The organism is Streptomyces sp. NPDC057271 (assembly GCF_042668715.1).
In the GTDB taxonomy this organism is placed as follows: domain Bacteria; phylum Actinomycetota; class Actinomycetes; order Streptomycetales; family Streptomycetaceae; genus Streptomyces.
Window position 1 is genome coordinate 1 of sequence record NZ_JBHUYJ010000028.1, and the last position, 46,542, is coordinate 46,542.

At 72.4% G+C, this 46,542-nt stretch carries 30 protein-coding genes; 10 read left to right on the plus strand and 20 right to left on the minus strand.

Features of this window, described 5'->3' with window-relative positions:
- Positions 1-422 precede the first annotated feature (422 nt).
- The 6 genes from ACFUJR_RS15750 (at position 423) to ACFUJR_RS15775 (ending at position 6,172) form a co-directional block, all read left to right on the plus strand.
- Positions 423-1,106 carry a phosphoadenylyl-sulfate reductase gene (locus tag ACFUJR_RS15750; RefSeq protein WP_383179449.1) on the plus strand — a complete coding sequence of 228 codons (684 nt, stop codon included), beginning with the start codon at positions 423-425 and terminating at the stop codon, positions 1,104-1,106.
- Entirely contained in the window at positions 1,103-2,014 is a 912-nt protein-coding gene (gene cysD, locus ACFUJR_RS15755; RefSeq protein ID WP_383179453.1) for a sulfate adenylyltransferase subunit CysD, read from the plus strand. The genes ACFUJR_RS15750 and cysD overlap by 4 nt, the downstream gene beginning before the upstream one ends.
- Positions 2,014-3,336, plus strand: coding sequence for a sulfate adenylyltransferase subunit 1 (locus ACFUJR_RS15760; protein WP_383179456.1), 1,323 nt, complete (start codon positions 2,014-2,016; stop codon positions 3,334-3,336). The genes cysD and ACFUJR_RS15760 overlap by 1 nt, the downstream gene beginning before the upstream one ends.
- Positions 3,333-4,424, plus strand: a complete 1,092-nt coding sequence (locus ACFUJR_RS15765; RefSeq protein ID WP_383450442.1) for an ABC transporter substrate-binding protein — start codon at positions 3,333-3,335, stop codon at positions 4,422-4,424. The genes ACFUJR_RS15760 and ACFUJR_RS15765 overlap by 4 nt, the downstream gene beginning before the upstream one ends.
- A gap of 70 nt (positions 4,425-4,494) precedes the next feature.
- Positions 4,495-5,292, plus strand: a complete 798-nt coding sequence (locus ACFUJR_RS15770; RefSeq protein ID WP_383179462.1) for an ABC transporter ATP-binding protein — start codon at positions 4,495-4,497, stop codon at positions 5,290-5,292.
- Positions 5,279-6,172: an ABC transporter permease gene (locus tag ACFUJR_RS15775; RefSeq protein WP_383179465.1), complete on the plus strand. Its 894-nt coding sequence runs from the start codon at positions 5,279-5,281 to the stop codon at positions 6,170-6,172. The genes ACFUJR_RS15770 and ACFUJR_RS15775 overlap by 14 nt, the downstream gene beginning before the upstream one ends.
- A 422-nt stretch (positions 6,173-6,594) precedes the next feature.
- On the opposite strand, the gene ACFUJR_RS15780 is transcribed toward ACFUJR_RS15775, so the two are convergent.
- From ACFUJR_RS15780 to ACFUJR_RS15810, 7 genes are all read right to left on the minus strand, one after another.
- Positions 6,595-8,247 carry a nitrite/sulfite reductase gene (locus tag ACFUJR_RS15780; RefSeq protein WP_383179468.1) on the minus strand — a complete coding sequence of 551 codons (1,653 nt, stop codon included), beginning with the start codon at positions 8,245-8,247 and terminating at the stop codon, positions 6,595-6,597.
- Complete coding sequence (locus ACFUJR_RS15785; RefSeq protein WP_383450444.1) at positions 8,231-9,565, minus strand: hypothetical protein; 1,335 nt, start codon at positions 9,563-9,565, stop codon at positions 8,231-8,233. Before ACFUJR_RS15785 ends, ACFUJR_RS15780 begins: the two co-directional genes overlap by 17 nt.
- A complete protein-coding gene (locus ACFUJR_RS15790) occupies positions 9,562-11,307 on the minus strand; it encodes a hypothetical protein (protein ID WP_383179610.1) in 1,746 nt (581 codons plus the stop codon). Before ACFUJR_RS15790 ends, ACFUJR_RS15785 begins: the two co-directional genes overlap by 4 nt.
- Before the next feature lie 150 nt (positions 11,308-11,457).
- Positions 11,458-12,129 carry a response regulator gene (locus tag ACFUJR_RS15795; RefSeq protein ID WP_383179607.1) on the minus strand — a complete coding sequence of 224 codons (672 nt, stop codon included), beginning with the start codon at positions 12,127-12,129 and terminating at the stop codon, positions 11,458-11,460.
- Positions 12,130-12,182: 53 nt separating this feature from the next.
- A complete protein-coding gene (locus tag ACFUJR_RS15800) occupies positions 12,183-13,466 on the minus strand; it encodes a sensor histidine kinase (RefSeq protein WP_383179603.1) in 1,284 nt (427 codons plus the stop codon).
- 101 nt (positions 13,467-13,567) lie between these two features.
- Positions 13,568-15,055 (minus strand): MFS transporter, encoded by a 1,488-nt coding sequence (locus ACFUJR_RS15805; RefSeq protein ID WP_383179600.1) that lies wholly within the window; start codon positions 15,053-15,055, stop codon positions 13,568-13,570.
- Between the two features lie 206 nt (positions 15,056-15,261).
- On the minus strand, positions 15,262-15,690 hold the full coding sequence (locus tag ACFUJR_RS15810; protein WP_383179597.1) for a DUF3291 domain-containing protein: 429 nt from the start codon (positions 15,688-15,690) through the stop codon (positions 15,262-15,264).
- Positions 15,691-15,772: 82 nt separating this feature from the next.
- Between ACFUJR_RS15810 and ACFUJR_RS15815 the strand changes: the two genes are divergently transcribed.
- Complete coding sequence (locus ACFUJR_RS15815) at positions 15,773-16,525, plus strand: MerR family transcriptional regulator (RefSeq protein WP_383179594.1); 753 nt, start codon at positions 15,773-15,775, stop codon at positions 16,523-16,525.
- A 12-nt stretch (positions 16,526-16,537) separates the two neighbouring features.
- Here ACFUJR_RS15815 and ACFUJR_RS15820 read toward each other — a convergent pair whose 3' ends face one another.
- The 11 genes from ACFUJR_RS15820 to ACFUJR_RS15870 all read right to left on the minus strand — a co-directional run bounded on the left by ACFUJR_RS15820 (position 16,538) and on the right by ACFUJR_RS15870 (position 41,763).
- Complete coding sequence (locus ACFUJR_RS15820; protein ID WP_383179591.1) at positions 16,538-17,839, minus strand: NAD(P)/FAD-dependent oxidoreductase; 1,302 nt, start codon at positions 17,837-17,839, stop codon at positions 16,538-16,540.
- A 69-nt stretch (positions 17,840-17,908) separates the two neighbouring features.
- Positions 17,909-18,718 (minus strand): 4'-phosphopantetheinyl transferase family protein, encoded by an 810-nt coding sequence (locus ACFUJR_RS15825; RefSeq protein WP_383450447.1) that lies wholly within the window; start codon positions 18,716-18,718, stop codon positions 17,909-17,911.
- Complete coding sequence (locus ACFUJR_RS15830; RefSeq protein ID WP_383173012.1) at positions 18,715-20,541, minus strand: acyl-CoA dehydrogenase family protein; 1,827 nt, start codon at positions 20,539-20,541, stop codon at positions 18,715-18,717. The genes ACFUJR_RS15825 and ACFUJR_RS15830 overlap by 4 nt, the downstream gene beginning before the upstream one ends.
- Positions 20,541-22,280 (minus strand): acyl-CoA dehydrogenase family protein, encoded by a 1,740-nt coding sequence (locus ACFUJR_RS15835; RefSeq protein WP_383173010.1) that lies wholly within the window; start codon positions 22,278-22,280, stop codon positions 20,541-20,543. The genes ACFUJR_RS15830 and ACFUJR_RS15835 overlap by 1 nt, the downstream gene beginning before the upstream one ends.
- A complete protein-coding gene (locus ACFUJR_RS15840; RefSeq protein ID WP_383173008.1) occupies positions 22,277-23,899 on the minus strand; it encodes a PfaD family polyunsaturated fatty acid/polyketide biosynthesis protein in 1,623 nt (540 codons plus the stop codon). Before ACFUJR_RS15840 ends, ACFUJR_RS15835 begins: the two co-directional genes overlap by 4 nt.
- Positions 23,900-23,924: 25 nt before the next feature.
- Positions 23,925-31,337, minus strand: a complete 7,413-nt coding sequence (locus ACFUJR_RS15845) for a beta-ketoacyl synthase N-terminal-like domain-containing protein (protein ID WP_383450450.1) — start codon at positions 31,335-31,337, stop codon at positions 23,925-23,927.
- Positions 31,338-31,427: 90 nt separating this feature from the next.
- Entirely contained in the window at positions 31,428-37,772 is a 6,345-nt protein-coding gene (locus ACFUJR_RS15850; protein ID WP_383450453.1) for an SDR family NAD(P)-dependent oxidoreductase, read from the minus strand.
- Positions 37,769-38,752 carry a thioesterase gene (locus ACFUJR_RS15855; RefSeq protein WP_383173000.1) on the minus strand — a complete coding sequence of 328 codons (984 nt, stop codon included), beginning with the start codon at positions 38,750-38,752 and terminating at the stop codon, positions 37,769-37,771. The genes ACFUJR_RS15850 and ACFUJR_RS15855 overlap by 4 nt, the downstream gene beginning before the upstream one ends.
- The gene (locus ACFUJR_RS15860; protein ID WP_383172998.1) at positions 38,736-39,002 is read right to left on the minus strand and encodes an acyl carrier protein; all 267 of its coding nucleotides are present in this window, start codon (positions 39,000-39,002) and stop codon (positions 38,736-38,738) included. The genes ACFUJR_RS15855 and ACFUJR_RS15860 overlap by 17 nt, the downstream gene beginning before the upstream one ends.
- A gap of 795 nt (positions 39,003-39,797) precedes the next feature.
- Positions 39,798-40,580 carry a sirohydrochlorin chelatase gene (locus ACFUJR_RS15865; RefSeq protein ID WP_383172996.1) on the minus strand — a complete coding sequence of 261 codons (783 nt, stop codon included), beginning with the start codon at positions 40,578-40,580 and terminating at the stop codon, positions 39,798-39,800.
- Positions 40,581-40,941: 361 nt separating this feature from the next.
- Positions 40,942-41,763: a BTAD domain-containing putative transcriptional regulator gene (locus tag ACFUJR_RS15870; protein WP_383450456.1), complete on the minus strand. Its 822-nt coding sequence runs from the start codon at positions 41,761-41,763 to the stop codon at positions 40,942-40,944.
- Between the two features lie 218 nt (positions 41,764-41,981).
- On the opposite strand from ACFUJR_RS15870, the gene ACFUJR_RS15875 reads away from it, so the two are divergent.
- A complete protein-coding gene (locus tag ACFUJR_RS15875; RefSeq protein WP_383172992.1) occupies positions 41,982-42,770 on the plus strand; it encodes a BTAD domain-containing putative transcriptional regulator in 789 nt (262 codons plus the stop codon).
- Between the two features lie 252 nt (positions 42,771-43,022).
- On the opposite strand, the gene ACFUJR_RS15880 is transcribed toward ACFUJR_RS15875, so the two are convergent.
- A complete protein-coding gene (locus tag ACFUJR_RS15880) occupies positions 43,023-43,358 on the minus strand; it encodes a DUF302 domain-containing protein (protein WP_383172990.1) in 336 nt (111 codons plus the stop codon).
- 86 nt (positions 43,359-43,444) lie between these two features.
- Here ACFUJR_RS15880 and ACFUJR_RS15885 point away from each other — a divergent pair, with 86 nt between their 5' ends.
- Positions 43,445-44,803 (plus strand): rhodanese-like domain-containing protein, encoded by a 1,359-nt coding sequence (locus tag ACFUJR_RS15885; protein WP_383172988.1) that lies wholly within the window; start codon positions 43,445-43,447, stop codon positions 44,801-44,803.
- A 67-nt stretch (positions 44,804-44,870) separates the two neighbouring features.
- Positions 44,871-45,236: a rhodanese-like domain-containing protein gene (locus tag ACFUJR_RS15890; protein WP_383172986.1), complete on the plus strand. Its 366-nt coding sequence runs from the start codon at positions 44,871-44,873 to the stop codon at positions 45,234-45,236.
- Between the two features lie 77 nt (positions 45,237-45,313).
- On the opposite strand, the gene ACFUJR_RS15895 is transcribed toward ACFUJR_RS15890, so the two are convergent.
- Positions 45,314-46,542, minus strand: a 1,229-nt coding sequence (locus ACFUJR_RS15895) for an MFS transporter (protein ID WP_383450459.1), incomplete at its 5' end; no start/stop codon positions are given.

Sequence of the window (46,542 nt, forward strand, 5' to 3'; positions counted from 1 at the left end):
AACGACGCCGTCTCCGACGTGAACCGGTCACCCGTGAGCTGCATACCGTCACCGGAATCACCCGCGAACCGGATGATCACCCGATCGAGCCGGCGGACCTCTTTCCCCAGCTCCTCCCAGCGCGTGCGCGTGCTCGTCCCTGTCTCGGACTTCATCTCCGCACCCTCAATCCCATGCCCTCGTCGGCGCCTTGTGCGGCCGATCGTGACAGGTGCCGCTTACCGTGCGCTGACGGGCTCCTGAGCGTCGCCCCGTACCACCTGACCGACCCACCCGTACCGCTCCCGGGTCAGCGCCTCGTCAGCGTCGTGTACGGCGGCCCCGTTAGCCTGCGCCTGCCGTTCGGCAATCAGGTGGGTGCAACGCGCTCTTTCCCTGTCATTTCTCGGCGCTCACGCGAAGAGACATCGAGAGGACTTCGGATGAACGAAATCAGAGAACTCGCCACCCGGGCCGGGCGGGAGCTGGAAGAGGCCCCGGCACTGGACATCCTGCGCTGGGCCGCCGACACCTTCGGTTCCAGCATGTGCGTCACCTCCTCGATGGAGGACGCCGTCGTGGCCCACCTCGCCGCGCGCGTACTGCCCGGAGTGGACGTCGTGTTCCTCGACACCGGCTACCACTTCCCCGAGACCATCGGGACGCGGGACGCCCTGGAGGCGGTCGGCGACGTCAGGATGATCACCCTGCTCCCCCGCCAGACGGTGGCCGAGCAGGACGCGGAGTACGGTCCCGAACTGCACCGCCGGGACCCCGACCTGTGCTGCAGTCTGCGCAAGACCCGGCCGCTCGAGGAGGGGCTCGCCCCGTACCGCGCCTGGGTCACGGGGCTTCGCCGGTTCGACTCGCCGGAGCGCGCCACGACGCCGGTCGTCGGCTGGGACGAGGCGCGCGGGAAGGTGAAGATCTCCCCGATCGCACGGTGGTCGCGCGAGGACGTGGACACGTACATCGCCGAGCACGGGGTGCTGGTCAACCCGTTGCTCTCGGACGGCTACGGCTCAGTGGGCTGCGCCCCCTGCACCCGGCGCCTGCTCCCGGGCGAAGACGCCCGGGCGGGCCGGTGGGCGGGGAGCGCCAAGACGGAATGCGGGATCCACACATGACGACCGAGACAGACATACCTCTGCGGCATCTGGAGGCGCTCGAATCCGAGGCGGTGCACATCTTCCGCGAGGTGGCGGGCGAGTTCGAGCGCCCCGTCATCCTCTTCTCGGGCGGCAAGGACTCCATCGTCATGCTCCATCTGGCGCTGAAGGCCTTCGCCCCCGCTTCGGTGCCGTTCTCGCTCCTCCACGTCGACACCGGGCACAACTTCCCCGAGGTGCTCGACTACCGCGACCGCACCGTCGCCCGGCACGGACTGCGGCTGCACGTGGCGTCCGTACAGGAACTCATCGACAGCGGGGAACTGCGCGAGCGGCCTGACGGCACGCGCAACCCCCTGCAGACCGTGCCGCTCGTCGAGGCCATCCGAACACACCGCTTCGACGCGGTGTTCGGCGGCGGACGGCGGGACGAGGAGAAGGCCCGCGCCAAGGAGCGGGTGTTCAGTCTGCGCGACGAGTTCGGCGGCTGGGACCCTCGCCGACAGCGTCCCGAGCTGTGGCAGCTGTACAACGGCCGGCACGCCGCCGGCGAGCACGTGCGGGTCTTCCCGCTCTCCAACTGGACCGAGCTGGACGTGTGGCAGTACATCGCCCGCCACGACATCGAGGTCCCGTCGATCTACTACGCGCACCGGCGCGAGGTCTTCCTGCGGGACAACATGTGGCTGACCCCGGGCGACTGGGGCGGCCCGAAGGACGGCGAGCCCCTGGAGGTCCGCACGGTGCGCTACCGCACCGTCGGCGACATGTCCTGCACCGGCGCCGTCGACTCGTCCGCCGCCGACCCCGAGGCCGTCATCGAGGAGATCGCCGCCTCCCGGCTCACGGAGCGGGGCGCCACCCGGGCCGACGACCGTATGTCGGAGGCCGCCATGGAAGACCGCAAGCGCGAGGGATACTTCTGATGCCGATCATGCCGACGAGCCCCAGCGGAACCGAGCACCACTCCAGCCTGCTGCGCTTCGCCACGGCCGGCTCCGTCGACGACGGCAAGTCCACGCTGGTCGGCAGGATGCTCCACGACTCGAAGTCGCTGCTCGCCGACCAGCTGGAGGCCGTGGAGCGGGCGTCGCTGGCCCGGGGCCAGGAGACGCCTGACCTGGCGCTGCTCACGGACGGCCTGCGGGCCGAACGCGAGCAGGGCATCACCATCGACGTGGCCTACCGCTACTTCACGACGGGGAACCGCAGCTTCATCCTGGCCGACACCCCGGGACACGTGCAGTACACCCGGAACATGGTCACCGGGGCCTCCACCGCCGAGCTGGTCATCATCCTGGTGGACGCGCGGCAGGGGGTCGTGGAGCAGACCCGCCGGCACGCGGCGGTGGCCGCGCTGCTGCGGGTGCCGCACGTGGTCCTGGCCGTGAACAAGATGGACCTGGTCGGCCACGCCGAGACCGTGTTCGCGGGCATCGCGGACGACTTCATCGCGTACGCGAGGGGGCTCGGCGTCCCCGAGGTGACCGCGATCCCGGTGTCGGCCCTCAACGGCGACAACGTGGTCGGTCCGTCGGCGAGCATGGACTGGTACGGCGGGCCGACGGTCCTGGAGCACCTGGAGACCGTCCAGGTGAGTTCGGAGCCCGTCGGGGCGCCCGCCCGTCTGCCCGTGCAGTACGTCATCCGTCCGCAGACGGCCGAGGACCCCGACTACCGGGGCTACGCGGGCATGATCTCGTCCGGATCGCTGCACGTCGGCCAGGAGGTCACGACGCTGCCCTCCGGCCGTACGTCGGTGATCAGCGCCATCGACCTGCTGGGGCAGCCGGTGCGGACGGCCCGTGCGCCGCAGTCCGTGACCGTGCTGCTCGCGGACGACGTCGACATGTCGCGCGGGGACCTCCTGGTCCCCTCCGACCAGGCACCCACGCCCTCGCAGGACATCGAGGCCACGGTCTGCCACCTCGCCGACCGGCCGCTCGTCCCGGGCCAGCGGGTGCTGCTCAAGCACACCACGCGCACCGTGCAGGCGGTCGTGAAGGAACTCGTCAGCCGGGTGACGCTCGATCCGCTGTCCCAGCACGGCTCCCCCGAGCGGCTGACGGCCAACGACATCGGCCGCGTCCGGATCCGTACGGCCGCTCCGCTCGCCCTCGACCCGTACGCGGTCTCCCGCCGCACCGGATCGTTTCTGCTGATCGATCCGGCCGACGGGACCACGCTGACGGCGGGCATGGCGGGCGACTCGTTCGTGACCGGGGCCCCGTGGGAGACCGGCGCATGAGGCAGCTCCGCCGGCTCGGCGCCGTCCTCGCGGGGCTCGCGCTCTGCGCCACGCTCAGCGCGTGCGGCTACGGTTCGCAGCGCGTCGGCACCACCGGGAGGGTGGTGCCGACGGGCGCCCCGCTCTCCGCCTCGGAGGTGCGGGTCGGCTACTTCCCCAACCTCACGCACGCCACCGCTCTGGTCGGCGTGCGTGAGGGCATGATCCAGAAGGAACTCGGCGGTACGAAGCTGTCGACGGCGACGTTCAACGCCGGGCCCACCGTCATCGAGGCGCTCAACGCCGATTCGGTCGACCTCGCGTGGGTCGGCCCTTCACCTGCGGTCAACGGCTACACCAAGCTCGGCGGCAAGGGCCTGCGCATCGTCGCGGGGGCCGCGTCCGGCGGCGTGAAGCTGGTCGTCGACCCGAAGAGGATCCGTACGCCGGCCGATGTCAGGGGCAAGCGGATCGCGAGCCCCCAGCTCGGCAACACCCAGGACGTGGCCCTGCTGCACTGGATCGCCGAGCAGGGCTGGAAGGTGGACCCGCTGTCGGGGCGCGGCGACGTGTCCGTCGTCCGTACCGACACCAGGATGACGCCCAACGCCTACAAGTCCGGTTCCATCGACGGGGCGTGGGTGCCCGAGCCGACCGCCTCGCTGCTGGTCGCCCAGGGAGCGCGGGTCCTCGTCGAGGAGGCGGACCTCTGGCCCGACCGGCGGTTCGTGACCACCCATCTCATCGTGTCGCAGCGCTTCCTCGACCGGCACCCCGACGTCGTCGAGGCGGTCGTCGAGGGAGCCGCGGCCGCCAACGCGTGGATCGCGGCGGAGCCCGAGCAGGCCAGACGGTCCGTCAACGAGGCACTGCGCGAACTGACGGGGAAGCCGCTGCCCGCCGAGATCATCGAGTCGGCCTGGCCCTCCCTCACGTTCACCGACGACCCGCTGGCCGCCACGCTCGACGCCCAGGCCGCCCGCGCCACCGCGGCGGGCCTCCTCGACCGCCCCGTGCTGCGCGGCATCTACGACCTCGGCCCCCTGAACCGGGTACGCGAGGCCGCGGGCCGGCCCCCGGTCGACGACGCCGGGCTCGGCACGCCATGAGGGACGACGTCATGTCTGCCGTCCGCCCGTCCTGCACTGCACCCAGGAGTTGACTCGAGTGCATCCGACAATGACCACGGAACAGGTCGCCGATCCCGGTGCGGCCTCCCTCGCGCCCCGCGTGCCCGCCGTGCGCGTGGCGGGGGTCCACAAGACGTTCCGCCGTGCCGAGGGCGTGCAGACGGTGCTGCAGGACATCAACATCGACGTCCAGCCCGGCGAGTTCGTCTGCCTGCTCGGCTCCTCCGGGTGCGGCAAGTCCACCCTGCTCAATGCGATCGCGGGCCTCGACCAGCCGTCCTCGGGCGTGATCGAGGTGCCCTCCGGCCGGCCCGCCCTGATGTTCCAGGAGCACGCGCTCTTCCCCTGGCTGACGGCCGGCAGGAACATCGAACTGGTCCTCCGGCTGCGGGGGGTCCCCAAGGCCGAACGCCGGACCCGCGCCGAGGAACTCCTCAGCCTGGTGAGGCTCCAGGACGCGTACGCCAAGCGGCCCCACGAGCTGTCCGGCGGCATGCGGCAGCGTGTCGCGCTGGCCCGCGCCCTGGCGCAGGACTCCCAGGTGCTGCTGATGGACGAGCCGTTCGCCGCGCTCGACGCCATCACCCGCGACGTCCTGCACGAGGAGCTGACCCGGATCTGGGAGAGCACCGGGGTCTCCGTCGTCTTCGTCACCCACAACGTGCGCGAGGCGGTCCGGCTCGCCCAGCGCATCCTGCTCATGTCCTGCCGGCCCGGCCGGGTCGCCCACGAGTGGAAGATCGACCTGCCGCAGCCGCGCCGCCCCGAAGACCCGGACGTGGCCACGCTGTCCGTGGAGATCACCGACCAGCTGCGCGAGGAGATCCGGCGCCATGCCCGAGACTGAGGCCCGCGCGGCGGAGGCCGGAGGACGCGACGACACCGATCTCGTCCGGCTGGAGGCGGGCCTGGACTCCCTGGAGACCAAGCCCGAACGCCGCGACTCCGTCGGAAGGATCCTGAGACGGACGGTGGCGCCGCCGCTGCTCGGCATCGTCCTCGTCCTGACGGTCTGGCAGACGCTGCACCTCAGCGATCTGGTGTCCGAGGACCGCCTGCCGAGTCCCGCGGCGATCTGGGAGAGCCTGCGTACGCTCTGGCTGCGCGGCACGCTGTTCGACATCATCTGGACCAGCCTGGAGCGCGGCCTCCTCGGCTTCCTGGCCTCCGTGGCCATCGGTACGCCGCTGGGCCTGCTCGTCGCCCGGGTGGCGCTGGTCCGGGCGGCCGTCCGGCCCGTGCTGTCCGGACTGCAGTCGCTGCCGTCGGTGGCCTGGGTACCCGCGGCCGTCATCTGGTTCGGCCTCACCGACGGCGCCATGTACACGGTCATCCTGCTCGGCGCGGTCCCCTCGATCGCCATCGGTCTGGTCTCCGGCATCGACCAGGTGCCCCCGCTGTACCTCCGTGCCGGACGCGTCATCGGCGCGACCGGGCTGAAGGGCGCCCGCCACATCCTGCTGCCGGCGTCCCTGCCGGGCTACACGGCGGGGCTCAAGCAGGGCTGGGCCTTCTCCTGGCGCTCCCTCATGGCGACCGAACTCATCGCGTCCTCCCCGGAGCTGGGCATCGGCCTCGGCCGCTACCTGGAGAACTCCCGCGAGAACATCGACATGCCGGGCGTCTTCCTCGGCATCCTGCTCATCCTGGCGGTCGGCGTGCTGATCGACCTCCTGGTCTTCAGTCCCCTGGAGCGCCGCGTGCTCCGCAACCGCGGCCTGGCCTGACGGGCCGGGCCGCCCTTGAGCCCGGAGGCGGGCTCGGTGCCTCATACACGGCGCGGGAGCCGCGGTGCACCGGATGCACCGTGCGGCCCGCGTCCGCCTCCGGCCCACCTGTGTGGGGACGCCGAAGACCCCCGTGCCCCTTCGTGAGGAGGGAGCACGGGGGTCTTCGGCGTACCGCGTCCGGGAGCCCGGCCACCACCGGCCGGGCCCACACGCCGACGCCGCTGTCACGGGCACGCCGGCACGTTCACGGGATGAGTCCTCCGTTCACCGCGCGGAGGATGAGCGGCTGGTGCCACTCGTCGCCGGCCGGGCTCGGCGGGGCCGGCGTGGTGTCGTCCAGGGCGGGCAGGGGCGACAAAGGTGCCCGCGGTCCACCTCGGCGGTGGGACGCGGGCACCTCGGGGGAAGCAGCGAGTGTGTCAGTCCTGGCCCGTGTGGGTGCGGACCGCCCATTGGGCGAAGGTCTCCGACTCGTCCGTACGGCCTTCCTGGTAGCCGCGGGCGAGGTTCTCGACGAAGTCGGGCAGGTCCGTCGCGGCCACCTTCAGGCCCCGGGGCTTGTGGCCGAGAGCCGCCTCGTCGTTCTTGGCGAGGGAGAGACCGCCGCCCAGGTGGACCTGGAAGCCCTCGACCTGGTTGCCGTCGGCGCCGACGACGATCTGGCCCTTGAGGCCGATGTCGGCGACCTGGGTGCGGGCGCAGGCGTTGGGGCAGCCGTTGATGTTGACGGTGATGTCCGTGTCCTGGCCCGCGAGCCGCCGTTCGAGTTCGGCGACGAGCTCGGCGGCGCGGTCCTTCGTCTCGACGATGGCGAGCTTGCAGTACTCCAGGCCGGTGCAGGCCATCGTGGAGCGGCGCCAGCGCGAGGGGTTGACGATCAGGTCGATCGCCTCCAGGTCGCGGACGAGCGGCTCGGGGTCCACCACGTCCAGGACGAGCAGCTTCTGATAGGGCGTCAGACGGATCCGGCCGGAGCCGTGGGCCTCGACGATGTCGGCGAGCCGGGCGAGCTTGGTGCCCGAGACACGTCCGACGACGGGCGCCGCACCGACGTAGTACCGCCCGTCCCGCTGCTCGTGGACGCCGACGTGGTCGACCGGAGCCGTCGGAAGGACCGGCTCGGGGCCGTCGACGAGCGGCCGGCCGAGGTACTCGGTCTCCAGGACCTCGCGGAACCTCTCCACGCCCCAGTCGGCGATGAGGTACTTCAGCCGGGCCCGGTTGCGCAGCCGGCGGTAGCCGTAGTCGCGGAAGAGTCCGGCGACGGCCGCCCAGACCTCGGGCACCTCCGCCAGCGGCACCCACGCACCGGGGCGTTCGGCGAGCCGGGGGGACGTGGAGAGTCCGCCGCCCACCCAGAGGTCGAATCCCGGACCGTGCACGGGATGCTCCACCCCGAGGAAGGCGATGTCGTGGATCTGGAACGGCACGTCCGGCAGCCAGCTGACCGCGGACTTGAACTTGCGGGGCAGGTTGGACAGCGAGGGGTCCCCGACGTGCCGGTCGACGATCTCGCGGATGGCCGACGTGGCGTCCAGGACCTCGTCGGGGCTGATCCCGGCGACGGGGCTCCCGAGCACGACACGGGGGCAGTCGCCGCAGGCCTCGGTCGTGGACAGCCCCACGGCCTCCAGGCGGCGCCAGATCTCGGGGACGTCCTCGATCCGGATCCAGTGGAACTGGATGTTCTGGCGGTCGGTGATGTCGGCGGTGTCCCGCGCGAACTCGGTGGAGAGCGCGGCGATCTCCCGCAGTTGGGCCACGGACAGTTCCCCGCCGTCGACCCGTACCCGCAGCATGAAGTGCTCGTCCTCGAGCTCCTCCGGTGCCAGGGTCGCGGTGCGCCCGCCGTCGATGCCGGGGCGGCGCTGGGTGTAGAGGCCCCACCAGCGGAGCCGGCCGCGCAGGTCCTCGGAGGGGATGGAGGCGAAGCCCTCGCGCGCGTAGATCTGCTCGACGCGCTCGCGCACCAGCAGCGGATCCTCGACCGCCTTGAAGCGCTCGTTGTCGTTCAGCGGTTCCCGCGAACCGAGCGCCCACTGGCCCTCGTCGCGTTTACGCTCCCGGGTCATCGTTGGTCCTCTCCTTCAGGGGGCCACTGATCGGCGAGATCATTCCCGAGGGCAGCCAGTCCGCCGTCTCGTCACCGCCGTGGTGGTGCCCGACGCTCTGGCCGCTGCCGTCCGCGGAGACCATGCCTCCGGGTACGTACGCGACGGAGACCGCGAAGAGCCGTGGTGCCGGTTCGGGCTTCTCGTCCCGTACGCGCTGCCAGGCCTCGTAGCCGCCGCCCGTCGGGTACGCGCCGGGCATCCGGGCCGTGAGGGCCTTGACGTACTCCATGGCCTCGGCCCGCCGGGGTGTGTACCGCAGCGGGATCAACTGGCCCGCGCCGGGTGTGATGACGGACCGGGCGAGCAGCCAGGGGGCGAGGTAGACGCCCTGGGCGAGGGTCCGGCCGCTCTCGACGGCGAGGGTCGCGTCCGTCGCGCCGGGCCAGCCGGTGGTGACGATCAGGGGCTGGGTGGTGCGGCCGGGCGCGGTGACGTCGATGCCCTCGCGTGCGGCGGCCGCGCGGACCGTGGCTGCCGCGGCCCGGCCGCGTTCCGAGTCGTCGGAGACGAGGCCGACGGAACGGGTGCCGCGGCCGGCGAGGAAGTGGACGGTGGCGCGCAGCGCGGTGGCGTCCCGTTCGGCGAGCCGGTCGGAGGGGCAGGCGGTGAGCGGGGCGCTGTCGCCTGCGACGAGGGCGCCGAGGGCGGCCTCCGCGCACTCCGCTCCGTCGGCGGAGGCGAGGGCGGCGAGCGGAGCCTGGGCCGCGGTGCCGGTGTCGACGGGAAGCTCGCCGGCGGCGCCGCCCGCGGAGATCCGCAGGGTGCTGCGGCCCTCGGGGAGGTCCACCGGTATCCAGGACTGGGCGCTGCCCGGCCGCCGTTCGCCCGGCCGCAGGGTGGCGGCGGTGGTGCCGGCCTGTGCGTTCTCGGCTCCGACGGCGACCAGGTTGGGACCGGGCCGTCCGGGCACGACGAGGACGCCGACCTTCTTGCCTCCCAGGGCGAGGGTCCGCAGGACGGGAGTGCCGGGCGGGGTCTGCTCCTGCGCGGCGAGGGTGTCCTGGGCGGCGAGTGTTCCCCGGTCCCCGTCCCCCGACCCGAGCGCGGCGACGGCCACGAGACCGAGCGCCATGGCGAAGACGGTGAACGAGACGCCGAGGTATCTGCGGGGCAGCAGGTTCCGCCGCGCCATGACCAGCACCACGACGATGCCGATGACGGACGCGACGGCGATCGGCACCAGGGTCTCCCCCGGCGCCGCCCCGTCCAGCGCGGCCAGGTGACCGCGGCCCGGGGGAAGGGCCGCGGTCACCTGGGTACCGATGGATCCGGTCACTTCAGGACGCTGTCACTGACGGTGAACAGAATGCCGTGCGGGCGGGCGGGACCGGTCTCGCCGTGCGGCCAGGAGGTCCGGTCGAAGTCGACACAGGGCTTACCGCTCCGCTCGTCGCGGAACGACCTGTCCTGCTTCAGCTTGCCCTTGCGGTCGAGGTCGTACATGCAGACCTCGTGGTTGCCGCCGCCGCTGAAGGAGCCGGCGATGAAGTAGTTCGAGGTGGCGAGACGGCGGATGTGCTTGGTCTCACGGAACTTGCCGCCGTACGTCTGCTCGAAGTTGTCCATCGCGCCCCAGTGCGGGCCGCCGTCCGTGGTGTCGCGGATGGGCATGGCGGAGGTGACGGCCGGGCAGTCCTTCTCCAGGCCGCCCCGGTAGACCTCCTTCAGCCGGTCGATGTTGCACTTGGGGTTGTCACCCGCGGCCAGCAGCTTCCGGATGTCGAGGACGTAGAGCATGCCGGTGGTCCTGTCGAGCGGCTTGCCGTACGCGGTCGACTGACCCATCACCGTGTGGAACAGGTAGCGGTCGTCGGGGCTGACCATCAGCCAGCTTCCCGCGTCGCCACCACCCGTGACGTCCTTCGGCGCGCCCGCGGCGCGGTACGCCGTGGTGTCGTCGAAGACCTCGCGCCACTTCGGGTTGGGCACGGTCACGTCGGGGGCGTAGAAGATCGCGCCACCGAGCATGGAGGAGGCGAACGCTCCCTTGTGCTTCTTCTTGTGGGGGAGCGCGGGCTCCATGACGACCCGCGACTCGTGCCACATCTCGGACTTCTCCAGGCCGGCGCGCGGACCGTCGGGCATCTTGCTGACGGAGAGCAGCTTCGGGTTCTGGCGGTCCTTGATGTCCCAGACGCGTACCGTCTGGCGCGCGAGGCTGGCCTGGTCCGGCAGCTTCGGGCTCAGGAAGTGGCGGGCCTCGACGAAGTCGCTCGCCACCATGATGTTCTTCTCTTCGTTGACCATGATCCCGTGCGGGTTGGCACAGGTGGCCTTCTTGAGCGCGGGCACGTTGCCGCACTGCTTCGGGTCCTCGCCCTCGGCCAGCGCGGCCGGGATCTCGGCGAGGGTCTTGCCGTTCTTGTCCATCCGCACGATCTGACCGGGCGAGCCGGCCGCGCCGTTGCCCTCGCGGACCTCGCCGTTGGTGTACGTGCAGGGGCCGGGGACGTCCGGTCCGCCGAGGTAGCTGGCGTACGCGGTGCCGTCACGGAGCACCTGGAAGGCGTCGGGAGCGGTGCCGCACGGCGTGTCGACGGTCGAGTTGACACCGGCCAGCTCCAGTGCGGGCAGCTTGCTCGTGTCGAAGACGAAGACCGTGTCCTGGAGCAGCGCGCCGGCGAAGAGCCGGTCGCCCTTGTGCCACACGTACTGCATGTGGTGGGCCTCGTTGCCGAGACCGGGGCCGATGGTGACGGTGTTGACCACTTCGCCGTACGTCGGCGAGTTGCGGGTCGCGTCGACCACCGCGAGGAAGTCCGGCTTGGCGGGGTCGGCGGAGCCCGCCCAGGTCAGGAGCCATTCCCGGCCGCGGCCCTGGGCTGCGGGCAGCATGTGGTTGGTGGCCGTGTAGGTCACACCGTCGGTGGCGGTGAACTTCGAGGTCACCCGCTCGGGCTCGGGGGACGCGGCGGCGCCTCCCGAGGTCGTCAGCAGGGCGGCGACCACGCCGACCGCGGTGAGGCACGCGGCCAGGCGGGGTGTTCCGCCCGGCCGTCGGAGACTGATGCGTCGCACGTCGCGAACGCTCCTCTCACGGAGCTGTCTGTTGGGTCCAACTGAGCGCCGGTACCTTCGCAGAACTCGCTGACGTGCCACTGACGCCCCGGTCGCGCGCGCCTTCCGGCCGTTTCTCCGGTGTGGCGGGTGCTCTCGGGGCGTCCGTTTTCAGCTGTTGAGGAGCCACCCGGCGTCTCGGGCGATCCGCACGGCGTCGGTGCGGTTACGCGCGTCCAGCTTGGCGACAACGGCCGTGAGGTAGTTGCGAACGGTGCCGGGCGACAGGTGGAGGAGCTCGGCGATCTCGGCCGATTCCGCACCGGCGGCGACCAGCCGGAGCACATCGGCCTCGCGGGCCGTCAGGGGGCTCGGTTCGCCCTCCCAGGCGGCGAGGGCCAGCTCCGGGGTGATCACCCGTTCGCCGGCCATGACCCGCCTGACGGCGTGGACGAGCTGCTCGGCAGGTGCGTTCTTGACCATGTATCCGTCCACACGGATGTCCTGCGCGCGGCGTACGACGTTCGGCGCGTCGAGCACCGTGAGGACGAGGATCCGGCATCCGGAGAGCTGCTCGCGCAGCCGCTCCGCTCCGGTGAGCCCGTCGAGGCCGGGCATGTTGACGTCCAGGATCGCGATGTCGGGCCTTGTCTTCTCGGCGACGGCGAGGAGGTCCACCCCGTTGCCGACCTCCCCGACGACCTGAACGTCGTCCTCCAGTTCGAGGAGCGAGGCCAAGGCCTCTCTCACCATCTGTACGTCCTCTGCCAAGAGCACACGTATCACGCACACACCCCCGCGATGTCCCCGACCCGGCCATACCAGGGGGCGAGTTTCGCACATTCGTGTGCGTCATGGCGTTAACTACGCGGGTCGGTGATGTGGGCCCCGAAGGTTCACTTTCCGGCGGCGGCGGGAACCGCGATGCGTGCGGCCCAACGGCGGATGTCGGAACCCCGGATGGCAGGGGCGTGAACGACCGGCGTGCCGTCGTCGGAGCCGTGCGGGGCGGCGACCGCCCGGGCCGGGATCTCCGCCACCACCCGGAAGACACCGCCGGGCCGGATCTCGGTGTGGAAGGAGCCGCCGAGTGCGCTCACCCGCTGGCCGAGGTTGCCGAGCCCGGCGCCGCCGTTGCCCGGCGCGGTGCCGCAGAGCCGGGAGGCGGATGCGGCGGCCCCGTCGTTGGAGACCTCCAGACGTACGCCCTTGAGCCCGCGCGTCAGCGCGATGGTGCAGTGCGACGCCTTGCTGTGCCGCAGCACGTTGGTGACGGATTCGCGCAGGACGGCCGCGAGGGCGAGGGAGACGTCCTCCCCCTCGGGCAGCGCGTCGATGCGGAGGGTGACCCCGATGTTCATGGCGCGCAGCAGTGAGGCGGCCGTCGGCACCTCGGCGGCGAGGGACACACCCTGGTATCCGCGTACCGCCATCCGGAACTCGGCCATGGCCTGCCGGGAGGTGCGTACCAGCTCCTCGGCCTCGGTGGCCGCCCGTTCCGGGGAGACCTTGAAGCTCCGGTTCACCAGCTCGGCGCGCATGGCGACGGCCGAGAAGGTGTGCCCGAGGAGGTCGTGCAGGTCACGTGCGAGGCGGTTCTGCTCGCTCTCGGCGACGGCCTTGGCGATGCTGTTGCGGGAGCAGCGGGTGCGGTGGATGAGGAGGACGGCCTGGGTGAGGGTGTAGGACATGAGGCCGACGACGACGATCGCACCGGCCATGAGCAGCAGGTGCGGCAACGCCTGGGACAGCGATTCCGCATCCCTGGTGCAGAGCATCGACACCAGGGCGATGACGAGGCAGAAGAGCGGCCACGCGTAACGGGCGCGCAGGATGAGCGGGAGCGAGCCCGAGAGCGAGCCGGCCAGGATGCCGCAGGCCTCGTGGAAGAGTTCGGTGGCCAGCAGCACGACGGCGAGCTGGGCGACGAGGGCGAGAAGCGCCCCGCGGGACGGGCCGAAGCCGGGCTCGACGGGCCGCGCGGCGATGACACAGGCCTGGAGGGCCAGTTGCGCGACGACGAGGAGGAGGACCACGCCCGAGTGACCTAACCCGGCCCGCCCTCCGACGGCGCTGTAGACGATCACTTCGAGGGTGATGAAGCTCGCCCCCAGCAGTGCCATGACCTGGATGAAGCCGTGCTGTGCGGCTCTGTCGCGGTGTTCCGCCCACATTCCCATCACAGGTCCTCTTTCCTCTGCCTCATCGACACGGTCCACAGATCCCGCAGGGGGATTTCAGCACCGAACCGCCGTTCCCTGTGGGAACGGCGGCTGAAATCTCAGGGAGTTACCGAGGTGCGCTCTCGTTCGGCGACGGGGTCGTCCTCCTCACCGGAGGACGAGGCGGCGTGCCGTGGAATGGCGAGGGCGCAGAGCGCTCCCAGCAGGACGACGGCGACGCCGATCCAGATCGCGGGGCGCATGCCTTCGACGAAGTCCTCGGCGGTGCGGTCGCTTCCGTAGTGGACGAAGACACTGCTGAGGATGGCGGTGCCGAGGGCGCCGCCGATCTCGCGGACGGTGTTGTTGGCACCGGAGGCCTTGCCTCGGTTCTGCGGTCCGACCGAGGCCAGCACCACCGCGGCGGTCGGCGCGAAGACGAGGCCCATACCGAAACCGGCGACGATCATGGCGCCCACCATGCGGGAGTACGGGGTGTCCGAGGTGGCCACCAGGTCGATCCAGGCGAGGCCGATGCCCTGCAGGAGCAGGCCCGCCGCCATCAGACGGCCGCCGCCGAGACGGTCGGTCAGCGCACCGGCCACCGGCGCCACGAACATCGGCATCAGGGTCCAGGCCAGGGTGAGCAGACCGGCTTCCAGAGGGGTCCGGACCGGCGCCATCTGGAAGAACTGGGCCAGCAGGAAGATTGATCCGAAAACGCCGAAGTACATGCTGGCGGAGACCAGGTTGGAGAAGACGAAGGCCCGCTTGCGGTAGAAGGACAGCGGCAGCAGGGGCTGCCGTGCGCGTCGCTCCCAGAGGACGAAGAGGACCAGCAGGACGGCGCCGGCCGCGAAGGCCGCGATGATGACGGCCGAACTCCAGCCCTCCGACTCGCCGTTGACGATCGCCCAGACGACGGAGACGAGTCCGGCCGTGACGAGGAGCATGCCGGGCAGGTCGAGCCGGGACGCGGGCACGGAACTCTCGCCGAGGACGACGAAGACCAGCGGAATGGCGACGAGACAGACCGGGACGTTGATCCAGAAGATCCACTGCCAGTCGAGACCGTCCACGACCGCGCCGCCGACGACCGGGCCGAGGGCCACGGCCATGCCGCTGACGGCCGACCACAGACCGAGGGCGAGGTTCCGCTTCCGGTCGGGCACCTCCTCCGCCAGGAGCGTGAGGGAGAGCGGCATGACGGCCGCGGCACCGAGCCCCTGGAGCGCGCGCGCCAGGATGAGCTGGTCACTGGTGTCGGCGAGGCCGCAGGCGATGGACGAGAGCGTGAAGACGGCGATGCCGAGGACGAAGATCCGGCGCCGGCCGAACCGGTCCCCCAGGGCCGCGCCGGTCAGCAGCAGACAGGCGAAGCTGAGCACGTACGCGTTGACGAACCACTGCAGGTCCGTGGTGGAGGCCTGAAGGTCCACGGCCATGGAGCGCAGGGCCGTGGAGACGACCAGGTTGTCCAGCGCCACCATGAACATGGGCAGGCTGCACGCGAGGATCGTCACCCAGAGGGGGAAACGGCCCTGCCGTGAGTCGGGGGCGAGACGCGGGGCCGTCCCGCCCCCCTCGCCGCTTCTGATTGTGCTCATGACAATTGCCTCCATCCGGCGGACGCCGGGATCGAACACACAGGGGGTCGAACAAGAGAACGAGCGAAGAGTGGGGCGCGCTCCGCCGGGAGCGCCGACGGGGGACGAACAGCGTCCCGGCGGAGCGCGGCTCGGGGGTGGGGGGAGGAGGGCCGGGGGCTCCGGGGGTGGTGAGCCCCCGGCCGGACAAGGGGGTGACCGGGCCGTCAGGCCCGGTGGTCACCGCCGCCGCGGGCGGCGTCCTGGCGCGCCTTCTCGGCCAGGCGGCGCTTGGCGTCGTCCCAGTCGATCGGCAGCGTCGCGGTGTCCGCCTCCCAGAAGATGAAGGTCGACGACTTCATCTTCGGCGCCATGGCGCGCATCGCCGCACCGTGCGGGTCCGACTTCGCGTAGGCGTACAGGGCGTCGCGGTCCTCCCAGGCGGACAGCGTCCAGAACGTCCGCTTGAGGGGCTGCGCGATCAGCGAGGCACCGTACGCCCCGCGAGCGGTCTTCACCTGGCTCCAGGAGCTCAGTGATTTGAGGAGGAACGTCGGGACATCGGCCAGGGTCTTCACTTCGAAGCGGGAAGCCATGACGTACGTGTTCGTGCGGGGCGGAGCAGGGTTCGGGGTGATCCAGCCGAGAGTCGGCATGACGGCGCCCACCTTCCTGAAGAGGCCAACGACTACAATAATAGACAGTAGCGCCATCCGTTATCCAGTGAGTGGGAGCAAGATGAAGATTTCGGAACTCAGCCGCCGCAGCGGGGTCTCCATCCCCGCGATCAAGTACTACCTGCGCGACGGACTGCTTCCCCCCGGGCGCGCTACTGCGGCCAATCAGGCGTCCTACGGCGAGGACCACCTCCACCGGCTCCGGCTGATCCGCGTCCTGATCGGGGTGAGAAAGCTGCCGGTCAACTCGGTGCGCGAGATCCTGGGCGCCATCACGGAGGAGGGCGATCTGCACCAGATCTTCGGCATCGTGACGGAGGCACGCCCGGCCGCCCTGAAGAAGAAGCAGGAGCAGGAGGCCGAGGCGGCGGAGCGGGAGACCGAGGGCGTCATGGACGCGCGCAGACTCGTCTCCGAGATGGGGTGGGACGTCGCGAACCACACGGCCGCGATCCACACGCTCGGCGACGTACTGGACGCCCTGAGCGGCCTCGGCTCCGACATCGACTGGGAGACCCTGCTGCCGTACGCCGAACTGGCCGACCGGACTTCCCAGTTGGACATCAAACAGATGCACGGCACGTCCGGTCTGCTGGAGCAGGCCGAGCGTGCCGTGCTGGTGTCGGTCCTCCTGGAACCGGCGCTCCTCGCGCTCCGCCGGCTTGCCCAGGAGGACAAGTCCGCCCACGTGTTCAGCGCACGGCCGGAGGAGGACGAGGAGGCGCCGGAGGGACAGAAGGCACGGGGCACGCGAGGCGGCAGGCCGCGGAGCGCCCCGAAGGGAAAGCCGAAGGGCCAGCCGGCGGGCGACTGACCCGACGGGCCGTCAGGACAGCTCGTCCAGGATCCTGGCCGCCGCCTCCGCCCCGGCCGAGAAGGCCGCCTCGTGCGAGCCGATCAGGTCGGGGCCCAGTTCCTTGGAGTGGAAGTAGGACCCGCACAGCTTCACCCGGGTGCCCTCGTTCGCCGCGTGGATGACGGACTGCCGCTCGCGCAGCGCCACGTCGATCACCGGGTGGGTGTAGTCGAACGAGGCGATGACGAGGTCCTCGGCCGGCGGGCGCGGCGGGTCGAGGGTGACGAAGTAGTCCTGGCTCGCGGTGAAGTCCTGCAGCCGGTTGAGGTAGTACGTGACGAAGCAGCGGGTCTCCCCGTCGACCGTCTTCTTGCCGTAGTTCCAGGCCCCCCAGCGCTCGTGGTCGCCGGGCATCAGCGAGGCGTCCCGGTGCAGCACCACGCGTGAGGAGCTGTAGCGCACGCCCTCGACGGCCGCACGCTGCGCGTCGGTCGGGTTCTCCAGGAGCGCGAACGCCTCGTCGGCGTGGGTGGCGAGGACCACGTAGTCGAACGTGGCGGCGCCGTTGGCCGTGGTGACGACGACACCGTCCTCCTCCTGCCGCACCCGGACCGCCGGCTCGGAGACCCGCAGGTCGGGGCCGATCGCGGCCAGGGCCTTGCGGACGTACGAGATGGAACCGCCGCCCACGGTCCGCCAGTCGACCCGGTGGCCACCGAGGCCGCCCTCGTCGTGCCCGACGAAGAAGGCGATGACGGTGGCCGCGGGCATCTCCCAGATCAGCTCGGCCGGGACCGACCAGACCGCGGAACAGAGCATGATCAGGTACGAGTGACGGAACGCGGTGCTGTAGCCGTTGCGGTCCAGGTACTCCCCCAGCGACATGTCGGCGCGGCCCCGCGAGAAGTCCCGGCGGCTCTCCGCGTGGAAGCGCCGCACCTCCCGCCAGACGTCCGGGAACTCCGGGTACGCGGCGGCGTAGCGCGCCTCGATGGCGGCCTCGTCCAGCTCCATCTCCTCGGTGCCGTACTCCAGCCCGCTGTCGAGGTCGAAGAACTCGAAGCCGCCCGGGTGGGGGATGGCCTCCACGCCCAGCTCGCCGAAGAAGGCGCACAGGCGCGGGTAGAAGCGCGGGTTGAAGACGATGAACGCCGTGTCGAGGCCGATGACACGGCCGTCCTCCTCGACCTCCACCGTGTTGGCGTGGCCGCCGGGCCGGGGCTCGCGCTCGAAGACGGTGATCCGGGCGCGGTCGCGCAGTCGGTAGGCGGCGGAGATCCCGGCGGGGCCGGCGCCGATGACGGCGACGCGCGGGGAGTCGTTCTCGGGCATGGTGGGTCCTTCCAGATCACGGTGAGAGCGGGGCAGATGAGGGCGGGACGGAGGAAGACACGCTCGGGGTCAGGGGGAGGCGGGGGCGGCACGGTGGCCGGCCGCGGGCCACGGGCCGGGCGGCACGTCCGGGCGGACGAGGTCGCCGGGTTCGACGAGGTCGTGGCGGCGCAGCCGGCCCGCTCCCCCGTCGTCGACCGCCACGGCGAGCAGGTGGCCGGAGCCGTGGCCGGTCAGGTCGAGCCGCCAGCGGCGGCACGTCTCGGGGCGGCGGCCGTCGGCGACGGTCACCTCGGTCGAGCCGGCGCGCCGGGTGAACCGCAGCTCCCCCAGGCCCTGCACGAGGCCGATGCCGAGCCCCTTGAGGTAGGCCTCGCTGAGGACCCACATCTCCTGCAGGGCCGCGGCCGGGTCCGGAGCCTCCGCGAGGGCGGCCCGCTGTGCCTCGTCGAACTGGGTGGTGAGCAGCCGGACCGTCTCGTCGTCGAACGGGACCCGTTCCACGTCCACGCCGGACGCGTACCCCTCGGTGACGACGCAGGCGATCAGGCCGTCGGTGTGGGACACGTTGAAGCGCAGGCCGTGCCGGCCGGGGGCGAGCTCCGGGCGCCCGTGGACGCCCTCGGTGAAGCGCCAGGTCCCCGGCGGCAGTCCGGTACGGGCGCTGAGCGCGAGCCGGCAGAGCAGCCGGCCGCCGAGGAAGCGGCGGCGCGCCCCGGGCGAGCGCTGCCGCGCGTGGCGGGCGCGCTCGTCCGGGGTCAGGGCCGCCGTCTCGCCGCCCGCGCGCTCCGCCAGCTCGGGCACGAGCCGCTCGGAGAGCGTCCACAGGTCCGTCACGGGCCCGTCCTCGCGGACGGGCCCGTGCGGGCCTTGGTTCACGCGGGGCTCCCCTCCGGGGCCGCGCCTTCCGTGGACTCCGCGTGCGGCGCCTGCTCCGCCGCTCCGGCCAGGGTGATCGGCCAGTACGACAGAAGTCGGTGCTCGGCGTGCAGCCGGCTGAGGACGGCGAGGACCTCGTCGGCGACGGACGGGTCACGGTAGGGCTCGAACGGGTGGAACTGCTTGCGCAGCCGCTCGAGTTGGAGGAGGAGCACCGCGGCGCTCGGCAGGGGTTCGACCATGCACGCCTGCGAGTGCACGTACGTGAGCACGGAGGCGCTCGCCGCGTGCACGACGCAGTACTCCTTGGCCAGCTCGAAGAGTTCGGCCGACTGCGCGTAGCCGCGGCCCAGCTCCTGCCGCAGCGCGGCGGCGCGCTCCTCCAGCGGGCCGAGCCTGCCGAGGAGTTCACCGGCGATGTCGGCGGCGAGCAGCAGCCGGTCCTTGTCCTTGTCGGCGGCCTCGTCCGCGAGGGCGCGCAGCCGCTCCAGGCCGTCGGCCGCCGCCAGGATCGCGTCGTCGCGGCCCCGGCTGGACAGCTCCTGCTCCCACGGCCGGTAGGGCCCGAGCTCGGCGTCCATGTCGAAGAGCACGGCGGCCCGTTCGACGGCCTCCGCCCGCTCCTCCGGGGTGGCGGTGCGGGCCTTCTTCAGGAGCGAGTCCAACTCGTGGCCGATGTTGCGCAGGTTCACGACGGTGTTCCCGTCGGCCATGTTGGTGACGAGGATGTCGCGGAGCATCTTCTGGTGCATGCCGTAGCGCGGATCGGTGCGGAGGAACACCCGGGCGCCGAGCACCACGTTGAGCCGGGAGAGGGCCCCCTCGAGGAGGGTGGGCACCAGGTACTTGGCCGCGGAGGACCAGACGCTGACCTGGTTCGGGGAGGCCTGGACGCTGCGGACGGCGCCCAGGCACATGGCGTCGGCCGCCATGAGGTCGGCGAAGGACTCCGCCAGCTGGGTGCCGGTGTACGGGACCTCCACGATCGGGCGGTCGAAGAGCACCCGTCCCTGGGCGAACTCCAGGGCCGTGCGCAGCGAGGTGTCCACGGCGGACAGGGCGAGGCTGAGGATGACGAGACGGGCGGTCTGGCTGGTCTTGAGCGCGATCTCCAGCCCCTGGCCCTCGGCGCCGATGAGAAGGTCGTCGGGGACGAAGACGCCGTCGAAGCGCAGGCCGCTGAGGTCCAGGGGGCGGACGCCGTGGAGCTTCAGCAGCGGGGTCTCGCGGACGGTCTCGGGCTCGGCGGTCCACTTGTCGACGACGAGGATGGAGAAGTCACCCGGGCCCCGGCGGGGGCCGGTGCGGGCGAAGACGACCATCCGGTCCGCGAAAGTGGCGTTGCCGATGGGCCACTTCTCGCCGGTGAGCCGATAGCCGCCGGGCACCTTCTCGGCGACGACCTCGTTGCCGAGGAGGTCGCTTCCGTGGGCGGCCTCGGAGAGCCCCCAGGCGAGCGAGACACCCTTGTGGATGTCCTCGATCTGGCGGCGCTTCTGCTCGTCCGTGCCGCCGATCCACACCGGCGCGAAGGCCGCCTGGGAGAGCCCGGCGGCGATGGCCGTCGCGCCGTCGCGGCGGGCGATGAGCCGCATCAGGACGAACCCGGTCTCGGGGCTGCCCGCCTTGCCGCCCTGCTCGGCCGGCAGGCCGTAGTCGAGAAATCCCCAGCGGCGCAGCATGCCGATCAAGGCGTACGGGAAGGCGTCGCGCTCGTCGTGGTCGAGCACGGTCGCGAAGGACATCCGGCTCGCGGGGTCGTGCGGGTCGCCCAGATAGGTGTCGAGCCGCTCGGCGAGTTCGATCAACTCGGCCTGGGACATCAGTTGTCCTCCATCGGTGTCGGGTGTGCGGTGGTGCGGGCGAGTCGGACGGGCAGGGCGGTCAGCATCCGGTTCCCCTCCCACAACGCCTCGACGGCGTCCAGGGCGGGGTACAGGCCCTCGGCATGACGCAGGACACCCGCGCCGTCTGCCTGGGCGAGCAGATGGACGAGCGCCGCGCCGAGCCAGCCGGTGGAGCCCGGCGAGGTCCCGTAGAGCGAGAGGTGCCGGTTGTCACGCCACAGGTGGAGGCAGGCCGCCGCGCCGTGCAGCCAGGCGTGGCGCTCGGCGAGGTCCACCAGGGCGTTCGGATCGGCGCCGCGCCCGCGGGCCGCCGCGGCCAGGGCGGGCAGCCCTTCCACGGCCTCGGCGAGCCGGGCGACGCAGGTGCTGGTGAACGGGTCGGCCGCCGCCTCGGGGGTGATGGTGAACTCCCTTACCGACGCAGGAAGTTCGGCGAGGACCGGGTCGGCTCCGCGGACGACGAGGTCGAGTCCGGTCGGGTCGTACGGCGGGGGCTCCTCGTCCAGCCGGAAGGCGCCGTCGAGGAGTCCGGCCGGGGCGGTGCGTGTTCCGTCGAGCAGACCGGGCAACTGCCCGGCGTACGAACGGAGGTTGGCCATCGGGCCCGAGTCGATGACGCGGATCACGGCGCTGTCCCGCTGGAGCTTCTGGAACAGGCCGGCCCCGGGCGGACCCTCACGCAGGACGGAGCGGGTGGCGAGGAGCCGGGCGCAGCGGCGCAGCAGGGCGTCGGCGGTCTCGGCCACCACGTGCTTGGCGGCGAGCGCCCACACGCTGAACGCGCCGGGGACGGCGTGCACACCCCGGGCGGCGGCCAGGGCCGTCGCGTCGGCGGCGATCAGCGCGGCTGAGGTGGCCGCGAGTTCCCTGCGGGCGTACGGGGTCCGCAGGACCGGGGTGCCGGCGACCCGGTGCCCGGCGGCGAAGTCGAACGTGAGGCGCACCGCGGTGTCCACGCAGCCGAGGCTGCCCGCCATGCTCATGACCCGGACCGCCTGCTGGGCGCGGACGGCCATCTCCAGGCCCTCGCCGACCCGGCCGACCCGGGCGCTCTCCGGTACGGGGAGGCCGGTGAAGCGGAGCCGGGCGGTGTCGATGCCGCGCATGCCGTTGGTCCGGGCGGCCGGGAGCCGCTCAAGGCCGGCGCCCTCGCCGCCCCGCTCCGGGTCCAGGTCCAGGAGGTACGCGGTGAAGGCGCCCGGCCCCCGCTCGCCGGTGCGGGCGACCACGTAGACGGCGTCGCAGCCGAGGCCGTTGCCGACCATCCACTTCTCGCCGTGCAGGGTCCCGTCCGGCGCGAGGCGGACCTCGTTGGCGAGGATGTCGCTGCCGTGCTCGGCCTCGGTGAGCGCGAAGGCCACCGTTCCGCCGCTGGTCAGGATCTCCGCCGCCCGGCTCCGCTGCTCCTCGTCGCCGTGGAGCTGGAGGCAGGTGGCGGCGATGATGCCGAACATCGTGCCCGGCATGATGTTCACATCGCGGCGGGCCGCGGCCCGCACCAGGGTGAGGCTCCGGTCGAAGGAGCGGAACTCGCCGCCCCACGCCTCGGGCAGGTAGTTCAGGTGGAAGCCGGCCGAGACCAGCTTGCGGCAGAGGTCGTCGGGGGCGGCGTCCTCCTCGTCCCTGGCCACGGCCGCGGCGAACCCGTACGGGTTCTCGGGGTCCGTGGGATCGCCGAGGAGTTCCTCGACCGCCTCGGGTGTCAGGCCGCTCATGAGGCCACCCCCGTCAGGCCCACCGTGTCCAGCGGTACGGGCACGTACTCGGCGGTGGACGGCAGGGTCAGCCCCGCCGCCCTCAGTTGGGCGGTCCGCGTGTGGTACGCGGCGCCGCGCATGAGGTGATGGGCCACGTCGGCGACCGTCCTGTTCCCTGGAGTGTTCAGATAACTGCCGGCCACCCAGGAGTTGAAGCTGCCCATCGCGGGGCCGCACCAGATCTGGAAGTCGGCGCTGCGTTCGGTCTGGCCCGAGACGGCCCAGCGCGAGGACATGCCGAGATACCACCGGAAGACCAGGGCCATCCGGCGCCTGGGGTTGTCGGCGGCCCGGCTCAGCTGGTCGGGGTCGCGGCGGCTGAAGTACTCGACGCACTCCTGCCAGACGTCCTCCAGCGGGCGCTGGAAGGTCTGCGTCTCCAGACGGCGGCGCTCCACCTCCGGCAGCGCCTCGATGCCGTCGTACGTCTGGTAGAGCCGGTACAGCTGCCCGGCGCGCATCGGGAACATAGAGCCCCGGCGCAGCACCTGGAGCTCCACGCCCATCTCGAACATGTCGGCGGCCGGGGCCATGACGCAGTCGGCGATGTCGGCCTGGGCGAGGACCTCGCGGGCAGCCTTGGACGTTCCGGACTCCACGCACGACTGGTTGACGGAGCCCGTGACGACATAGGCGGCGCCCATGGCGAAGGCTCCGGCGACGGCCACCGGGGTGCCGAGCCCGCCGGCGGCGCCGACCCTGATGGGCCGGGCGTAGCGGTACTCCCGCTGGATGGTGTCGCGGATGCGCAGGATGACGGGGAGGAGGGCCGGGAGCGGCCGACGGTCCGTGTGGCCGCCGGAGTCGGCTTCCGCCGTGATGTCGTCGGCGAGCGGCACGAGATGGGCGAGGCGGGCCTGCTCGGCGGTGATGAGGCCGTCGGCGAGGAGGCTCTCCACGAGGGCGGCAGGAGCCGGGCGCATGAAACGCTCGGCGGTCTCGCCCCGGGAGATCTTGGCGATGATCCGGTTCTCCGCCACCACCCGTCCCGACGCGTCGGTCCGCAGTCCGGCCAGCCGGTAGCGGACCAGGTGCGGGGTCAGGTCCATGTAGGCGGACGCCTCCACGCAGCGCACCCCGTGGTCCAGGAAGAGCTGGACGGCGTCGCGCTCCAGGCGCTGCTCGCTCGGGCTGTGGATCAGGTTCACGGCGTACGGCAGGCCGGGGATCTCCTCGCGGAACCGGGACAGCGCCTTCGCGATGGCGTCGGGCAGCAGGCCCGCTGCCCCGAAGGAGGCGAGGAAGCCCTGCCGGGCCAGCGCGACGACCAGTTCGACGGAGGCGATGCCGCCGGCCATCGCCCCGGCCATGTAGGCGTGTCGCACCCCGTGCGCGGCGCGGAACTCCGCCGAGCCGAGTCGCTGCGGCGACAGGGCGGGGACGGCGGCCAGCACGGCGGGGCCGTCACCGCCGGCGACCGCGGTCCCCCCGGCGACGGCGCCGATGCCCTGCGGTCCCGACACGACGTAGCAGGGCTGCTCCAGTTGGCTGAGCGCCTGGTGGATGCCCGCGGGATCGGGACTCGGGTACCCCTCCCCGTACCAGCGAAGGGTGTGTTGTGCGGTACTCGTGGACAATTCGGCTCCTCGGCTGTCCATGCGGTCAGTCCGTTTCCGGACGGACTTCGATAGCCACGTCGGTGAGTTCGTAGATGCGCAGGCGCGTCTTCCAGAGATCGGCGTCGGCGATCACGAGAAGCCGGCCGGCCTCCCTGCGCACCTCCTTGATGTGCACGTCGAAGAACAGCTCGTCGTCCTCGCGCAGGATCTGGCCGCGGTACTTCCACGCCATCTCGACACCGGTCGCCATGGCGAAGCGGGGCCTGGTCATGCCGTCGGTGAGGTTCCGTTCCTGCACGAAGAGGCGCATCGCCTGGAGGACGGCCTCGACACCGAGCGAGCCCGGCATCACGGGGTCGCGGTGGAAGTGCCGGTCGAAGTACCACTCGTCGGGACGGATGCTCCGGTGGCCGTGGAGGTAGCCGGCACCGTGACGGCCGCCGTCCTCGACGAGGTCGACGCGGTCCACGAGGTGGAAGCGGCCGGCGGGCAGGCGCAGTGCGCCGCCCGTCGGGTCGGTGAACGCGGGTGCGTCGTCGGGCAGTTCGATCCTGCGCACCCGCTCGGCCGCGGGCTGTTCGGTCGCGATCCAGGGCTCTCGGTACGTGCCGCTGTCGAGGCCCACCTGGTTGGCGAGGGCCGCGTCGCTGAAGTAGCCGAAGAGCGACTCGCCGGTGTAGAAGACCTCTCCGTCCGCGCTCAGTTCGTAGCTGAAGTTCTGCAGCACGGCCCCGGAGACGACGCTGGTGCTCAGCAGCCTGGAGTGGTGGCGGACCGTCTTGCCGCGCAGGTCGATGTCGCGGACGAGGGTGGCCCGGCCGTCGAGGTTCCGGATGCGGTACTGCTCCTCGGGCCGGGTGAGGGTCGCGCCCAGGTAGTAGCCGAGGAAGATCGCGGCCTGGAGGGAGGACTCCATGTAGACGCAGTTCGGCATGTACGGCGAGGAGTTCTCCCGGTAGTACCAGGCGTCGTCCGGGGAGTCGTACTCCGTGACCATCTCGGAGCCGGGGCTCAGGTCGCCGCGGGTGCCGGTCAGGGACATGACCCGGTCGACGAACTGGAAGTCCCCGTTCGGGATGTACGGGGCGCGGCTCTCGCGGTAGATCTCGAACTCGGGGCCCATCGCCATGTCGAGGAGGCCCTGGGCGGCGTGCGCCAGGTGCAGTTCGTTGATCATGGCCGGTTCGCCGGAGCGGTTGCGGCGGCCGAGGAAGGCCGGCACGCCACCGGTCTCGGGGCGGTAGGGGGTGCCCGGCTTCTCCACGATCTGCAGACCGAGGTTCTCCATCCGGACGACCGGCTTGTCGCCCAGGTACACCAGGACGTCGGCCACCACGGTGGGCCGGGGCAGCAGGGTCAGCTCGGTGATCTCCAGCTCGTAGCGGATCTCGCGGTCGCGCGGGGTGACCTGGCCGCGCACCTTGACGTCGATCTGACGGTCGGTGACGGTCTGGAACCGGGCGTCGGGAAGCGTCAGATGCATGCCCTGGTGCAGGAGGTAGACCTGGAGGAGCTGGACGGCGCCCTCCGCGATCAGCGAGCCGGCGAGGACCGGGTCATCCGGGAAGTGGCAGGTGAAGTACCAGGCGTCCGGCTCCAGGTGCTTGACGGCCTCGATCTTCCCGAGTCCGCGCGGGCCGCCGGTGCGGTCGACGGTGACCTCGTCGATCATGCGGAGCATCGAGTCGGGAAGGCGCAGCGCCGGGTTGAGGCCCGGGTCCTGGGCGTGGTCCGGGCCGAAGACGTCCCCGGGTCGGCCCTGGGCGAGGAGCTCCAGGTCGGCCGCGTCGAGCCGGTCCTTGCGGGCGCGGGCGAGCGGCTTGAAGGTGGCCCGGGGCAGCGCGGCACGGCGGGCCCGCTCCGCGTCGGTCATGACGATGCCGAGCGGGGTGTCGAGCTCGGCCTGGCTGAAGAAGCCGGCGCATCCGTCCTTGAGTTCGAGGATCAGCTCGCCGTCGGCGTAACAGAGGTAGCTGAAGAAGAAGACCGTGGTGTCGCCCTGGTGGACGAAGCGGTCGATGGAGATGTCGTAGCGGAGCGTCTGCCCGGTGCGGGGCAGGCCGCCGTGGAAGATCAGCGAGCTGTCGAGCAGCCGGTAGACGCGCTCGCCCTTGTTGCGGAAGTCGATGCCGAGGAAGCTGACGAGCAGCAGGTCGCACTGGCCGGCCTCGACGGTCACCGCCGGCGGCACACCGCCGTCGACGGCGTACCAGGCGTCCTCGGGGACGTCGTACTCGGTCGTGATCCGGGCCGGTTCGAGGACCCCGGGACGCGCGTCGAGCGCGGTGACGCGGGTGACGAAGTGGTACGGCGGGGCGGGCAGTCGCACGCGGGCCCGGAAGGCGTCGATCTCGGCGAACTCCGGGCGGCCGAAGGCCTTCGCCACCGAACCGGTCGCGAACTCCAGCAGGTCCGCCTCGTCGAAGACGACACCGTCGCGGACACGGGACTCGGGAGCCGTGACCGCGGCCGGGGTGTCGGGGGGCGCGGGGGCGACCGGCACCGGGGCGGGCGCGGCCACGTCCACGGGGGCCGGCGGGAGCGGAGCGGGCGTCGTGACGGCGGGCGGGGCGGGGGCCACGGGCGCGGGCGGCGCCGGGAGCGGAGCGGCGGCGGGAGCGGTCGTGTCCAGGAGGGCGGCGGTACGGTCCAGCGTGGCCGCCTGGAGGACCCGGTGGGTCTCCATCACGACGCCGTGCGCGGCGACGATCTCCCGGCGCAGGTCCCGCACCAGGTCGGCGGCGGGCGTACCGGCGGAGGCCGTGGGTACGGGCGCGGGCGCGGCCACCGGAGCGGGGGTCGCGGCCGGGAGGTGCGCGGGGACCTGCGCCGGAGTGTGCGCCGGGACGGCGGGGCTCTCCGGTACCGGGGTCGCGGGAGCGGCGCCCGCCCACGTCACGGCGGCGACCGGGCCGCCGTCGAACGTGATGGCCTCCGGCGACTCCAGCGTGGGGTCGGCGGGCATGGCGGCAGGCAGGGCGGCGGACATGACGGCGGGCACCTCCGGCGGAGCGGGCGGGTCGATGGGAGCGGGGCGGGACCGCACGGCGGAAAGGGTCCTGGCGGCCTCACGGGCGACGCGGTCCGGGATGGGTTCACCGCCGCCGACGCGCACGGCCGGAAGACGGCGGGCGGTGGGCGCGGCCTCGCCGCGTGCGGTGTCCGGTTCCTCGCCCCACAGCACCGTGAGGTCGACCGGCAGACCGTGTCCGACGAGCCGGGCCGCAAGGTGGGCGAGGCTGGTGGCGGGAGTCGCGCCCCGGCGGTCGACGGCGGCGGCCACGTGGGGCGCGTCACCCAGCGTGTCGCGGATCCAGCGGGTGCAGGTGGCGCCCGGTCCCGCCTCGATGAAGTAGCGGTATCCGCGGTCGTACGCGCCCCGCACCAGGCGCGGGAAGTCGATCGTGGAGCGCAGGGTCTGCGCGATGCGCTGCGGGGAGTCGGCGAGCCGCTCGGCGGGCAGCACCTCGTAGTCGTACGCGCTGAGGAGTTCCAGGGCGCCGAAGGAGCCGGTCGGGTAGTCGTTCAACCGGGCCAGACCGTCGAACTCGCTGTCCACGACCGGGCAGTGCATGACCACGTTGGCGGGCGAGCGGGCGGCGGGGCAGCCCAGTTCGCGGATGAGCGCCCGGCACTGCTCCGGGTCTCCCCCGATCACCAGCTCGTTCGGCGTGTTGATGTGCGTGATGTGGACCCGGTCGTAGCGCGTGAGCGCCTCGGTGACCGGCTCGGTGGGCGAGAGCAGCACATGGGTGGACCACACGTCCCCGTCGGGCGTCTCCGGGGGCAGCTTCCACAGCTCGCGGACGGTGCGCCGGGGCCCGCACAGCCGGTCCTGGAAGACCGGGCTGTCGGTGATCAGCGCGTCGGAGCGGCTGCCGGCGTCCCATCCCCCGGTGGCGAAGAGCATGCTCGCCTCGCCGAGGCAGTAGCCGAAGCCTCCGTGCGCGGTGATTCCGAGGATCTCGCGGATCAGCTCGGTGTAGAGGATCGCGAAGCTGGTCCCGGTGGCGAGCATGAACGGGATGTCGTCGGCGAGACGTTCCTCCAGCCGCATCATCGCCCGCCGGTCCGGGGCCTCGACACCGCGCGGGTAGAGCTGGGCCGAGCGCAGCATGCGGGCGGGCTGCGCGGCCTGCAGCTCGTAGCTGTCGAGCAGGCCGGGGAAGGTCCTGAACAGGCCCCTGCCGAGGCCCGGGTAGGTGTTGAACGCCCCGGGGTACACCAGGGCCACCCGCCCCTCGGGCCCGATCGGGCGGGGGGTGAAGAACGATCCCGCGGGGGTGTTCCAGTCCTTTCCGGTCGCGTGCGCCGCGGGCAGGTCCCGTGCCGCGAGCTCCGTCTGACGGATCAGCGCGTCCCGGTCCCGGCCGACGAGGACGACGCGCAGCCGCCTCCCGTCGAGGCCGCGGGCCGCCTCGCGCGCGAGCGCCGACGGATCGGCTCCGTCCGCGAGCAGCGTGCCGTGCCGGCGGACCTCGGCGACCAGGGCGTCGACGGTGTCGGCGACGAGGGGCAGCAGGAGCGGGCCACGGGCCCGCGCCCAGTCGGCCGTGGGCCGGGGCCGGTCGGCGGCCGGCACGGAGGAGAGCACCAGATGGGCGTGCGAGCCGCTCGCGCCGAGCATGCTGACGCTCGCGTGGCGCCGACCGTCCGGGCGCTCCCGGAGCCAGGGGAAGGAGGTCTCCGGCACCTGGAAGGCGGAGGCGGCGAAGGCCTCGGCGAGGTCGTCGGCCGGGCGGCGCCAGCCCCGGGTGCCGGGCAGATAGGCGTGCCGCAGACAGACGACGGCCTTGATCAGGGCGGCGATCCCGGCCGCGCAGCCGGCGTCGCCGATCTGCGCCTTAACGCTGCCGAGGACGGTGGCACCGCCCGCCGGGTACACCTCGGCGAGGGCGGCGATCTCGGTCCGGTCGGCCGACTCCGTACCGCCCGCGTGGGCCTCCAGGTAGTCCACCGCGGAGGCGTCGATCCCGGCGGCGTCGAGCGCCGCCCGCGCGGCCTCGGCGAGGGCGGGGCCCGAGACGGGGGTGAGGGAACCGGCGGCGGCCTCGGCGTAGCGCACGGCCACCGCGTCGATCCGGGCGTGCACCCGGCCGGGTGCCGCGTCGGGGCGGGTGAGGACCAGGGCTCCGGCGCCCTCGCCGGTACGGCGTCCGCGTGCGCCCTCGTTGAAGGTGAGGCCCGGCTCGGTGCCGGGAGCGGGCTGGACGAGCAGGTTCTCCGCGGCGCCCGCCAGGTCGACGCCGCCGATCAGTACGGCTTCCAGGTCGGGGTCGAGCAGCAGCAGCCGGGCCACGTCCAGTGCCTCGGCGGTGCCGGCGCCCTCCGCGGAGAGCGTGAAGGAGGGGCCGGTGAGGTTCCAGCGGGAGGAGATCCGGCCTGCCATCACGTTGCCGATGTAGCTGAGTACCTCGTTGGCCCCGATGGGGTCGACGACGGCGTCCCGGGCGACCTCGTTGAGGGCGGCCCGCTGTTCCTCCGTCAGCTTCACCCCTGCCTTGTCGAGTTCGCCGCGGAGGAAGGTGCCGAGCCCGTACCGGCTCAGCCTGGCGTGCGAGTAGGGCTCGATCTCGGTGACGACGACGACCGCGATGCGGCGGGCCTCGGGGGTGTCGCGGCTGCCGGGGTCGAGCCGGTAGCCGGCGTCGCGCAGCGCCTCGTCGGCGACCTTGGTCATCAGCGCGTGCTGCGGGTTGTAGATACGCAGGTCGGCGGGTGGGACGCGCAGGTCGGCCGGGTCGACCTCGACGCCGTCGACGAAGGCTCCGTGGGGCGGGCCGGTGAGCCCGGCCGCTTCGAGCGTTCCCCCGTCGGTACGGTCCAGGCCACGCCAGCGCCGTTCGGGCAGCGGCCGTAGGTCGTGCCCGCCCTCGTACACGGCCTGTTCGAAGGCGTCCATCGAGTCGAGCGAGCCGAAGTGCGCGCCGAGGCCGATGACATCGAGCGCGGGCAGGCCGGAGGGCTGCTCAGGGGTGTCGGCGCCGGACGCGGTACGGGACGCGGTGTCGGTACCGGTACCGGAAGCCGTGTCGGGCGCGGTGCCGGTACCGGACGCCGTGTCGGGCGCGGTGCCGGTGCCGGGTGACGTCTCCGTCGCGGCCTGGCCCTCCGAGAGCACCACGTGCGCGTTCGTGCCGCCGAAGCCGAAGGCGGAGACGGCGGCGCGGCGGGGCCCGGGGGTGTCCGGCCAGGAGCGGGCGGTGCGGACGAGCGTCGCGTCGCCGACCTTCCCGTCCGGCGAGGAGACCGGCCGGTCCACTCCGATGGTCGGCGGGATCAGGCCGTCCTCCATGGCCAGGACGACCTTGAGGAGGCTGCTCAGCCCCCCGACGGTGAGCAGGTGGCCGATGTTGCCCTTCACCGACCCGAGCAGGGGTACGTCACCGTGGGCGCCGAAGAACTCGGCGACCGACTCCGCCTCCGTGGTGTCCCCGACCGGGGTGCCGGTGGCGTGGCACTCCAGGTAGTCGACGCTCGCGGGGTCCACGCCGGCGTCCGCGTACGCGCGCGCGAGGGCGTCCAGCTGTCCGCTCTTGCGCGGGACCAGCGGGTGACGCCCGGCACCGTCGTTGGAGAGGCCGATGCCGTCGACCACCGCGTACACACGGTCGTTGTCGCGCACGGCGTCCTCGAGCCGCTTGACGGCGACCATGCCCGCGCCCTGTCCGGTGACGATTCCGCCGGAGCGGTCGTCGAAGGGCTGGCTGAACCCGTTCTCCGGGTAGGCGTGCAGATCGGAGAAGGACAGGTGGATCAGGGTCGGGTCGGGCGCGCAGACCGCCCCGGCGAGCACCAGGTCCGCCTGGCCGGAGTCGAGGTGACCGCAGGCGAGACTGAGCGCGTAGAGCGCGGAGGAGCAGGCGGCGTCCAGGCAGTAGCGGGGGCCGCCGAGTCCGAGTGCGCCGGCGGCGACGGCGGCGGGCGAGCCGCTGACCCGGAGGTTCTCGGGCACGATCGCGGCGCGGTCGACGAGCGGGGCCGCCCCGGGCAGGGGGTCGAGTTCGGGTGCGCCGGAGCGGCGCAGTCCGGCGAGGACGGCCTCCTGCGCCAGGGGGACGCTCACCTTCGCCGACGTCGTGGTGGGGAACGAGTAGTTGCCCATGACCAGGCCGGTCCTGGCGAGCAGCTCGGGCCGGTCGTCGGCTCCGCAGTCCCGCAGGGCCTCTCTGGCGGCGTACAGCGACCAGTGGAAGAGCCGGTCGAGACCGGCGAGACGGTCGGGGTCGATCCGGTAACCGGTGGGGTCGAACTCGAAGCCGGTGATGAACCCGCCACGGCGGGACACGATGCCGTGCCGGGGGTCGAGGTCACGCTCGTCCGGTTCGGTCCCGAAGACCTCCACGCCTCCTTCCCGACGGCTGTCCGTGCCACCGCGGAGGTTCTGGCGGAACTCTTCGGGCGTTCGCGCTCCGGGGAACAGGCAGGAGATGCCGACGATCGCGTATCTGCTCATAACTGGGTGAGGTTCCTTCCCAAGCGGGAGATCCTGTGGGGCGGGCGGCGGCAAGCCGCCGCCCGCTCACTGCTTCCGGTGCGGATACCGTCAGCCCGTGAACTTGGCCGCCAACTGCGGGGCCGAGACGACGGAGACGGCCGTGAACCTGGCCCTGACCTGTCCGTCGGAGGTGCAGGCGGTGATGTCCAGCCGGGAGTCGGGGCCGCCCTGGCCCACCGGCTCCACCACGACGAAGAACACCTCACCGGCCGTCAGCGGGCCGTACAGTTCGACCCCGCCCACCGCGAGCGGCAGCCCGGCGGTGCCGCGGAACCGGCGGACCCAGACGAGCGCGGCCTGGAGCAGCAGGTCCGCGGAGCCGGCCGCGAACCAGTCGGACGAGCCGCTGTCGGTGTCCGTCCGTACGGCCTCGCACTCCAGCACCAGACGGGACTCGGTGTCGGCGAGGATCCGGCGCAGACCGCGCAGAGCAGGCCCGTGGAAGAGCGTGCCGTCGGTGTAGAGCCCGGCGGCCTCGGTCCCGGTGCCCGGCGCGGGAAGTCCCGTCACCGGCGCGGCCGGCGGGAGCGCGCCCGCGACGACCGTGGCCGCGTAGTGCGGTCGTACGGCGCCGTCGGCCAGCGACTGGACGGCGACCTTGACGTCGCCGCCGTCGCCGTCGGCCGGCGTCATGACCAGCCGGCATTCGGCGGGCTGGGTCCCGTCGAAGACGATGCCGCGGTGGACGGCGAAGTCGCGCAGCCGCACGGCCCGTCGCCCGTCGGCGTGTTCGACCGCGCCGAGCGCCCATCCCATCGCCACGACGGCGGGGAGGACCGGCGTCGCGTCGATGACGTGGTCGGTGACGAGCGTGGAACCGGCGAGGTCCGAAAGGCCCCGGGTCACCGTGCCGCCCGCGGTCGCGCCGGAGCGGTCCCGGGAGCTGAGCGGGGTGGTCGGGCCGAGCACGGTCACCACGTCACCGGCCCGCTCGGGAGCGAACTGGTCGGCGAACATCCGGGCGCCGTCGGCGACCGGGATCAGGGCGATGCCCCGCTCCTCGAACACCTTCCTGATCTGCGGGGAGACCATCCCGCTGTCCCAGGCGCCCCAGTTGATCGAGGTGACCCGCGTCCGCGGGAACGCGCGCCGGTGGGAGGAGGCCCAGGCGTTGAGCACCTCGTTGGCCATCGCGTAGTCCGACTGCCCCTGGTTGCCGAAGAATCCGGCGACCGAGGAGAAGAGCACCACGTGGCGCAGGTCGGTACCGCCCAGGGCCGCCATGACGGAGCGCAGTCCGGTCAGCTTGGGGGCGAAGACCCGCTCGATCTCGGAGGCCTTCTTCTGCGCGATCATCTGGTCGGCGAGCACGCCGGCGCCGTGCACCACGCCCGTGACCTCGTCCTTGTACGGGGCGAGGGCGGCCGCGGTCGCGGCCTGGTCCGTGATGTCGACGGGCAGGTACTCGGCGCGGCTCCCGGCCGCCCGCAGCGCGTCGAGGGTCGCACGGATCTCCCGGGCGCCGGCGACGGCGGCGGCGAGCTGGCCGACGCGTCGGGGCGTCGGCTTCTCGCCCGCGGCGGTCAGCGACGCGGCGGCCGCCGCCTTGAGGTTCTCCTCCGGCAGGCCCTGCGCCCAGGCGGGTTCGTCGTCGAGCGGGGTCCGGCCGAGGAGCAGGAGACGCGGCTGGTGACGCCGTGCCAGCTCGGCGACGCAGTCCGCCGTGATGCCCCGGGCACCGCCGGTGACGACCAGCAGGTCGTCGGCGGTGAGGGGCGGGGCGTCGGCGTCGGCGGCCGTGAGCGGCTCGCCGGACACCGCGAGCCCGACCCTGCGGGTGCCGTCGTGGCCGACCTGTACGGGCTCCACGGCCGAGTCGGCGGCCTCGTCGAGCACGAGGGCGGCCGCGGCGGCCGGGTCGATGCCGGGGGCGAGGTCCACGGACCGGCAGAACAGCTCGGGCGCCTCCAGGGCCAGCGTCTTGACGAGCCCCGCGACACCTCCGGCCGGGGCGGCGTCCTCGGCGACCCCGGTGAGGCCGAAGGCCCCGTCGAGCCGGGTCACGGCGAGGAACGCCGCACGGCCGTGCGCGGCCATGTCGGTCAGCGGGCGGACGACGTGCCGCGCGAGCAGGAGGGAGTGCGCCAGTCTGCGTACCCCGTCGTTCCAGTCGCCGTCGGTGCGGCCGGCCACGTCGACGACGAGGCCGATCCGGGAGGTGAAGACCGTCTCGACCCCGGCCGCCAGCTCGGTGGTGCCCCAGCCGGTCAGGGCGTGGTCGTGCACACCGGACAGGCGCGCCGGGACTCCGGGGAGCCGCAGGACGTGCACCTGACGGCCGGTGGCGGTGAGCCGCTCGACGATCCGGGCGGCCACGTCCGAGCCGTCGTCGACGACGAGGGCGCCGCGGTCGGCGGAGGAGTCGTCGAGCAGCGGGTCGGCGGCGGGGAGGGTGACGAGGGCGGCGTGCGCGCGGCCGATGGGCGAGACGGGCCCGGACGCCTGCGCGGAGGCGGCGGGAGAGGGGTCCGCCGGGGCCGCGACGGATGTGGCGGGCGCGGACTCGGTCGCCGTGTCCCCGGTCGGGCCGGCCACGAAGTCGACGATGTCACCCAGGGTCCGCAGCTCCGCAAGCTGCTCAGGACCGGCCGACGACACCACACCGAACCGCTCCTGAATCACCCCCATGATCTCGACACGCTTGATCGAATCAATCCCCAGATCCGACTCCACACCCATGTCGAGCTCCAGCATCTCCGCCGGATAACCCGTCTTCTGCGCCACCACCTCCAACAACACCGACCGCACCGTCCCCACATCCACACCACCGGACACAGCCGGAACAGAGACGGCGACGGCAGGAGCGGAAACGGCAGGGGCGGCCTCGGGAGCGGAAGCGGGCTCCTGGGCCGGGGCGGGGGCGGGGGCGGGGGCGGCCTCCGGCGCGGGGGTGGCGACCGGCACGGGCGGGGTCCAGCCCGGGGGCAGCGCCGGGAGGACCGGCGGCTCCGGCAGGGCCGGCGCCTGGGCGGCGGGCCTCGGCGCGGGCACGGACGGCGCGGGGGCGGTACGTGCGGGGGCCGCGGTGGCGGCGCCGCCCATCTCCAGCTGGGCCAGCTGCCGCAGGACGTCGTTGGCGTGCGCGTGGGTGCGCCCGATCGCGAGGCCGTGCTCCTTGACGGAGCTCACACCTGGCAGGACCTGGTCCAACTTCCCCTGGTCGGCGGCGCGTTCCAGGATATGGGTGAGGCGCTCGACGCTCTGCAGCTGGCCGTTGAGGTACTCGTCGTGGAGGGAGAGATGGTCCGAGAGGAGTTCCGTGAAGCGATCACTGGGCATGTGCTCGATCTCCTGAGCAGGGGGCAGGGTATCCGAAGGGATACGGGCGTTCCCCGCTGCGGTACCGGTGACCGGCGAGGCGGCCCGGGTCGGTTCGGGGAGGGGCTGCTCCGTCGCCCGCACAGGGGCGGCCTGCGGGAGGCTCGGGGCCGGGAGTTCCGCACGTACCACCGGCTCCGCCGCGCGCGCCGCCGGTACGACGGGAGGCGCGGTGGGCGGGCTCGGTGCGACGGCGGACGGGCTCGGTGCGGCGGCCCCGGGCGTCGCGGCGGCCACGGGCACCCGGTAGCCGTCGGAGAGGGCTTCCTGGTAGGCGGCCCGGCGCTCCGGGGACACGTAGTTGATGCCGTTGAGCATCAGCGACATGCCCTTGGTGGCGACGGGCTCCTCCACGGCGGCGGTGTACCGGTCGGTGACGGCGACCGGGAGACCGAGCACCGCGAGGCGTGCCACGGACTGTTTGAGGGTGAGGTCGGCGTCCTTGCCGGGTCCGCCGTCGAGGGCGATCGCGGTGTGCGGCCGGTCCCCCAGGATGCGGCCGACGAGCCCCGTGAGGACGGACTGCGGACCGAACTCGACGAAGACCCGGAATCCGTCGGCGTACATCTCCTCGACGCGCGTCGCGAACTCCACCGGGTTGATGAGCTGTTCGGCGAGGACACGTCGGTTGTCGGCGACGTCCGTGCCGTAGGCGGCGCCGGGGCTGTTCGCGTAGACCCGGCCGCGCGGCACACCGATGTCGACGGTGTCGACGACGGCGCGGAAATCGTCCACGGCGTGGGCGACGAACGGAGTGTGGAAGGCCGCGGAGACCGGGAGACGTCGGGCGCGCACCCCGGCGAGGCCGGCGGCCTCCACCAGGCGGTCGACCTCGGCGGTGGCGCCGCCGACCACGATCTGGTCGGGCGCGTTGCGGTTGCAGACCCGCAGGTCCGCGCGGTCCGCCAGGAGTTCGGCGACGCGCTCCTCGGGGGCGAAGACGGCGGCCATCGCGCCGGTGTCCTCCGCGGCCTGCCCGGACGCGGGCGACATGGCCCGGCCCCGGGCTCGGGCCAGCTGGTGGAGGGTGTCCTCGTCGTACGCTCCGGCCGCGTACAGGGCCGTGAGTTCGCCGAAGCTGTGGCCGAGGAAGCCCTCGGCCTCGAAGCCGAGTTCGGTGAGGTACCGGAAGTGTCCGGCGGAGAGCGCGCCGATGGCGGGCTGGGCGTAGGCGGTGGCGCGCAGCGCGGACTCCTGCGCGGCCCGGCCCTCGTCGTCGACGAGCGGCGGCGGGAACGCCACCCGGGACAGCGGGGTGTCCTCACGGAAGTGCCCGTTGGCACGGTCGAAGGAGGAGCGCAGCGGGGGCAGCGCGAGAACGGCGCTCAGCCCCGGGTCGACGTACTGGCTGCCCTGCCCGGCGAAGAGCGCGGCCACCCGGCCCGTCTCGCCGGCGGACCGGCGGTAGTGGACCCCCTTCGGGTGGGACCACGCGTCGCGGTCCGCACGGGCGCGCAGCTCGCCGACCGCGAGCTCGCGCAGAGTGTCGGCCTCGGCCTCGTCGCGGGCCACGAACGCCACCCGGGCGTGGGCCGGGGGGACCGGTCCGCCGGTGGGCGGGGTCTTCGCCGCGAGGGCGTCCGCCAGGGCCTCGGGGCCTGCCGCGTGCCAGAGGTGGACGCGGGCGACCGGGAAGCGGACCTCCAGGTCGTCGCCGTCGCCGTGCTCCTGGAGCACCGCGTGGAAGTTGGTCCCGCCGAAGCCGAACGCGGAGAGCGCCGCCCGGCGCTGCGGGCGCTTCGGGTCGCGGATCCACGGCCGGGTCTTGGTGTTGACGTAGAACGGGCTGTCCGTGCCGAAGGCGGCGTTGGGCCGGTCCACGTTGATGGTCGGCGGCAGGACCTTGTGGTGCAGCGCGAAGGCGAGCTTGATCATCGAGGCCGCGCCGGCCGCCGCCTTGGTGTGGCCGATCTGGGACTTCACGCTGCCGATGGCGGCGTATCCCCGCTCGCCCCCGTCCTTGGCGACCACCTCGGTGAGCGCGCTCAGCTCGGTCGCGTCGCCGACCGCCGTGCCGGTGCCGTGCGCCTCGAACAGCTCGATGCTGTCGGGGGCGGCGTCGGCGTCCTGGTAGGCGCGGCGCAGCGCCTCCATCTGACCCTCCTTACGGGGGGCGTAGATGGACTTGAAGCGCCCGTCGCTGGAGGTGCCGAGGCCGCGGATGACCGCGTACACCTGGTTGCCGTCGCGCTCGGCGTCGGCGAGGCGGCGCAGGGCGAGCATGCCGATGCCCTCACCGATCAGCGTTCCGTCGGCCTCGCTGTCGAACGGGCGGATCCGCCCGGACTTGGAGAGCGCGGGCGTCTTGCTGAAGCAGAGGTACATGAAGATCGTGTTCTCGGCGTCGCAGCCGCCTGTCAGCATCGTGTCGGCGCGCCCCTCCAGGAGCTCGCTGACGGCCGTCCGGACCGCGCCGAGCGAGCTGGCGCAGGCGGCGTCGATCGTCATGTTGATGCCACCGAGGTCGAACCGGTTGGCGATACGGCCGGCGACGACGTTGCCGAGCATGCCGGGGAAGGAGTTCTCCTCCCACGGCGCGTACGCCATACGGAACTTGGCGGCGATCTCCTCGGCGTCGCGCTCGGAGAGCCCGCAGCTCCTGACCACCTCCTTGAGCACGGGGCTCTGCAGGCGGGCGGTGAGGGGCTGGGTCAGCTGGTTGGCGCCGGTGATGCCGAGGACCACGCCGGTCCGCTTCGGGTCGTACCAGCCCTGGTCGGATCCGGCGTCCTTGAGGAGGTCGCGGGTGACCGTGAGGCTCAGCAGCTGGAGCACGTCGGTCACTTCGAGCGTGTTCGGCGGGAGGCCGAACTCGAGGGGGTTGAAGGGCACGTCGGGGATGAAGCCGCCGCGCTTGGCGTAGGTCTTGTCGGGCACCGAGGGGTCGGGGTCGTAGAACTCGTCGACGTCCCAGTGCCCGGCGGGCACGTCGGTGGTGCAGTCGGCCGCGGCCACGACGTTGGCCCAGAACTCCCGTACGTTCTGCGACTTCGGGAAGAGCCCGGACAGGCCGACGATGGCGATGGGGTCCCTGGCCAGTCTGCGGTCGAGCATCCGTTCCTGGAATTCGTTCACTGGGTGTCCCTCCGGGGCGTGACGAGCTGTGGAGGCCGGGCTGCCGGAATCAGACCGGCGATGGCCCGCGAGGCGTCCGGGCGGATCAGCATGGTGTAGTGGTCGCCGGGCACGGAGTGCGCCTCCACCGTGCGATCGGCCAGTTCGGCCCAACCGAGGGTCGGGTCGGAGGGGATCAGGCTGTGGTGCGCCTTGATCTGGGTGAGGGGCACGGTGGCGGGCAGCGGACGGTACGTGGAGGTCAGCCTGTTGTTGCGCAGGAGCCCCGCCATGTAGGCGTCGAAGAGCTTCCGGATGCTCTGGACCGGCGTCCCCTCGGGCAGCGCGCCACACGCCACGGCGTCCTGGAGCAGCTGCTCCAGTCCGGCGAGGACGTGGTCGGCCCCGACGGTCGAGGTCGGGACCCCGGCGGACGCGGAGGCCGTGGAGACGGCCGGGGCACGGAAGGCGATCTCCGTGCCGCGCTTGGCGCCGAGGAACATCGCGAACCAGCGCAGGACGATCACGGGGTCGACGTAGTCGTCCTCCGCGTACGTGTACGTCTCCGTCGGCGCGATGCTGTCGAGCAGCACGATGCCGTCCGGCCTCTCATCGGCCTTCAGACGCTCCGTCATCCCGTGCGCCAGGACCCCGCCGAAGGACCAGCCGACGAAGGTGACGGGCCCGGCCGCACCACCGGCCGCCCCGTCGACGGCTCCGCCGAGGTCCGCGCGGTAGGCGTCGACCAGGATGTCGATCAGGCGGTCGACGGTCAGGTCGGACGCGCCGGGATCCATCGCCGCCTGCAGATATGCGGGGACCGCGCCGACGTCGAGCACGACGAACCCCGTGTCCTGCGGCAGTGCTCCGGCCAGGTTGGCCCAGGTCACGACCGGCAGGGCGCCGGGGTGAACGGCGTAGACGGTACGGCCACCGGGCGGGGTCGCCCGGTGACGTACCAGCACCTGTGCGGCGGCCGCTCTGCTAGGCCGCGGCGCCACGCTGAGCACTCTCCTCGGCGATGTGTGCCGACAGGGCCTCGATGGTCGGGTGGTACCAGAGCGCCGTCGTGCCCAGCTCGAACCCGAGCCAGTTCTCCATCTCGCCCGCGATGACGAGCGCCTCGGTGCTGTCGAGGTCGAGCTCGTCGAAATACTGCCCGGGAGAAATGCTCGACGGGTCTTCACCCAACCGGTCCGCGATCTTCTTCACAAGCCATTCCTGGACCTCGCCGGCCGTGACCTTGACCATTACCTGTTCCTTTCTAGAACCTGCACGCACCTGCCACCCCGGACGCCACTGAATTGGGCTTCCGGGGTGCACAGGTCTACGTGAGAGAACAATGAGCGGTCAGGCCTCCGCTCGCAGTTCGAAAGCCTAGGGAGAGCGTCACCGATTGTGCAACACACCCTTTGGTAAACGCCTTCCCATTTCCGAAGCGCCGACCACGGCCGGCCCGGAGACGACAGCGGCCAGCGACAGCCGGGCCGACCAGGAACGACACGGGGATTCCGCCCCGCGCACCCCCACGGAGCACCCCTCCGTGCGCGGGCGAACCGGCGGAAACGGTCTCGGTGACCCCATCGAGCCTGGTCCGAAGCTCTTCCCGGATGTCAGCGGCACGTCAGAGCCGGCTCAGCGCGCCGTCCGGGCGGTTTCGTACGGCGGGAAAGGGCGCATGGAATTCCATCGAGAATTAACTTCTCCCTCACGTGACCCGAATCACCCGCCCGACGAGCTGTACACCAGCGGTTCGACCAGGTCCCGGTAATCCCTGCGCGACCTGTCACCCGGGATGGCGAGTACGGTGACATCCGTGGGTCCGAGAAGTAAATAATCCCCGGCCACGCCCTCTCTGCGCGCATGGGAATAGACCTGAAGGAATTCCGTCCGACAGCGAGGGACGCCGGGTGTCCGCGGCTCGTCGTGGGGAACTGCGATGCCGTCCCTTACGCCTTGCCGACGAGCAGCTGAATTCTTCCGAGCGAGAACGCGCGCGGCGTACCGGCGAGGCACGGGCGAGGGCCTGGACCGGGGGCGTGCGCCTCACCCGGCGAACGCCCCCACCCCCCGCTCGACGACAAGCCGCACGAGCTCCGGGGCGGCGCCCAACGGCGCGGACACGACGTCCGCCCCGGCCGCCGCCGCCTCGGCGTCGATCCGGTCGGGAAGGAGGCCGGGGGCGAGGACGTACGGGGCGACGGCCACCCGCCGCACTCCTCGGGCGCGCAGTTCCCGTACGGCATCGCCCGGGCGCCGCCCGGGACCGGTGACGTACGCGGGAAGGGTGTCGCGCCGGCCGGCCCGCCGCAGCGCTCGCGCGACGGCGGCGACGGACGCGCGGGCGTCGGCGTTCCGCGAACCGGTCGCGGCGACGACGACACCGGTCGGTTCCCGGTCCGCGGAGCCCAACCCGGCTTCGAGGAGCCGCCGTTCGAGCGCGTCGACGAGGAGGGGCGATCCGCCGAGGACGTCGGTGCTGTGCACGGGCACGCCCCAGTCCCCGGCCAGGGCCGCGGGGAGGTCCGTCGTGGCGTGGTAGGCACGGGAGAGCAGGAGGGGGACGACGACGACCCGGTCGGCGCCCGCGGCGACGGCGGCGCCCAGGGCGTCGGCGATGCCCGGCCGGTCGAACTCCAGGAAGGCGAGCTCGGTCCGCAGGCCGGCGAGGGACCGGACACCGTCGGCGAGCGTGCGCAGGGTCGCCGAGTGCCGGGGGTCGCGGCTGCCGTGGGCCACGAGGAGCAGAGCCGTCCCGGCCGGCCCCGCCGCGCGTACGGCGGTCCGGGCGTACGGTCCGTGCGGGGCGAGCATGCGACCGACGGGCATCCGCCACCTCCTGGGTCCCCGTAACGACGGGAGGTCCCGCCGCGCTCGGCACGCTAGGCGAGGCCGGTCACACACCACTGACCGTGCGCTGACCGGCCGGGGCGGAGCGCCCGGACGGGTGCGGCACGGCACTCGCGCGCCGCACCGGCACCCGCGCCGCCCGCCGCCGCCCGCCACCGGGCGTGGCCGGGGGTGGCCGGGGGTGGCCGACCGCCGCCGGGGGTGGCCGGCTACGCCGCGGGCGGAACGGCGAAACGGACCGGCGGGCATCGCCGGTCCGCTTCTCACTGCCGACCGCGTCCGCCCTCCCTCGCGTCCACGGATCGCGGACGCGAAGGAGCGCAGAAGCGGAGTCGGAGGTTCAGGCGCTGCGCAGTTGGCCGAACGGCGACTCTCCCCGCACGACAGCGCCCCCGTTTCCGGCCACATCGAGGGTGAGCGTGGCGTCCCGGCGGAGCATGCGCTGGTGCGCGTCGCGGACGGCCTCGGACGGTTCGAGCCCGAGCTCGGTCACGAGGCGGGTGTGCAGCCTCCGGTACGTCTCCAGGGCCTGCCAGATCCGCCCGACCTGATACTGGGTGACCATCAGCTGAAGGTGGAACCGCTCGTGCATCGGGTAGCGGGCCGTCAGCTCCGTGAGCCTGCTGAGGACTTCGGCGGTGTGCCCGGAGGCCAGGTCGACGGCGACGCAGGTCTCCAGGACGCTGAGGCACGACTCCTCGAGCCGCAGCGTCTCGACCTTGAGCGGCGGGCCCTGGGCGACGTCCGAGAGGGCGCTGCCCCGCCACAGCGAGATGGCCTGGTTGAGGAGTTCGGAGGCGCGCGGGTGGTCACCGCGGCGTGCCGCCGCCAGACCGGCCGCGGCCAGGCTCTCGTGCTCCAGCGCGTCCACGTACCCGGGGCGGATGTTGAGGACGTATCCGCCGTGCGTGGTCGCGAGGATCTCCTTGACCCGGCACTCCGTCCCGCTCTTGACGCCGGCGGCGGTGATCGCGCGGCGCAACTGCATCATGTACGTCTGCAACGTGGCCTGGGCGCTGCGCGGTGGGCTGTCGCCCCAGAGTTCGTCGATCAGCTCCCACATCGGCACCGTGTGCCCCGCCCGCAGCGCCAGCAGGGCCAGCACCTGCCGGTGCTTGGCGGCGCTCGGTGTCCACGTCGTACCACCCAGATTCGCGGTCAACGTGCCCAACAACTTGATCTCCACTGAGCCAACTCCCCCCCGACCAGTAAGCACTTCGATGCTGGCACGGACGATCAAATTCCAGTAGTGATCCGGTCACCAATAGGTCGTGAACGCCAATGTGATCGCTTTGGCTGAATCTCGACTCCAGCGAAAGCCCAGAGGGGCATCAGACGCGTCTCAAGTACCGGCAACCGGGGCCGTGTGAGGCTTCCCTCATGAGATTCACCATCCTCGGACCGGTCGGAATCATCACGAACAACGAGTTGACCCCTGTCGCCGGTCACCGGCAGCGCATCCTCCTCGCCTCCCTGCTCCTGGCGGACGGACGGCTCCTCACCAACGAGCAGCTCTACAACGAACTCTGGGGCGACGATCCGCCCCACACGGCCCACAACGCCCTCCAGGCCCAGGTGTCCCGCCTCCGTCGCACGCTCGGCCGGCTGTCGGACTCCTCCGACGACACCCCGCCCGTGGTCACCCACTCGGCCGGCTACGTCCTGAAGGTCGACCCGAGCGCCGTCGACATGCACACCTTCCGGTGTCGCACCGCGGAGGCACGGCGCGTCGCCGCCACCGACCCGGGCCGCGCCGTCGACCTCCTGGACTCCGCACTGGCCCTCTGGCGCGGCAAGCCCCTGCAGGACGTCGGCAACAGTCCGCTCTGTCACAGCATGGCCGTCCAGCTGGAGGAGGAGTACCTCACCGCCCAGGAGACCCGCCTGGAACTCAAGCTCCACTGCGGCCGCACGGAGGAGGCCATCGGCGAACTGCGCGCGATCAGCGTGGTCCACCCGTGGCGCGAGAAGATCACCGAGATGCTGATGCTCTCCCTCTACCACGTCGGCCGCCGCGCCGAGGCGCTGGAGACGTACCACAGCGCCCGCCGCCAGCTCACCGACCACCTGGGCATCGAGCCCTCCCGCCGCCTCAAGGACACGCTCCGCGTGATCCTCCACGAGGAGCCCACCCCCACCCCCCGCACGAGGCCGGTCCTGGTCCGCTGACCCCCGCGGGGCCCGGGCATCCCAACCACCGCGAGCGGATCGACGAGGGCGTACGGCTGTTCTTCCTGTCGGCGCCGACGGGCAAGCGACCGCCGCCTCCGCCAGGGCCGGCGGAGGCGCTGGTCATGCGTGCGCTTACTCGGTCGAGGGATGCGAGAGCCACGTCGAGGCGACGGCCGGCTTCGTCGGCGATGGGCGCCATGGCGTCGAGGCCGGTGGGGTCCACCATGACGCCGGGGACGATGGCCCGCATCACGACCCGGTGGCCGTCGGACCGGACGACGACGTTGCAGGGCGGCAGGCGACCGAGCGGTCGGTCTCCAGTGCCCGTCGGGCCAGGGGCGGGCTGCAGGCGCCGCGGAGCAGGTACGGCTCCATGGCGTGGCCCAGCTCGGCCTTGAGGGTCGCCTGGACGTCCACCTCGGTCGGGACGTCGAAGCCCTGCTCGGACAGGGCCTGTCGGACGGCCCGCTGGACCTCGCCGAATGACCTCTCGAGGCTCGCACCGCGGTCCTGGGCACGGTCTCCCACCCCACTTCCCGCGTGGCCGGCATCTCCGGCTTGCGGTGCGCCTGCGACGGCTGCCATCCCTCGAAATATACCCCCGGGGGTAAGAGTGTTAGAGTGAGCGACATACCCCTGGGGGTAATTTTCGCGTGAAGGGAGTACCGCCCGTGTTCTTCGTCGACACCATCGAGCTCGAGGGTCTGGGCAACCGCAGCTACCTCGCCGGTGGCGAACACGCGGCGGTGGCGGTCGATCCGCCTCGCGACATCGACCAGGTGCTCGCGGCCGCCGGCCGACGAGGCGTGCGAATCACCCACGTCGTCGAGACGCACATCCACAACGACTACGTCACCGGCGGCCTGGAGCTGGCCCGCATCACGGGCGCCGTCTACCTGGTGCCGGCCGCCGCGCGCGTCTCCTTCACCCGGACGCCGGTCGCCGACGGCGACACCGTGGACATCGACACCGATCTGACCCTGACCGCAGTGGCGACCCCCGGGCACACTCCGCACCACACCGCCTACGTACTCGGCGAGGCGGCCCGGCCTGTGGCCGCGTTCACCGGTGGCTCCCTCCTCATCGGCACGGTGGGTCGGCCGGACCTGGTCGAGCCGCGGCTGACCGAGGAGCTGGCCCGCGCGCAGCACGCCTCGGCTCGACGTCTGGCCGACGCCCTGCCCGACGACACGGCAGTCCTGCCCACCCACGGGTTCGGCAGCTTCTGCTCCTCCGCACAGGCCGACGGCGACGCGACGACGATCGGCAAGGAGAAGGGGGCCAACACGGCTCTGACCGTGGACGTGGACACCTTCGTCGCCGACCTGCTCACAGGTTTGGAGGACGTGCCCGCCTACTACGCGCACATGGGTCCGGCCAACGCGGCCGGTCCGGTGCCGGTGGACCTCACCGCGCCCGCGGTCGCCGATCCAGAGGAGATCGCCGCGCGCCTCGCGGCCGGTGAGTGGGTCGTGGACCTGCGCAACCGGATCGCGTTCGCCGAGGGACATGTCGCGGGTTCGTTCAACTTCGAGGCGGACGGCAAGCTCGCGACCTATCTGGCCTGGATGATCCCGTGGGGCAAGCCCGTCACCCTGCTTGCCGAGTCGGCCGGTCAACTGGCCGCCGCCCAGCGGGAACTGGCCCGGGTCGGCATCGACCGGCCGGCAGCCGCCGCGACCGGCGGTCCCTCGATCTGGCTCCGCGACGGTGAGAGCGCCGCCTCCTTCCCCCGTGCCACGTTCGCGGAACTGGCGGCTCAGGACAAGGTCGGAGTCGTCGTGCTCGACGTGCGCCGCGATTCCGAGCGTGCCGGGGGCTGGATTGCGAGATCGGTCCACATCCCGATCCATGAGGTGCACCGCCGTCTCGGCGAGGTCCCGGACGGGACGGTGTGGGTGCACTGCGCGGGCGGTGTGCGCGCGGGCATCGCGGCATCCCTGCTCGACGCCGCCGGACGACAGGTCGTCGCCGTGGACGACGGATTCGACGCCGCCGCCGAGGCCGGACTGACCGTCACCACCGGCTGAGCCGGCCACGCCTGGCCTTCCAGGCAGGTGACGCCCCGAACCAGAGACGCGAAAGGTGACGTCGACGATGTTCCTCTTCCTCAGGAGCCGGCCGCGCTTGTCCGTGGACGAGGCGCGCACACGTACCGGCGGGGAGCGGCCCGAAGCCGTCCTGCTGGATGTGCGGGAGAACCCCGAATGGAAGGCCGGGCACGCCCCGGACGCGGTGCACGCCCCACTGACCGGTCTGGTCGCGGGGGCCGCGCTGCCCGCTTCCGCGCAGGGCCGTCCGCTTGTAGTGATCTGCCGCAGCGGGCACCGCTCGCGGCAGGCCGCGAAGCTCCTGGCCGAACGGGGTGCGGACGCGGTGGACGTCAAGGGTGGCATGAACTCCTGGGCCGCTGCCGGGTACCCGGTCGTGGACGAGCGCGGCAACGGCGGCTCGATCGGGTGAGTGTCCTGCTGAGCGCACGACCCGCCGGACATTCGACCCGCCGAAGTGCGCAGCCACGGCCGGTCTGCCGCCGACCTTCAGTGATGCCGGAACCAGGCCCCGCCCGAACGGGCCGCGTCACGACGCAGCGCCCTGTCTGCGGCCAGACCGACGCACGCTGCAACGCCAGACAGCCCCGCGAGTACGCCGAACAGACCGTCGTATCCGCCGAGTGAGCCCGCGAGGGCGGCCCCGGCCCAGGGGGCGAGGGCGGCGGCAAGGTGGGCGGGGGCGCCGAGGAGCGCGGAGAGGCGGCCGTAGTGGGCGGTGCCCCAGCGGTCGGTGACGGCGGTGGCCTGGAGCAGGGTGAGGTTCCCACGTACGACTCCGGCGAGGACCGCGACCAGGACGAGGAGCGGAATCGGTCCGGGAGCGAGGGCCAGCGCGGCTGTGGTCGCACCGCCGAGGGCGATCAGCGTGGTGGTGCGCGTAGTGACCGATGTTCTGGAAGCGAGGCCGGCGTACAGGGTGCGGCCGAGCGTCTGGCCGGCACCGCCGAGTCCGAGAGCCCATGCGGCGGCTGTGGTACTCGCGCCACGTTCTTGGAGGAGGGGGACAAGTCCGATGACGACCGCGTACACGGCGAAGCCGGAGAGCGTGAAGGCGACAGCCAGGAGCACGAAGGGACGGCTGCGGCCGACCGGGATTCCGTCATCTGAAGCCGGGGCCGCGGGTGGTGCTGGTGGCCAGGGTGCGCGCAGGGCGAGTGCGTGGGCCGGGATCGTGATGGCGGCGAGTATGACGGCGAGGACGGCGTAGGTGGCGCGCCAGCTGAGGTGTTCGGCGAGGACGGCGGTGAGCGGGGCGAAGACCGTGCTCGCGAGGCCGCCGGCGAGGGTGACAACGGTCAGGGCGCGGACGCGGTCGGTGCCCCACCAGCGGGTGAGGGCGGCGAAGGCGGGCTGGTAGAAGGTGGCGGCCATGGCGACACCGGCCGCTGCCCAGGCGGCGAAGAACACGGGGAGGCTCGGTGCCGCGGCCACTGCGAGGATCGCCAGGACGGCGAGGATCGAGCCCCCGGTCATCACGAGGTGAGGGCCCCTGCGGTCCAGCATCCGGCCGATGGGAATGCCCGCGACCGCTGAGACGAGAAGCGCGAGGGAGAAGGCAGCGGTCACGGCGTTGGTGGACCAGCCGGTGTCGGTGGTGATGCGGGAGAGCAGGACGGGGAAGGCGTAGTAGACGATTCCCCAGCTGGTGATCTGGGTGGCGCAGAGAGCGGGGAGTACGGCGCGGGGGGGTGGGACAAAACCCCCCCCGCCCCGCG

Coding starts and splice junctions, on each gene's coding strand:
- ACFUJR_RS15750 (WP_383179449.1), top strand. CDS start 423: ATGAACGAAATCAGAGAACTCGCCACCCGGGCCGGGCGGGAGCTGGAA.
- cysD (WP_383179453.1), top strand. CDS start 1,103: ATGACGACCGAGACAGACATACCTCTGCGGCATCTGGAGGCGCTCGAA.
- ACFUJR_RS15760 (WP_383179456.1), top strand. CDS start 2,014: ATGCCGATCATGCCGACGAGCCCCAGCGGAACCGAGCACCACTCCAGC.
- ACFUJR_RS15765 (WP_383450442.1), top strand. CDS start 3,333: ATGAGGCAGCTCCGCCGGCTCGGCGCCGTCCTCGCGGGGCTCGCGCTC.
- ACFUJR_RS15770 (WP_383179462.1), top strand. CDS start 4,495: ATGACCACGGAACAGGTCGCCGATCCCGGTGCGGCCTCCCTCGCGCCC.
- ACFUJR_RS15775 (WP_383179465.1), top strand. CDS start 5,279: ATGCCCGAGACTGAGGCCCGCGCGGCGGAGGCCGGAGGACGCGACGAC.
- ACFUJR_RS15780 (WP_383179468.1), bottom strand. CDS start 8,247: ATGACCCGGGAGCGTAAACGCGACGAGGGCCAGTGGGCGCTCGGTTCG.
- ACFUJR_RS15795 (WP_383179607.1), bottom strand. CDS start 12,129: ATGTGCGAAACTCGCCCCCTGGTATGGCCGGGTCGGGGACATCGCGGG.
- ACFUJR_RS15800 (WP_383179603.1), bottom strand. CDS start 13,466: ATGGGAATGTGGGCGGAACACCGCGACAGAGCCGCACAGCACGGCTTC.
- ACFUJR_RS15805 (WP_383179600.1), bottom strand. CDS start 15,055: ATGAGCACAATCAGAAGCGGCGAGGGGGGCGGGACGGCCCCGCGTCTC.
- ACFUJR_RS15810 (WP_383179597.1), bottom strand. CDS start 15,690: ATGCCGACTCTCGGCTGGATCACCCCGAACCCTGCTCCGCCCCGCACG.
- ACFUJR_RS15815 (WP_383179594.1), top strand. CDS start 15,773: ATGAAGATTTCGGAACTCAGCCGCCGCAGCGGGGTCTCCATCCCCGCG.
- ACFUJR_RS15820 (WP_383179591.1), bottom strand. CDS start 17,839: ATGCCCGAGAACGACTCCCCGCGCGTCGCCGTCATCGGCGCCGGCCCC.
- ACFUJR_RS15830 (WP_383173012.1), bottom strand. CDS start 20,541: ATGTCCCAGGCCGAGTTGATCGAACTCGCCGAGCGGCTCGACACCTAT.
- ACFUJR_RS15835 (WP_383173010.1), bottom strand. CDS start 22,280: ATGAGCGGCCTGACACCCGAGGCGGTCGAGGAACTCCTCGGCGATCCC.
- ACFUJR_RS15845 (WP_383450450.1), bottom strand. CDS start 31,337: ATGAGCAGATACGCGATCGTCGGCATCTCCTGCCTGTTCCCCGGAGCG.
- ACFUJR_RS15860 (WP_383172998.1), bottom strand. CDS start 39,002: ATGGTCAAGGTCACGGCCGGCGAGGTCCAGGAATGGCTTGTGAAGAAG.
- ACFUJR_RS15865 (WP_383172996.1), bottom strand. CDS start 40,580: ATGCCCGTCGGTCGCATGCTCGCCCCGCACGGACCGTACGCCCGGACC.
- ACFUJR_RS15875 (WP_383172992.1), top strand. CDS start 41,982: ATGAGATTCACCATCCTCGGACCGGTCGGAATCATCACGAACAACGAG.
- ACFUJR_RS15880 (WP_383172990.1), bottom strand. CDS start 43,358: ATGGCAGCCGTCGCAGGCGCACCGCAAGCCGGAGATGCCGGCCACGCG.
- ACFUJR_RS15890 (WP_383172986.1), top strand. CDS start 44,871: ATGTTCCTCTTCCTCAGGAGCCGGCCGCGCTTGTCCGTGGACGAGGCG.